This is a genomic window from Pseudoalteromonas sp. SA25 (genome assembly GCF_011378705.1).
Lineage (GTDB): Bacteria > Pseudomonadota > Gammaproteobacteria > Enterobacterales > Alteromonadaceae > Pseudoalteromonas > Pseudoalteromonas arctica.
The window spans coordinates 57,672-106,823 of sequence record NZ_WTKV01000017.1 but is presented as its reverse complement, the minus strand read 5'-3'; the positions used below and the strand labels follow the sequence as shown (position 1 = coordinate 106,823).

42 protein-coding genes and 2 tRNA genes (1 of these 44 cut by a window edge) are annotated in these 49,152 nt (G+C 38.9%); 19 read left to right on the top strand and 25 right to left on the bottom strand.

What is annotated here, in order from left to right; all coding sequences use genetic code 11:
• Positions 1-85: 85 nt before the first annotated feature.
• Positions 86-1,099, top strand: coding sequence for an IS110 family transposase (locus GQR45_RS14645; protein WP_165725710.1), 1,014 nt, complete (start codon positions 86-88; stop codon positions 1,097-1,099).
• A 295-nt stretch (positions 1,100-1,394) separates the two neighbouring features.
• Here the strand turns inward: GQR45_RS14645 and GQR45_RS14640 are convergent, their stop codons facing one another.
• Positions 1,395-2,147 (bottom strand): Nif3-like dinuclear metal center hexameric protein, encoded by a 753-nt coding sequence (locus GQR45_RS14640; RefSeq protein ID WP_024593930.1) that lies wholly within the window; start codon positions 2,145-2,147, stop codon positions 1,395-1,397.
• A gap of 150 nt (positions 2,148-2,297) precedes the next feature.
• Between GQR45_RS14640 and GQR45_RS14635 the strand changes: the two genes are divergently transcribed.
• On the top strand, positions 2,298-2,639 hold the full coding sequence (locus GQR45_RS14635; RefSeq protein ID WP_002961684.1) for a hypothetical protein: 342 nt from the start codon (positions 2,298-2,300) through the stop codon (positions 2,637-2,639).
• A 199-nt stretch (positions 2,640-2,838) separates the two neighbouring features.
• Here GQR45_RS14635 and GQR45_RS14630 read toward each other — a convergent pair whose 3' ends face one another.
• From GQR45_RS14630 to GQR45_RS14610, 5 genes are all read right to left on the bottom strand, one after another.
• On the bottom strand, positions 2,839-6,018 hold the full coding sequence (locus GQR45_RS14630) for an amidohydrolase family protein (RefSeq protein ID WP_165726319.1): 3,180 nt from the start codon (positions 6,016-6,018) through the stop codon (positions 2,839-2,841).
• 105 nt (positions 6,019-6,123) lie between these two features.
• Positions 6,124-6,948: a M90 family metallopeptidase gene (locus GQR45_RS14625; protein ID WP_165726318.1), complete on the bottom strand. Its 825-nt coding sequence runs from the start codon at positions 6,946-6,948 to the stop codon at positions 6,124-6,126.
• A gap of 165 nt (positions 6,949-7,113) precedes the next feature.
• On the bottom strand, positions 7,114-7,752 hold the full coding sequence (locus tag GQR45_RS14620) for a chloramphenicol acetyltransferase (protein WP_165726323.1): 639 nt from the start codon (positions 7,750-7,752) through the stop codon (positions 7,114-7,116).
• Between the two features lie 136 nt (positions 7,753-7,888).
• On the bottom strand, positions 7,889-8,929 hold the full coding sequence (locus GQR45_RS14615) for a Glu/Leu/Phe/Val dehydrogenase (protein WP_165726317.1): 1,041 nt from the start codon (positions 8,927-8,929) through the stop codon (positions 7,889-7,891).
• Between the two features lie 426 nt (positions 8,930-9,355).
• Positions 9,356-10,882, bottom strand: coding sequence for a fumarate hydratase (locus tag GQR45_RS14610; RefSeq protein WP_007583843.1), 1,527 nt, complete (start codon positions 10,880-10,882; stop codon positions 9,356-9,358).
• A gap of 155 nt (positions 10,883-11,037) precedes the next feature.
• On the opposite strand from GQR45_RS14610, the gene pabB reads away from it, so the two are divergent.
• From pabB to GQR45_RS14595, 3 genes are all read left to right on the top strand, one after another.
• On the top strand, positions 11,038-12,396 hold the full coding sequence (pabB, locus tag GQR45_RS14605) for an aminodeoxychorismate synthase component I (RefSeq protein WP_165726316.1): 1,359 nt from the start codon (positions 11,038-11,040) through the stop codon (positions 12,394-12,396).
• A 6-nt stretch (positions 12,397-12,402) separates the two neighbouring features.
• Positions 12,403-12,978, top strand: a complete 576-nt coding sequence (locus GQR45_RS14600; protein WP_033026841.1) for a CoA pyrophosphatase — start codon at positions 12,403-12,405, stop codon at positions 12,976-12,978.
• A 103-nt stretch (positions 12,979-13,081) separates the two neighbouring features.
• The gene (locus GQR45_RS14595; RefSeq protein ID WP_010555091.1) at positions 13,082-14,458 is read left to right on the top strand and encodes an L-serine ammonia-lyase; all 1,377 of its coding nucleotides are present in this window, start codon (positions 13,082-13,084) and stop codon (positions 14,456-14,458) included.
• A 77-nt stretch (positions 14,459-14,535) separates the two neighbouring features.
• Here GQR45_RS14595 and cysB read toward each other — a convergent pair whose 3' ends face one another.
• Positions 14,536-15,513, bottom strand: coding sequence for an HTH-type transcriptional regulator CysB (gene cysB, locus GQR45_RS14590; RefSeq protein WP_002961670.1), 978 nt, complete (start codon positions 15,511-15,513; stop codon positions 14,536-14,538).
• A gap of 324 nt (positions 15,514-15,837) precedes the next feature.
• Here cysB and GQR45_RS14585 point away from each other — a divergent pair, with 324 nt between their 5' ends.
• Entirely contained in the window at positions 15,838-16,596 is a 759-nt protein-coding gene (locus GQR45_RS14585; RefSeq protein WP_165726315.1) for a hypothetical protein, read from the top strand.
• A gap of 66 nt (positions 16,597-16,662) precedes the next feature.
• Here the strand turns inward: GQR45_RS14585 and GQR45_RS14580 are convergent, their stop codons facing one another.
• On the bottom strand, positions 16,663-17,955 hold the full coding sequence (locus GQR45_RS14580) for an NCS2 family permease (RefSeq protein WP_165726314.1): 1,293 nt from the start codon (positions 17,953-17,955) through the stop codon (positions 16,663-16,665).
• 118 nt (positions 17,956-18,073) lie between these two features.
• Here GQR45_RS14580 and GQR45_RS14575 point away from each other — a divergent pair, with 118 nt between their 5' ends.
• The 3 genes from GQR45_RS14575 (at position 18,074) to GQR45_RS14565 (ending at position 19,789) form a co-directional block, all read left to right on the top strand.
• Entirely contained in the window at positions 18,074-18,538 is a 465-nt protein-coding gene (locus GQR45_RS14575) for an SEL1-like repeat protein (protein ID WP_007583707.1), read from the top strand.
• 298 nt (positions 18,539-18,836) lie between these two features.
• Complete coding sequence (locus tag GQR45_RS14570) at positions 18,837-19,271, top strand: SulA-like leucine-rich domain-containing protein (RefSeq protein ID WP_007583705.1); 435 nt, start codon at positions 18,837-18,839, stop codon at positions 19,269-19,271.
• Between the two features lie 38 nt (positions 19,272-19,309).
• Complete coding sequence (locus GQR45_RS14565) at positions 19,310-19,789, top strand: YchJ family protein (RefSeq protein ID WP_165726313.1); 480 nt, start codon at positions 19,310-19,312, stop codon at positions 19,787-19,789.
• Between the two features lie 73 nt (positions 19,790-19,862).
• Here GQR45_RS14565 and GQR45_RS14560 read toward each other — a convergent pair whose 3' ends face one another.
• The 3 genes from GQR45_RS14560 to GQR45_RS14550 all read right to left on the bottom strand — a co-directional run bounded on the left by GQR45_RS14560 (position 19,863) and on the right by GQR45_RS14550 (position 21,983).
• Positions 19,863-20,780, bottom strand: coding sequence for a diguanylate cyclase (locus tag GQR45_RS14560; RefSeq protein ID WP_165726312.1), 918 nt, complete (start codon positions 20,778-20,780; stop codon positions 19,863-19,865).
• Between the two features lie 193 nt (positions 20,781-20,973).
• Entirely contained in the window at positions 20,974-21,276 is a 303-nt protein-coding gene (locus GQR45_RS14555) for a DUF6172 family protein (protein ID WP_002961433.1), read from the bottom strand.
• Positions 21,277-21,455: 179 nt separating this feature from the next.
• Complete coding sequence (locus tag GQR45_RS14550) at positions 21,456-21,983, bottom strand: VC2046/SO_2500 family protein (protein ID WP_165726311.1); 528 nt, start codon at positions 21,981-21,983, stop codon at positions 21,456-21,458.
• A 112-nt stretch (positions 21,984-22,095) separates the two neighbouring features.
• Between GQR45_RS14550 and GQR45_RS14545 the strand changes: the two genes are divergently transcribed.
• Both GQR45_RS14545 and GQR45_RS14540 read left to right on the top strand, forming a co-directional pair.
• Positions 22,096-22,180, top strand: a tRNA-Tyr gene (locus GQR45_RS14545).
• A 49-nt stretch (positions 22,181-22,229) separates the two neighbouring features.
• A tRNA-Tyr gene (locus tag GQR45_RS14540) sits at positions 22,230-22,314 on the top strand.
• A gap of 61 nt (positions 22,315-22,375) precedes the next feature.
• On the opposite strand, the gene GQR45_RS14535 is transcribed toward GQR45_RS14540, so the two are convergent.
• Positions 22,376-23,014 carry a SprT family zinc-dependent metalloprotease gene (locus GQR45_RS14535; protein ID WP_081707863.1) on the bottom strand — a complete coding sequence of 213 codons (639 nt, stop codon included), beginning with the start codon at positions 23,012-23,014 and terminating at the stop codon, positions 22,376-22,378.
• A gap of 338 nt (positions 23,015-23,352) precedes the next feature.
• Here GQR45_RS14535 and GQR45_RS14530 point away from each other — a divergent pair, with 338 nt between their 5' ends.
• Together GQR45_RS14530 and GQR45_RS14525 are read left to right on the top strand one after the other, a co-directional pair.
• A complete protein-coding gene (locus GQR45_RS14530; RefSeq protein WP_165726310.1) occupies positions 23,353-26,685 on the top strand; it encodes an MHYT domain-containing protein in 3,333 nt (1,110 codons plus the stop codon).
• Between the two features lie 3 nt (positions 26,686-26,688).
• Entirely contained in the window at positions 26,689-27,681 is a 993-nt protein-coding gene (locus tag GQR45_RS14525; RefSeq protein ID WP_165726309.1) for a two-component system response regulator, read from the top strand.
• Here GQR45_RS14525 and GQR45_RS14520 read toward each other — a convergent pair.
• Together GQR45_RS14520 and GQR45_RS14515 are read right to left on the bottom strand one after the other, a co-directional pair.
• Positions 27,678-28,118, bottom strand: a complete 441-nt coding sequence (locus GQR45_RS14520) for a VOC family protein (protein WP_165726308.1) — start codon at positions 28,116-28,118, stop codon at positions 27,678-27,680. The genes GQR45_RS14525 and GQR45_RS14520 overlap by 4 nt on opposite strands.
• Before the next feature lies 1 nt (position 28,119).
• A complete protein-coding gene (locus GQR45_RS14515) occupies positions 28,120-28,776 on the bottom strand; it encodes an HD domain-containing protein (protein ID WP_165726322.1) in 657 nt (218 codons plus the stop codon).
• A gap of 139 nt (positions 28,777-28,915) precedes the next feature.
• Here GQR45_RS14515 and GQR45_RS14510 point away from each other — a divergent pair, with 139 nt between their 5' ends.
• Positions 28,916-30,106, top strand: a complete 1,191-nt coding sequence (locus GQR45_RS14510) for a class I SAM-dependent methyltransferase (protein ID WP_007581068.1) — start codon at positions 28,916-28,918, stop codon at positions 30,104-30,106.
• Positions 30,107-30,136: 30 nt separating this feature from the next.
• On the opposite strand, the gene GQR45_RS14505 is transcribed toward GQR45_RS14510, so the two are convergent.
• The 11 genes from GQR45_RS14505 to GQR45_RS14455 all read right to left on the bottom strand — a co-directional run bounded on the left by GQR45_RS14505 (position 30,137) and on the right by GQR45_RS14455 (position 45,601).
• Positions 30,137-30,433, bottom strand: a complete 297-nt coding sequence (locus tag GQR45_RS14505) for a PilZ domain-containing protein (protein ID WP_007581065.1) — start codon at positions 30,431-30,433, stop codon at positions 30,137-30,139.
• Positions 30,434-30,442: 9 nt separating this feature from the next.
• Entirely contained in the window at positions 30,443-30,823 is a 381-nt protein-coding gene (locus GQR45_RS14500; RefSeq protein ID WP_007581064.1) for a response regulator, read from the bottom strand.
• Between the two features lie 75 nt (positions 30,824-30,898).
• Entirely contained in the window at positions 30,899-34,786 is a 3,888-nt protein-coding gene (gene hrpA / locus GQR45_RS14495; RefSeq protein ID WP_346774206.1) for an ATP-dependent RNA helicase HrpA, read from the bottom strand.
• Positions 34,787-35,058: 272 nt separating this feature from the next.
• Positions 35,059-36,090: an isoaspartyl peptidase/L-asparaginase gene (locus tag GQR45_RS14490; protein ID WP_010555079.1), complete on the bottom strand. Its 1,032-nt coding sequence runs from the start codon at positions 36,088-36,090 to the stop codon at positions 35,059-35,061.
• Positions 36,091-36,380: 290 nt separating this feature from the next.
• Entirely contained in the window at positions 36,381-37,085 is a 705-nt protein-coding gene (locus GQR45_RS14485) for a SapC family protein (RefSeq protein WP_002961447.1), read from the bottom strand.
• Between the two features lie 336 nt (positions 37,086-37,421).
• Positions 37,422-38,132, bottom strand: a complete 711-nt coding sequence (pgl, locus tag GQR45_RS14480) for a 6-phosphogluconolactonase (protein ID WP_165726306.1) — start codon at positions 38,130-38,132, stop codon at positions 37,422-37,424.
• A 2-nt stretch (positions 38,133-38,134) separates the two neighbouring features.
• Entirely contained in the window at positions 38,135-39,607 is a 1,473-nt protein-coding gene (zwf, locus tag GQR45_RS14475; protein ID WP_165726305.1) for a glucose-6-phosphate dehydrogenase, read from the bottom strand.
• 268 nt (positions 39,608-39,875) lie between these two features.
• Complete coding sequence (pgi, locus tag GQR45_RS14470; RefSeq protein ID WP_121954330.1) at positions 39,876-41,522, bottom strand: glucose-6-phosphate isomerase; 1,647 nt, start codon at positions 41,520-41,522, stop codon at positions 39,876-39,878.
• 400 nt (positions 41,523-41,922) lie between these two features.
• The gene (locus GQR45_RS14465; RefSeq protein ID WP_165726304.1) at positions 41,923-44,178 is read right to left on the bottom strand and encodes an aminotransferase class V-fold PLP-dependent enzyme; all 2,256 of its coding nucleotides are present in this window, start codon (positions 44,176-44,178) and stop codon (positions 41,923-41,925) included.
• Between the two features lie 135 nt (positions 44,179-44,313).
• Complete coding sequence (locus GQR45_RS14460) at positions 44,314-45,390, bottom strand: AI-2E family transporter (protein ID WP_165726303.1); 1,077 nt, start codon at positions 45,388-45,390, stop codon at positions 44,314-44,316.
• Positions 45,383-45,601 (bottom strand): hypothetical protein, encoded by a 219-nt coding sequence (locus GQR45_RS14455; protein WP_024591004.1) that lies wholly within the window; start codon positions 45,599-45,601, stop codon positions 45,383-45,385. The genes GQR45_RS14460 and GQR45_RS14455 overlap by 8 nt, the downstream gene beginning before the upstream one ends.
• 145 nt (positions 45,602-45,746) lie before the next feature.
• Between GQR45_RS14455 and GQR45_RS14450 the strand changes: the two genes are divergently transcribed.
• The 5 genes in view from GQR45_RS14450 to GQR45_RS14430 are tightly spaced (at most 53 nt apart) and all read left to right on the top strand, a layout consistent with a single transcriptional unit that may run on beyond the window.
• Positions 45,747-46,412 carry a hypothetical protein gene (locus tag GQR45_RS14450; protein ID WP_007581045.1) on the top strand — a complete coding sequence of 222 codons (666 nt, stop codon included), beginning with the start codon at positions 45,747-45,749 and terminating at the stop codon, positions 46,410-46,412.
• Between the two features lies 1 nt (position 46,413).
• Positions 46,414-47,871: a M48 family metalloprotease gene (locus GQR45_RS14445; protein WP_007581042.1), complete on the top strand. Its 1,458-nt coding sequence runs from the start codon at positions 46,414-46,416 to the stop codon at positions 47,869-47,871.
• Positions 47,872-47,924: 53 nt separating this feature from the next.
• Positions 47,925-48,272, top strand: a complete 348-nt coding sequence (arsC, locus tag GQR45_RS14440; protein ID WP_165726302.1) for an arsenate reductase (glutaredoxin) — start codon at positions 47,925-47,927, stop codon at positions 48,270-48,272.
• Entirely contained in the window at positions 48,272-48,826 is a 555-nt protein-coding gene (wrbA, locus tag GQR45_RS14435) for an NAD(P)H:quinone oxidoreductase (protein WP_007581039.1), read from the top strand. The genes arsC and wrbA overlap by 1 nt, the downstream gene beginning before the upstream one ends.
• Positions 48,823-49,152 carry the 5' portion of a DUF2069 domain-containing protein gene (locus GQR45_RS14430; protein ID WP_007581036.1) on the top strand. The gene runs 114 nt beyond the window's last position, so the window shows 330 of its 444 coding nt (coding positions 1-330); it begins with the start codon at positions 48,823-48,825; its stop codon lies beyond the right edge, outside the window. Before wrbA ends, GQR45_RS14430 begins: the two co-directional genes overlap by 4 nt.

Here is a 49,152-nt window from a genome sequence, read left to right as displayed (position 1 = left end):
TAACCTGATGTAATGGTCTCCTCCCTATACGGCATCTATGTGCCATGATTAAAGTGGTTACAATAATCAAAGGGAGAAGACCAAAATGAAGATTACAACAATTGGTTTAGACATAGCAAAAAGATTTTTCCATGTGGTGTGCTGCAATGAACAAGGGCGCTTAGTTAAAAAGAAAATGTTAAAGCGTGCGCAAGTGTTATCTTTTTTCCAACAACACACTACGTGTTTAGTTGCTTTAGAGGCCTGTGCAACTTCTCATTTTTGGGCTCGAGAAATCAGAAAATGTGGTCATCAGATTAAGCTTATTCCACCTCAGCATGTAAAAGCCTTCTTAGTTGGCAATAAAAATGATTATAACGATGCTTTAGCAATTAGCGTTGCTTCAAAACAACATCATATTAAGAGTGTCTGTATAAAATCAGTTGAGCAACAAGATAACCAAGCACAGCACAAAGCGAGAGAATTAGCGGTCAGACAAAGAACGGCACTATGCAATCAAATCCGAGGCTTAACTGCTGAATACGGAATTATTTTAAATCAGGGTGTAAACACAATACGCAAAAGTATCCCCCTAATTTTAGAAGATGAAAATACCGGATTATCAGGCGCATTTAAAGCGGTACTAAAGCAGTTAGAAACACAATTGAGTAACTTAGACAGCTGCATTGAAACTTACAGTACATTAATAGTTGAAACAGCAAAAAATAATGATATTTGCCAACGGATCCAAACAATACCTGGATTTGGTCCTATGGTATCAAGCGCCTATTTCAATGAAGTTGGAAATGGCAGTAACTATAAAAGAGGCCGCGATGTTTCAGCGTCTTTAGGTATCGTTCCGCGTCAACACAGTAGTGGCGGAAAAGATACTTTACTTGGGATAAGTAAGCGAGGAAATAGCTACTTAAGGTGCCTGTTGATCCAAGGAGCAAAAGCTGTTGTCTCAAGAGCAAAAACGAAGAATGATAAATTAAGTCAATGGATAAACCGACTGGTTCAAACTCGAGGGCATAATCGAGCATGTGTAGCTTATGCCAACAAGATGGCGAGAATGGCTTGGGCTATTAGCGCTTCAGGTGAGAGTTACTCACCCGTATAAATACTCTTCAAAGAATTGCGTAAGTGGCTAAAACGATGACATAACAGGTCAAACCTGCATATTGAAAACCTATAGAGTTCAGTGGTAGTAAATACCGATAACCTGATCAGGACAATATGCGCGGATTACATCAAGGTCAGAAGTAATAATCTTCACTAAAAGACCGTATATATGACAGCAAACCTGTCCCTGCTATCGTTGAATGACACCTTGCAATACTGGAGGAGACCATATATGAACTCTAGATAATAAATCTATCTCAAGTAGAGTTCAGGTTAACTAATAGATAGCCTAGTTAAACTGGGTTATCTATGTCTATAAATGTCACATCAAAACCATGCTCTTGAGCAAGTAACTCACCCAGAGCTTTTACACCATAGCGCTCTGTTGCATGATGCCCTGCGGCAAAAAAATCAATGTTTTGCTCACGAGAACTATGAATTGTTTGCTCCGATGCCTCACCCGTTAAATAAGCATCAATGCCTTGCTCTGCAGCTAAATCAATATACCCTTGCCCACCACCGGTGCACAGTGCAATGGTTTCAATTTTTGTTGAACGTACTAAACTTGTGAGTGGGGTTCGATTTAGCACTTTTGCAATTTTATCTGCAAAATCTTCACCACTTAATGGTGTTTTTAAACGCCCTTTCATTGCTACGCTATTTGAAGTTGGCTCTAGCCCTGTTTCAATTTCAATATCCAATAACTTTGCAAGTTGCGCGTTATTGCCAACTGCTGGATGAATATCGAGTGGTAAGTGATAGCCAAATAAATTAATATCGTGTGCTAATAACGCACCTATACGACGCTTTTTCATTCCCGTTATTGGTTGGGATTCCCCTTTCCAAAAAAATCCATGATGAACTAAAATAGCATCTGCTTGTTGCTCAATGGCAGCATCTATTAAAGCTTGACTTGCGGTTACACCCGTCACAATTTTTTTAATTTCGTTTTTACCTTCAACTTGTAAGCCATTTGGGCAAAAATCTTTAATTAAATGAGGTTTTAAAATGTCATTTAGGAGTTGGTTAAATTCTCTACGTTGCATATAACTTACCTTACTTAGCACTGAATTTTGTGCAAATTTTGGCGTTTATAGCCCTAAAATGGAAGGAAAATCGCAAAAAATTGAAAAACTGTTTTAAAATAGGTATAAATACCTCTTCTTTATCTGTGTTCACAACGTATAGGGTCTCTGATGAGCAAACTAGACAAAACAGAAGTGTTATCTGCCTTTGAAGCAGCGTACGAAACTGCCAATGGTAAAAAACCTGAAATCACAACTAAACCTGGTTGGTACAGCATTGATGGCGGTAAAAATTTACGCCTAGCTGACGTAGCAGAGCTTACTAAAAAGTTAAACTCTGGTAAAACAACTAAAACGAAAAAACCAAAAGCAGCTGCGCCTGTTAAAGCACAGAAAAAAGCGCCATTCACTGTTGTTACCGAAAACGAAGAAGGTTACACAGCGGAAGAACTTTGGATTGTAATTTTAGCTCGTAAAGATCATGACTGTCGCTTACCGCGCGGTGTTGTTTAATCAACATTTATGATTTTTAAAAGAAACCGCGTTAAGCGGTTTTTTTATGTGCGCGATTTGCTAAAAAAATATCTAAAAATTATATTAATTATCGTCTTCCAACCTTAATTGCACCATTTAATCAAAAAAATAGAGCCTTATAAGTTGAGTAAGACTAAAAAAAGCGGCTATGTAGCCGCTTTCAAAAGATCAAAATAAATTATAACTTTTCGAAGTAAAGTGGTTCGCGCTCTTTTTTACCTACTTCATTCATTGTTTCGGCATTGAATAAGCGACCATTGATCATGGTGTAATCTACTTTATCCGAATCTCGAATGTTTTTAAGTGGATCGCCATCTATAACCATTAAATCTGCCAGCTTGCCAACTTCAAGTGATCCTACGTTTTTATCAAGCCCTAAATACTTAGCCGGATCAATTGTCGATGCACGTATAGCTTCAAGTGATGTCATTCCGCCTTGTGCAAACATCCACATCTCCCAGTGTGCACCTAAGCCTTCACGCTGACCGTGAGCACCTAAGTTAACTAATACACCTAGGTCTTGCAGCTCAGCAGCAACGCGTGCGTTATTAAAGTGGTTATAGTGATGATCGGGCGCTTTAACTCGGCGCATAGAGCGTGGTAATAATTGATTTTTAGGCACAAATTTACTTAAACGCGGATGATTCCATACATCAGTTTTATCGTACCAGTAATTTTCACCCCAAATACCACCATAAGCCACTACAAGTGTTGGTGTATACCCAACATCACTTTGCGACCATAACTGCTTTATATCGTCGTATATGTGCTCTACAGGGATTGAATGCTCGATACCTGTGTGTCCATCTACAATCATACTTAAGTTATGTTGTAATAATGAGCCGCCTTCTGGTACTACCATCATTTCAAGTTCACGACCTGCTTCAATAACTTGTTGGCGCTGCTCTCGGCGTGGCTGGTTATACGACTTAACACTAAATGCACCTACTTTTTTAAGGCGCTCTAAATGAAATTTAGCATCGTCTAACGAGTCAATATGCGAAGTATAACCTGGCATATTTGCGCCATATAAAATAGTACCGGTTGAGAAAATACGCGGGCCAACAATCATGCCTGCCTTTTGCATTTCGCTTGCGGTAAATATTTCAGAGGTATCGTTTGATGGATCGTGAATTGTAGTAACACCTAACGCTAAACCTGCAAAGTTTTTCCAGTTTTGCTCAGGTATAATTTCGTCACTTGCTTGCGAGCCATGTGCATGAGCATCAACAATACCAGGCATAATAGTTTTACCTGTTACATCAATAACCTCAGCACCTTTAGGAATGCTTATATCGCTGGCTGTACCAATTGCTTTAATATGCTTACCATCAGTGATAATTACACCATTTTCAATAACCTTTTCGCCGTCCATAGTTATAATTTTTGCACCAGTGAGCGCAATCATACCTTTAGGCTCTGCCATTTTTTTAATGAAACCGATATTATCGCCACTTTTCACTTTAAAGTCGGCATCTTCAGCTTTGTTAATGGCAAACATCCCTTCAAGGCTTGCATGATAAAGCTCAGGCCCTAATGTCCAGTAAAGTTTGTTGCTCTTAGCACTCCAGCTAATGTTTTCACCAGCACGCACTGATAACTGCTCTATTGGAAATTGACTGTCTTTAGGCCCAATATTAATTGTTTTACCACTTTGAACAAACGGCGTTACAAATACTTTAAATCGCTCAGCAAAAGCGAGGTATTGCCCATCTGGTGATACTCTAAATTCAGTAGCATGTTCTGACTCGTACAGTTTGCGAACTTTTTTACTTTCAAGCTCAACTACACTAAGCGTTGGTTTTGGCCAAGGACTCATTATAAAAACGCGATCGTTTGCATCTCCAAATTGTGGTTGATAACCACTTTTTGAAAGAAGCTCACTTTTACCGCCTTTTGCGCTTACGCTATAAACCCCCGGATTAAGTGACCACTTAGGGTTTAAAATACTGCCCCCCGTGGCTTTTCGATAAACAACCGTTTTCCCATCTGGACTAAACGTAGGCTCTACGTACTTGCCAGGCTCTTTAGTTATTGTATCGCCACGACCACTGCGCACAGACACAACCCTTACAGACCCTTGTTTGTTGTCATCCCATGTGGTGTAAACTATTTTTTTACCATCGCGAGAGTACTGTGGAAATAATTCGTAATGGTCAGTTTGCTTTGTTAAACGCTTAATTTTACCCGACTCTAAATCGCGTTTATAAATATGCCCAAGCGCTTCAAAAATTGCCGTTTCGCCATCGGGGCTTACTTGCACATTACGCAGCATTTTTACATCAAACTCATCAGTATCTAAGTTTTGTGTAAAGCGCACCGCTTTTTGAATTTTTTTAGTAGTTTGCACTTTAAAAGGAATGGTTTTAACGGATTTGTCTGCAACATCTAGCTTGTGAATTGTACCACCAGCCCAAAATACTAACTCTTCGTTATCGGGTGTCCATGCAATAGTTGGGTATACACCATGAATAGCCCATGTTTCTTGCATATCTCGCTCAAGCTTATCGTAAAGCTTAGTGTGCTCACCGCTAGTTAAGTCATATAAATACAAGCTAGTTTGAAAGTCATCACGCTTTATATAAGCAAGTTTTTTACCATCTGATGATGGTGTAGGCCTAATAGCACCGCCCATCGTATCGATTATGGTTTCAATTTCACCCGTTTCACGGTCGTAGCGCTTAATTTTATAAATGCCCGCTACAGAATCCTTTGAATAATGAAAGGTTTTACCGGGTGTTGCATCATGCGAAAAGTATACATAACGACCATCAGGTGAAAACATTGGCTCACCTAAATCTTTTTGATCGTTCTCGCGTTTTGTAAGCTGTACGCCCTTACCACCCGCTTTGTGATACAACCACACTTCACCTGCTCCCAATGAGCGGCTAGCTGTAAAGTGTTTACGCGCAACTAAGTAGTCGCCATCAGGACTCCATGCAGGACTATTTAGTAATCTAAAGGTTTCATCGGTAACAGCGTGTTGATTTTCACCATTTAAGTCCATTATCCAAATGTTATCGCCACCACCTTGGTCGGAGGTAAACGCAATACTTTTGCCGTTAGGACTAAAGCGTGGTTGCATTTGCCATGCAATATCAGAGGTGAGCTTTGTAGCTGTACCACCACTCATTGGCATAGTGTAAATATCGCCAAGTAAGTCAAACACCACGGTTTTACCATCAGGGCTAATATCTATATTCATCCATGTGCCCTGCTCAACGCTAATTGCAGCGTCAACAAATTGCCCCTTAGGTGAATCTACTTGCCATTTTTGTTCGTCTTTTTCAGCAGCATTTACCTGCCCTATCGCTAATGACACCGACAGCGCCAATACTGTATGAAGCATTTTTTTCATGCGTTTCTCGCTTGTTATTGTTGCAGTAAAAACTATTTCACATGATTGCAACAAAAACAAACGCAACTTGCCAGCGTTATATGATAAAGCGCGGTTTATGTAGGTTTAATGCCAAACAATAGGGTCAAATTGATAGTAATTAACTAGCATACTGTAAATTTCAGGATCGTATCGGCGAAGCTCTGCGGGTTTTTCGAGGAAGGTTTCGGTGAGTACAGCAAAAAACTCAGCTTCGTTAGTCGCACCATAGCTGTGAATAACATGCGGCATGCTATAGGCAACATGGCTTTTTAACTGGGTGAAAGCACGGCTAAATACTCGGCCCCACTCATTGTAATCTGCTGAGCTTTTTAAAATGGGTGTGCCCGTTGTTTTACCTGTTTCTTGATCGAGTTGATGCGCAAACTCATGAAATACCAAGTTATGTCCATCGCTTGGTAAACGATTACCCTCAAGTACATCATGCCAGCTTAAAACGAGCGTGCCGCCAGGCCATGACTCGCCTAGTCTTACCGTATTATGGTAACTCACAAGTCCTGCACTATCGCGAGTTGATTGCGGAGCATAATAAGCACTTGGATATAATAAAATTTCTTTTACATTTCTATATAACGGCCACGGTTTATTAAGTACTAATACACACGCATCGGCGGCAACAATTAACTTCATTGCAGACGTTAGCCTTAAGCCATCACAACCGACAAAGCGTTTTTCGTTTAAAAACCACGTAATATGTCGCTCTAATTTTTCTCTGTCGGCGTCGGTCATTTTTTTATAGATGGGCATGCAACGCAGTAAAATATCTTTTTGCTGCGAATTTAAAGCAAAGTCTTTATATTTACTGCGCCATAATCGGTTTTGAATTGATGGCCAACGCCAGAAAATCACCACAAAAAGAATTAAAACAACAATTAACAGTCCATTTATCATGGGGATTTCCTGAGCTAAGGTATGGTATATAAATATGTCCAGCACACGTGCTTTTCAAGCATACAAGGTTATGTATTTGAATATAAAGTAATTCACATCGCATTGCTTATAGATTACTTATAAATTGTTTACTGCTTTGCACTGCCGTTACTGATGTGTTTAAAGTTAATTTTTGCAAAAGGTATCAAATGTACCCTGCAATGTGTTTATAAATTTCGCTACGTGCAAACCATCCATTAATGAATGGTGTACATCGATAGCTAAAGGCATTGTGCCTGTGTGTTTATCAAACTGACCAAATACAAATTTAGGAATGCCTAAACTCTGCCCTTCACTAAATGCATGCGAAAACGCACTAAAATTCAGCCACGGCAAAACAGATATATGAATTAAATCTGCCTGCCCTTCTGTTTGAGCAAATGCATCAGAAAATAACGGCTGTAATTTCGCTTTTTTGCTTACGCCACTTGCATGATTTGCAAACTCTTTAAACTCGCCTGTGCTGTTAAAATAACTAAAAACAAACGTATCGTTTTCAGACAACTCAACCACACTTGCGCGAACACTATTAAGTAACCATGGTTGATTATCTATTATACGTAGCATTATTGAATCGTACTCATGGCACGCTTTTAAGGTGCAATATACATACGCTTGAAAAAAAGAAAATTGATTGGTTTTGCAATAGTCGTAAAGTGCTTGAGCATCTAAACGCACACACACATTAAAGTAAGGCTGAGAAAAGTGTTTAAATAATTCAAAGTGTTGCTTTCTAGGCCAATTATCTAAATCGATAGGCTGCATGAGAGAAGTTGAGGGAGTCATAATTTGCCGCACAAAATTAAAAATAAAGTGTACCGCTGTTCAGTAATAATTGCATTAACTTACAGATAAACAAAAGGTGTGCAATTGCACACCCTTATTGCATTTTAGCTTAAATTTATAGACCGTTTTTAATGATCTCTTGCGCTAATTCGTCAGCAATTAAATGCGTTGATTTTTGCTCTTTTTCGCTACGGGCAAAGATTTCAGTTAACGTATTAAAAATACCTTCAACATGTTTATTAGACGCTGCTGCACTGTAACCTTCTGGCGCTGTTTCGTAATAAACATTAATAATACCACCAGCGTTAATTACGTAATCTGGTGCATATAAAATGCCTTTTTCACGAATAACTTCACCGTGGCGAGACTCTGCTAACTGATTATTAGCACAGCCTGCAATAATAGTCGCTTTTAAACGCGGTATCGTTAAATCGTTAATAGTTGCACCTAATGCACACGGTGCATAAACATCAACATCTAAGTCGTAAATTTCATCAATGCCAACCGCAGTCGCGCCAAAATCATTAACTACGCGATCAATTGCAACTTGGTTAATATCTGTTACAAACAACTCAGCGCCCGCATCAGCTAAATGCTTACATAAACCATAAGCAACAGCACCTAAACCTTGAACAGCCACTTTCACACCTGCAAAATTTTGATGACCACGTTGATGCTGTAGCGCTGCTTTAATTCCTAAAAACGTACCGTATGCTGTAAATGGCGATGGGTTACCACTTTTACCTTCAAGACCCAGTACGTAATTAGTTTCTTTATTCATAATAGCTACATCAGCACATGTGATGTTTACATCTTCTGCTGAGTAATAGCTGCCATTTAATCGCTCTAACTGGCGGCCAAATGCACGGAATAATTGCTCAGATTTAATTTCTTTCGCGTTACCTATAATTACAGATTTACCACCACCAAATGGTAAGCGCGCAACTGCATTTTTATAAGTCATGCCCTTTGATAAACGTAGCACGTCGTAAACAGCATCTTCGTCGTTCGCATAATCCCACATTCTACATCCGCCAACAGCAGGACCTAGGTTGGTATTATGTACAGCAATAATTGCTTTTAAACCCGACTCTTCATCAGAACAAAAAACCACTTGTTCATGGTTATCAAATTCAACTCGATTAAACACAGCCACTTAAAATACTCCGAAATAGTTAACCCGTGAGAGGGTATGCGCGCTGGAAATTGCCGAGACTTTATCACTTCATATTAGAGTTCGCTATACTCACAGAAGATAAAACCAATGAAAACACCAAGCTTAAATTAAATAACCGGATTAAAACCATTGTATAGATAAAAAATTCACAAAATCGTTATTTGTAAGTTTTAAAAACTATAAATAGAACAACCACACCAACTTACGTTTACGTGAACGTAATACAGCTATTGCGTGTAAAGTTTAATATACAAGTGCTGCTTACCCGCCAGGTACTGCTGCCTATAGGTTTCCAGTAAAAAGTGAGCTTTTCGCAAACTGGTCAGAGCTGTAAGCTTGATAATGACTCTATTTAAAAAACAAAAAAGCGAGCACTAGGCTCGCTTTTTAAAAACATAACGTACGTTATTTTAGCTTGCTATCAAGCTCTTCTATTTTAGCTTTCCAGATTGCAGGGCCTTGTGTATGCGCATTGGCGCCTTCACTGTCTACTGCAACGGTCACTGGCATATCTTCTACTTCAAATTCATAAATAGCTTCCATACCTAAATCTTCAAAAGCAACTACGCGTGCTTTTTTAATCGCTTTAGATACTAAGTAAGCTGCGCCGCCTACAGCCATTAAATAAACAGATTTATGCTCTTTAATAGACTCAACAGTTGCAGGTCCACGTTCAGCTTTACCAATCATGCCTACAATGCCTGTTTTTTCTAGCATCATATCGGTAAATTTATCCATACGAGTTGCAGTTGTAGGGCCTGCAGGACCAACTGCTTCATCACGTACCGCATCCACAGGGCCTACGTAATAAATAAATTTATTATCAAAGTCTACGCCTTTTGGTAAACCTTCACCTGAGTTGATCATATCTTGCAAACGTTTATGCGCTGCATCACGACCTGTTAAAATAGTGCCCGAAAGTAAAACAGTTTCGCCCATTTTCCATTCTTGAACATCTTTTTTAGTCAGTGTATTTAAGTCAACACGACGTGTGCCTTCGCCCACTTCAAATGTTACTTGTGGCCAATCTTCTAGCTTAGGTGCTTTTAAATTAGCAGGGCCAGAACCGTCAAGTGTAAAATGTACATGGCGAGTTGCCGCACAGTTAGGGATCATTACTACAGGTTTTGAAGCCGCATGCGTTGGTGCTGTTTTAATTTTAACATCAACAACCGTTGTTAAACCGCCTAAGCCTTGTGCGCCAATACCTAATTTATTAGCACGGTCAAAAATTTCTAAACGCAGTTTTTCCTCAGTTGTTTCTGCGCCGCGCTCCATTAGTTCATGGATATCAACCGGGTCCATTAACGACTCTTTAGCCATTACTGCCGCTTTTTCAGCCGTACCACCAATACCTATTCCTAGCATGCCTGGCGGACACCAACCAGCACCCATTGTTGGTAGTGTTTTTTCTACCCATTCAGCAACATCATCTGACGGGTTTAACATAACCATTTTACTTTTGTTTTCAGAGCCGCCGCCTTTAGCCGCAACCATTACTTCTACTTTACCGCCCGCTACTAAATCGATATGCACAACCGAAGGCGTATTATCTTTCGTGTTTTTACGCGTGCCAGCAGGGTCTGCAACAATAGATGCACGTAAAGGGTTATCTGGATTCAAATATGCACGACGAGTACCTTCATCAACCATTTGTTGAACGGTTAAATCAGTTTTATCCCACTTAACATCCATACCTACTTTAACAAAACAGGTAATAATACCGGTATCTTGGCAAAGTGGACGCTTGCCTTCAGCCGACATGCGTGAGTTAATTAAAATTTGTGCAATGGCGTCTTTAGCCGCTTTACTTTGTTCTTTGTTGTAAGCTTTTTCGAGAGCTTGAACAAAATCAAGTGGGTGATAGAACGAAATATATTGCAATGCATCTTCAATGCTATCAATAAAGTCTTGCTGACAAATTGTACTCATAGTGGTTCCTTAAGTTACCGTTACGCGTTGTCGCGTAATCTAAATCAAACCGGTGACGGTGGTTTGCACTGTTTTTTACAGCTTAGTGCTGCCAAAAAATTTGACTTATGATACCCTCCCAGCCCGTTTCGAGCCAGTTCTTAAAGGGGCAGTAAATGCTAAACAATAAAAAAAATTGTATTAAATTAGGCATAACACAAAACTGCATTGACGTTTTTGCGCATTTTTCACATTTGCCTTATGCAATTCTATTAGATTCTGCAAATAGTAATCATATAAACAGCCGTTTTGATATTATTGCCATTGAGCCGCAAAGTACCCTTGAAGTAAAAAATAATAAAAGCTTTTTAAATAATATAGAAAGTAGTGATAACTGCTTTGAAATTATGAATAATGAGCTTTCGCATCTTGATAAAACAAAAGCCGGTTACGATTTACCCTTTAACGGCGGCTGGCTTGGCTACTTTGGCTACGACCTAGGCCGTACAATTGAAAATATCCCCACTCGTGCTATTGAAGATATTAACCTTCCCCAAATGGCTATTGGCCTTTACTTAGATGCCCTTATTTACGACAAGCAGCAACAAAGCTGGTTTTATGTATCGCAGCCAAACACCGATCGATTAGCGCTTTATCAGCAATATTTAAATACACACGTTAACTCCCAAGTTAATACACAGTCCTTTGCCCTAAATAGCGACTGGCAATCAAATATGAGCGAAACGGAATACGCTGCAAAGTTTGCCCAAATTGAGGAGTATTTAAAAAGTGGCGATTGTTACCAAATTAATTTAGCGCAGCGCTTTAACGCTCAGTTTGAAGGCTCCCCTTGGGCAGCTTATATTAAACTGCGTGAGGCAAATAAAGCGCCATTCTCGAGCTTTATAAATCACCCTCAAGGGGCTATTTTATCAATTTCTCCTGAGCGCTTTATATCTGTAAATAATAACGTTGTAGAAACCAAGCCAATTAAAGGCACACTGCCGCGAAAAGCAGATGCACTAGAGGATCAACGCCAAGCGCAAATACTCGCAGCATCAGCTAAAGATCGCGCTGAAAATGTAATGATTGTTGATTTACTGCGTAACGACTTAGGCAAAGTAGCAAAACCAGGCAGCGTTCACGTCCCTTCCCTTTTTGCTATTGAAAGCTTTCCGGCAGTCCATCATTTAGTAAGCACGGTCACCTCAGAACTTGATGAAGGTAAAACAGCGGTCGATCAGCTAAAAGCGGCTTTTCCGGGTGGCTCAATCACCGGTGCGCCAAAAATTAGAGCTATGGAAATAATTGAAGAACTAGAGCCGCATCGCCGCAGCATTTATTGTGGTTCAATTGGTTATTTAAGTGCATGTGGAAATATGGATACGAGTATTACTATTCGCACCTTGGTGTGCCACAAAGCGCAAATTTACTGCTGGGCAGGTGGTGGAATAGTCGCTGATTCTAAAGTCGAATTGGAATATCAAGAAACTTACGATAAAGTAAATAAAATCCTCCCTTTATTAAAACAGTAGGTCGTTTTGAATAGTGAACACATTATGGCGCGGTTTCTGTTAAGCCCTACAGCTGCGCCAAACCAGTTAAAAGACACGCGTAAAAAACGTGCTAGCGCTGTTATGCTGCCAATTATTGATATAGATAACCATGCACATATTTTACTGTGTAAACGCCCTACTTATTTACACCATCACCCTGGGGAGATTTGTTTGCCCGGAGGTAAGTTTGAAGTAAGCGACATTACCCTTCGCACCACAGCCCTTCGCGAACTAAAAGAAGAGCTAAATATTGCCCAAAGCAACGTTAATGTATTAGGTCACTTACCTGAGTATTCAACCTTAACGGGTTTTAGTATTAGCCCCTATGTAGGTTTACTCAAAAAAGACACCACCTGGGAAAATGACTATAATGAGGTACAAGCGAGCTTTTTGCTCTCTGTCACTGAGTTAAATAACGAAGCTAACTGGCAACCCTTACCTTTTCAACGATTTGGGAAAACGGTTATTTTGCAAGGTTTTAAAACGCCGCATGGTTTACTTTGGGGTGCGACTGCAAGCATTATAAAAAACTTTACAAAACAACTCGCCTTACCAGTTTAAATCTTCGTTATTAGTAGTTACACAATCACAATTCCACGTTATCATGCTCGACCGTTCAAAGAGCAGCTTCGTGCTGATAAAACAAAGTAGAGACACACACATTATGATCAGTGCATTTGATATGTTTAGCATTGGTATTGGCCCTTCGTCATCACACACCGTTGGCCCAATGCGCGCATCACGCTTATTTGTTAATGACCTACAAGAACAACAATTATTAGCAAATGTTACCGATATTAAAGTAGAGCTTTATGGCTCTCTTGGTCAAACAGGTGTTGGCCATGGCTCGGGTAAAGCCGTAATTCTTGGTTTAGCCGGTTACGATCCTGAAACAATTGATGCCGATTTAGTCGACGACATTTTAGCAACCATCGAAAAAGATCAGGTTATTTATCTAAACAAAACACACAAAGCTAAGTTTCCAAAACAAGGTGCTATTGTTTTTCATCGTCGTAAAACACTGCCTAAGCATTCTAATGCAATGGAAATTATCGCCTCAAACAACGGCGAAAAAGTTTATAGCAAAGTATATTACTCTATTGGCGGTGGCTTCATTGTTACCGACGAAGAGTTTGAAAACGAAAAACAGGCAGCCCTCGATATTAGAGAAGAAAATCCAGCCCCCTTCCCATTTGGTAGCGCAAAAGAACTACTAGAGATGTGTAAAGAGTCTGGGTTTAGTGTTTCTACCTTGATGATGAAAAACGAAAAAACACTGCGCACTGAAGACGAAGTAAAAGACACATTGTTCCATATTTGGAAAGTAATGATGGCTTGTATTGACCGTGGTATGCGCACCGAAGGTATTTTACCTGGCGGCTTAAAAGTAAAACGCCGTGCGCCCAGCTTATACTTAAAACTAAATATAGAGGTCAGTAACGACCCGCTTCGTGCAATGGACTGGGTTGATTTATTTGCCCTTGCCGTAAACGAAGAAAACGCGGCAGGTGGCCGTGTAGTTACCGCACCAACTAATGGTGCTGCGGGTATTTTACCGGCTGTGCTTATGTACTATCACACATTTGTGAAAGAAGTAGACCGCGATATAGCCACGCGTTATTTATTAACCGCTGCTGCTATTGGTATTTTATATAAAAAGAATGCCTCTATATCGGGTGCCGAAGTAGGTTGCCAAGGTGAAGTCGGCGTTGCGTGCTCTATGGCTGCAGGCGCATTAACAGAAATTGTTGGTGGCAATGTTGTGCAAGTAGAAAACGCAGCAGAAATTGGTATGGAACATAATTTAGGCCTAACGTGCGACCCTGTTGGTGGCTTAGTACAAGTACCGTGTATTGAACGTAATGCAATGGGCGCTATTAAAGCAATTAACGCTTCACGTTTAGCTATACGTGGCAGTGGCGAGCAAAAGGTATCGCTTGATAAAGTGATTAAAACCATGCTTGAAACTGGTAACGATATGAAAACTAAATATAAAGAAACCGCTCGCGGTGGATTGGCTGTTAATATTATCGAATGTTAATCAGCTCGCTATAACAAGAAAAAGCCGCCTATTTTTAAAATAGGCGGCTTTTTTATTATTCGTTTAATGTAGTGACATTATTTAACGGGTAACTCTATATCTGCAAATAACTTATCTACGTCATCTTGGTTACGTAATAAGCTTGCTCGCTCTACTCGCTCTTTAGTTAAGTGCGGTGCAAAACGTTCGATAAAATCATACATATAAGTACGCAAAAAGCTGCCCTTTCTAAAACCAATTTTGGTCGTACTAGCTTCAAATAAGTGGCTTGCATCAATACACACTAAATCGGTATCGCTCACTTGATCTATCGCCATTGAAGCAACAACACCAACTCCTAAACCCAGTCGTACGTAAGTTTTTATAACATCAGCATCGGTTGCGGTAAATACAATGTGTGGTTCAAGCCCGTGTGCGCTAAACGCTTTATCTAACTCTGAGCGGCCCGTAAAACCAAATACATATGTAATGAGTGGATATTGAGCAATATCAGCAACGGTTAAACTATTTGCCTTTTTAGCCAACGGATGGTCTTTAGCGACAACAATACTGCGATTCCAATGGTAGCAAGGCAGCATAACTAAATCTGAATACAAATGCAGTGCTTCTGTTGCAATAGCAAAATCGGCATCACCGCGTGCTGCAGCATCCGATATTTGCTGTGGAGTACCTTGGTGCATATGAAGCGATACCGCAGGGTATTTTTTCATAAACCCTTGAATTACGTTAGGCAAAGCATAACGAGCTTGGGTATGTGTTGTAGCAATATTTAACTTACCTTGATCAGGTAGCGTATGCTCATTAGCAACGGCTTTAATACCTTCTACTTTAGAGAGTATTTCACGAGAAATATTAATAATATCTTCGCCAGCACCGGTTACATGCGTTAAATGCTTACCACTGCGACCAAAAATTTGCACACCCAACTCATCTTCTAACATGCGTACTTGTTTAGAAATTCCTGGCTGCGAGGTAAATAAACTCTCAGCAGTCGCTGAAACATTTAATTTATGATTTTGTACTTCTACGATGTATCTGAGTTGTTGTAATTTCATGGCTGCAAATTTTAACGTTATTATTCATATTATTTATAAAGGCAATACCGCTTAAAACCAAGTGTTATTTACGTAAAATAGCACTTTAGGTCTTTAGGTGTGCAATTATCTGATTAGAGCTCAAGGCTAGCATAATAAATATGCTTCAGGTAGCGATGATTATTCAGCTTTAGTTTATAAGCCCTTAGGCTTACTGCAGTTTATAAAGAGCTCAACCTATCAATTTTTTGGTATATTTTTTAAGTTAATCGGCGCAAAGCTACCCTGTTAACGTATATTTAATGTAAGATTAAATAATTAGGTTATATATCCGAGAATTACACCATGATCGTTTCTATTATAATAGTGCTTATAGTTGCATTGATTGTGATTGCACTTTGGGTAAGTGCTGTACAACAACACAAAGAAAAACAAGAGGCAGAACGCCGTAAAGAGCTTACAAAACAAAAAGCTATAATAGAAGAAACGGAAGAGGCACTAATGAATAGTACTAACATCCCCCTTTCTGAAAATCTAATTCGTACATTACAGCGCCGTATTTACGAAGCCTTAAATACAATGGTTACTAACTCGCAAACATCTAAAGCACTTAAAAGCCGCTTAAGTGAAGCAAAAACGCACTTATCTAATCCAGTTCAAGATAATAGCAGTGAAGCTTTAACGCTACCGAGTAATGACAAACAACTTGTAGGCCTAATTCAAGGCATTAAAAAATTACGCTCAATTTTACGCTCTGAACACAGCAAAGGTCGTATTGATAGCCAAGTTTTTGTTTTAGAAGATAAACGTCTCGAAAAACTACAACTGCGTATTAATATTGAAAGCCAAATAAAACGTGGCTTGTCTGCCCGCTCAGCCAGTATGGTTGGCTCTGCAAGACAGTACTTTGAAAAAGCGCAGGCAACACTCAGTGCAGTCACCTACTCTGATGAATACGTAACTTCAAAACGGCTAGAAGTTGAGGGTTACTTAGAAGCAATTAGTGTTGAACTGCGAGCTTCTAATGCAAGCGCACTTAAAAAGAAAACAGAAGAAGAGCAAGACGACTTAGATATACTGTTTGCTCCTAAAAAGAAATGGTAGTGCTTTTATAAAAGCATTAAAAAAGCCTGCACAAATTAAAATTTGTGCAGGCTTTTTTGTTAGCTATTAAGACAAAAATGCAAACTTGAAAACAAACAAGGCTGTTAATATCCAAACACTAATACTGACTTGATCTTGCTTACCGCACAAGACTTTAACCGCCGTATAAGATATAAAACCAAGTGCAATACCGTGCGCAATCGAAAACGTTAATGGTGTCATTAGTAATACCACAGTAACAGGAATTGCATCGGTCATATCATCCCAGTTTACAAACTTTAAATTTTGCAGCATCAGAACAGCGACATATAAAATAGCGCCTGCCGTAGCATAAGCCGGTACCATTTGTGCAAGCGGTGCAAAAAACATCATTAGTAAAAAGCAAATGCCTACAACTACAGCTGTTAAGCCAGTACGTCCGCCAACAGATACACCAGCAACCGATTCTATATACGATGTAGTCGTAGACGTACCTAGCATCGCACCTGCAATTGTTGCTGAGCTGTCAGCACTTAATGCGCGCCCTAAACGAGGCATGTTACCTTTTTCATCAGCTAAACCTGCTTTTTGAGTTACCGCAACTAATGTACCCGAAGTATCAAAAAGATCGACAAACAAGAAAGCAAAAATAACACTCATCATTGATATATCAAAAGCGGCTGCAAAATCTAGCTGCATAAAAGTAGGCATTATTGATGGTGGCATAGCCATAACACCGTGATATTCAACAAGCCCAAAACTTAGAGCAATGCCAGTCACTAATAAAATACTAATAAGCACGCCACTTTTAAAGTCGCGATATAAAAGCGCTGCAATTACAAAAAAGCTTAATATAGCCAATAACGGACCTGGAGAAGTAATGTCGCCCAACTGTACTAATGTTGCCGGGCTTGAGACAATAATACCTGCATTTTTAAGGGCAATTAATGCTAAAAAAGCACCTATACCCGTTGCGATTGCTCGCTTGAGCACCAGAGGTATGGCATTAATAATCCACTCTCTGACTTTAAATAAGCTTAAAAACAAAAATATACAACCCGACATAAATACAGCCCCTAACGCGGCTTGCCAGGTATAACCCATTCCTAATACGACACCATACGTAAAAAAGGCATTTAGTCCCATACCAGGCGCTAATGCTAATGGATAGTTAGCCCATAAACCCATTATAAAACAGCCTATCGCAGCTGCTATACATGTCGCTACAAATGCAGCCCCTTGATCCATCCCAGCCTCTGCGAGCATAGCCGGGTTTACTAATACAATGTATACCATAGTTATAAAGGTAGTTAGGCCAGCAACGCATTCGCGTTTAACTGTTGAATTATTTTCGCTCAGTTTAAATAAGGCTTCGAACATAATAAACTTGTGATAGTAAAAAGTGGCGAGATTTTAACATAAAAATTATCTTTTACAGGACATTTTACCTTGCTATATACTAAACTGTTAAAGTAGTTAAAATAATAAATGAACCAATATGCTTAAAACAACACCTTGTGAGCAAGACTTAGAGCAACAGCTAGATAATATTTTAGGTTTTGTTACTCAACCCGAAAATACCTCTGTGCCCGTTGATAATAAAAAAGATGAGCAAAGTACGTTAAATAAAGCCCTATATTATTTAAAAAATAATCAAGCTCCATTGGCTGCAAAATGGATGCGACTTGCTGCAATGGCGGGAAACCATAGAGCACAGTTTTATTTAGGTTTATTTTTTGTGAAAGGTGAAGGCGTGCCACAAAGTGTATTTCATGCTGTAGCTTGGTTAAGCTTAGCAAGTAGCCAAGGGTACGCCCCTGCCACTGCAGCGGTTACAGATATACGCAAACATATCGAAACTAAGCGATTTAAAGATGCTCAATGTTATGCGGCAAGTTTGTACGAACAAATTCACCAACTCCAGTTTTCTCATATGATCCCTCGCACGAGTGAAAACACATAAGCTAACTATGGCAGAAGTACTGTATGCAGTGTTAAAAAATACTATATATGGTTATAAAGATAATCCTATACAGTATAAAACCCCAAAATGAAGACACTACGCAAAAATTTATTTTTAGAATACCTTCTCAAAAACAACCCTATAACAACATGATTAATAAAGAATTATAAATTCAAAAAATAAAAACAATGATCAAAAGCTGAATGATTGTACAAATAAATAGCATAAAAGGCTTGCACGAAAGCACTGTATAAACTACTGTATATGAATACTGTATAAAAACCCAGTGAGTGAAATTATGTTACAGCCTATTACCGTAAGAACAGTTAAAAGTTACCAACAAGATGAGCAAAGCGATTGCGTGAATTTGATTCAAATTGAAGATGAAATTTCAGCGACCTTTGAGCTTTTAAAAGTATTACACCAATACAATAGCTCTAATGCATGGACGTTACTAATTGCTCCAGATCACGTACCTAGCAAAGCTTTACTTGACTCATGCTCTATTGATACAAGTAAATTACTTGTTATTAGACAGAAGCACCTAGTAAATTTAGAGTATGTATTAAATTCTGCATTACATAACGGAAACTTTGCAGCGGTAATTACCTGGACCGATATAGTTAATAACCAACTACTTACGAATCTATCGTTCGATTTAAGTAAAACGAATACAAAACTATACTGTTTTACTAAAAAGTCTCAAACAACAGAGATATCACTCGCCCAATAAGCTTGTTAAACTAATGTTTTAGACTTTGTATTATTATTATGACTTCACTCAATACCACATTATGTTTTTGCAGCAGTGGGCAAAATTATGCCGATTGCTGCGAGCCGCTTCACTTATCTGTTAAGCAAGCTGACTCTCCTGAACAACTTATGCGCTCACGATTCAGTGCTTATGTTATTAAAAATGCAGAATATGTTTATCAAACCTACGCAAAAGAAAAACAAGCTGAAAATCCGGTTAAAGAAATCAATGATTTTGCTAACAGCTGTCGATTTATAAATCTTGATGTAATTGGGTCAAGCCATGATGACGATACTGGGACTGTAGAATTTAAAGCCCAATATTTTTATCAAAACTTATTTTGTGAGCTTCACGAAAAATCGCAGTTTATTAAAGAAAACACTCAATGGCGTTATTTAGATGGCACTATATATCCTGTTGAAGATATTAAAGTGGGCAGAAATGATGACTGCCCATGTGGTAGCAATAAAAAGTACAAAAAATGTCATAGCGTGTAATAAATAATCTTATTTAATATTTATCAACTACAAGGTGTTTTTAAGTGGCAAATGATTTATTAGCTAACTAAACTTAAAAACACACTTTGTTACGCCCTTGCATTTTAGACTCATACATTTTTTCATCTGCGATCTGCAAGGTGTTTTTGTTATTTACGTATGGTTGTAGGGTTGCACCGCCAATACTAATAGTCACAAAGTCATATTCTGAATATTTGTGTAATATTCCTAAATCGGCCACATTTTGTTTAATTTTATCAGCAACACAAATCGCACCTTCAGTGCTTGTATGCGGTAGAACAACTACAAACTCTTCGCCGCCATAACGCGCAACAAAATCGGTTGGCCTTTGCAAACTATTAGTAATAGTTTGTGCAACAAGGTTTAAAACCGTATCGCCTTGCACATGACCATAAAGATCGTTGTATTGCTTAAAGTAGTCTATATCGATGAGTAATAGTGCATAGTCGACTTTTTCTCGTAAGGCGCTTCGTTCCATTTTAGAAAAATGCGCATCAAAATAACGACGATTGAATACCTTTGTTAAATCATCTAGAAATACTTTTTGATTGAGTAAGTCATGTTGCAGTTTCATCGTAATATGGGCGCGCACTCTTCTATATAAAGTTTCCGAGTTAGTTGGTTTCTTTATAAAATCTACAGCCCCTGCTTCCCAGCACTCTTCTTCTTGATTTTCAGATGAGGTTACAAAAATAACGGGGATATCTTGTGTTTCAGATATATTTTTTAATTTTAGACATGTTTCAATACCACTCATTCCTTCCATATTAATATCGAGTAGTATTATATCTGGCGGATTATGTTTACAAATTTCAATCGCATCCTCACCACAGCTCGTTGTTGTTACACTAAAATGCTCTGATAATATTTTTTTTAATACAATTAAGCTTAATAGCTGATCGTCAACGACAAGTACCTTAGAGCTCTTTAAGCTTAATTTCAATTGGTGGTCAGAGTAATTTATCGGCATGGTACAACTGTTTTGTTTTTTTAATTAAACACACCCTATATCACTACATTTTGTTATGCAAATGTTAATAAAGTAAAATTCTACTTATTGGTTACTAATAAAAATGATTTATGGTGAATCTTTAATGCATAAAAACAAAAAATGAGCCACTTGGGCTCATTTTAAAACTTCGAACACTTAATTAAATTAGGTGTTATTCGTCATCATCTAAATCTAACTGTTGACGTTGAGCAGGTCGAGCTAAAATCTCTACATAGAAAGAGGTCAAACCTTGCTTTTCAATTTCGCCAATTTGGTTACTTAATTCAGCAACGTGAACAACTTGCGCATCTTCAGCTGTGTTACCAAACTTACAGTCAAATGCCCAATAGTCAGCATCTTCAGGTAGCGTTTTATTACGCTCTCTTTTCAAATATTTTTTCACTTCGTGCTTTGCAGCATCAACCATACGAGGGTATTTGATTTTCTCGTGATTTAGCGTGAATGTTTTCTTCATTACGTTCCTAATTACCTTGGTTTAATGATAATGGCATTTCATGTCATACCATTTGACGCCATTATAGCAATTGCATTTAATTTTTGGATGCTTTTTTTTCATTAAATCAATTATTAGCAAATATATAAAGCAGACCCGTTGTAAAGCATATATTAACTGGTGATTATTACAATCATATATCACACAGCAATAAGTTGAAGTGGTTGATGTATTGCATCATTATTAAGGCTGTCGTAAAAAGCAGCTGCATCTATAGGAGGATTGGCTAGTTGGGTTTGTTCGCTTTTAATTCTTCTTCTGACGGCAAGCTCACAGTTATCTATTATATTAAGTGGAATATGCTTGTCATCATTTCTAATCGCAAGTGGTTCAGGGCTTAAGCATTGTCTTAACTTAATACTTGTCATACCACAGCGCTCTCCTTCTTGAGATATTAATGATGCATTAAATTGTCCAACCAACATATTATATTCATCAGGGGCTAAAAGTTGCTTTGGACCTGCGCCAAATTGCTTTCTTAACGCCTCTTCTTCTATAACTAAATTATCTATTTCAGTTTTTGGTAAATGAAATTGACTAAAGTCGAGTGCGTCATGTGACAGCATCGCTAATAATAGTGCAAATTCGCCTCGGCGATTTTCATGCACACTATTATTGAGTCTACTGTTTAACTGACTCTCTGTGATTAACAAATCATCTATTTGCATAGTCTTTAGCCGATTGTGGTAACTGATAGATATTTATCGGCTTTATTTCAATTTTCTTTAGCTTTTTTCTTTACTTAAATACGCAATTTGCTATTATCAGCGCCGTTGCATTGGAGGGGTTCCCGAGCGGCCAAAGGGATCAGACTGTAAATCTGACGGCTCAGCCTTCGCTGGTTCGAATCCAGCTCCCTCCACCACTTTTCTTACCGCTAAGTTAAGTGGGGCCAAATGCAATAAAATTAGTGTGGAGGGGTTCCCGAGCGGCCAAAGGGATCAGACTGTAAATCTGACGGCTCAGCCTTCGCTGGTTCGAATCCAGCTCCCTCCACCACTTCTCTACTATTCCTATATTCCTATATTCCTATATTCCTATATTCCTATATTCAGTAACATCAAAACACCCACTGTAAACTCATACCATTTTGTTTTAACCAATTAGATGATGTTTTGTAATCGGGGAAAAACGCCTCTACTCGCTGCCAAAAAGCTTTGCTATGATTTAAATACTTTAAGTGGGCAAGCTCATGAACAATCACATAATCTATAGCGTGGTAAGGAGCACCTATAAGATGTAAATTAAAAGTGAGTTCTCGCTTGCTATTACAACTCCCCCACTTTCGTTTATAAACACCTATTTTTAAATCATTTGGCAACTCTTCACCCATTTGAGTACAGAAATACGCTAAACGCATTTCTATGTAAGCAATAAGCTGCTCTTTTAAATAAGTCTCTAATAGCTGTCGATACTTTTGATTAGTGTTTTTAACTCGAGGAGATATTGTAATAAGTAAGTGGTCATCATACGGGGTTACTTTGGAATCTTGGCCTGAGTCCAATTTCAAATAAATAGTTTCTGAAAAAACACTTATTTTTTTAGATTCAAAGGGGTACTGCTTAGTGTCATCAATTGACGATTGTTTTTTTAATTGTTCTGCAACCCACTCTTGTTTGTCAAATAACCAAGTATCAATGTGTTTTTTTGCAACAAAATGTGGCGCATACACAGTTACCTTTTGACTATGCACTTTTATTGCGACTGTTTTGCGTCTAGTACTCTTTTTTAGTTGATATTCAAACACGACCTAAACTCTAAATATTGCATCCGTTTATATAATCCATATTACCATCAATTTTAAACTCCTAGGCATACAGTCGCACCTAACTCCTAATCCGCTTTATTATAATAAGCTATAGATTGAGCCGTCTGTTTTCTTTGAATTGAAAGTTAAATCACTTTATTTACTTCAATAACAAAACAATAAATAAACTTGCTTAAAATTCGTCACTTTATAGCGCGATTAGAAATAACGGTTCATTTATTAGTAAATTAGATTAAACTTGTAAAATAAAGATTATATTTCGAGCCGTTATGCTATCAGCTTTCTTCATTACAGACCAAGATCCAAGCCTAATACTCAATGGGGTTTACGACCCTCTTCTAGTCTCAATGTCTGTATTAATAGCCATTTTTGCTGCTTTTTTTACTACTAAGCTCATTGATTTAGCAAAAGAGACTAAATTCCCTCGTTATCAACGTTTAGCAAATATAACTGCAGCAACTGTATTTTCTTCTGGTATTTGGAGTATGCACTTTATAGGTATGTTAGCTTTTTCGCTATGTACTAATATAAGCTACGATCCAACAATCACACTACTCTCTTTTCTTCCTGCTTTATTAGCATGTCAGTATGCGGTATCAATACTTGTAAATAGTGATGGAAACTTTAGAGTGCTCAGCATTTGCTCCATCTTACTAGGGGCTGGTATTGGTACAATGCATTACAGCGGTATGGCTGCAATGGAGCTTTCCCCAATGTTGCGCTATGACCCACTGACCTTTGGCCTTTCAATTTTAGTTGCCGTCGCTCTTTCGTTTATAGCGTTATATAGCCGCTTTAATCTTGAAAAATTTTTTCCAAAACTATCATACCTACAAAATAGAGCCATCAGCGCTATAATATTAGGCTTTGCTGTTGCTGCTATGCATTATATGGGCATGGCATCTACACGCTTTGTTGCAACATCTCCTCTTTTATATGACGACGCAAATGCTTCTGCTGGGCTCACTTTTGTAGCCATCGCGGTTGCAACTGCAACGATTGCCATTACAAGCGTAGTAGCGGTACTTAATGGCATGGTCAGATATAAAATGTTACTTGAAGAAAAGTCAGCCGACGAGTCTCGCTTAAACGCAATTTTAGGCACAGCCGTTGATGGAATCGTAACGATTGATCACACCGGCATTATTTTGAGCTTTAACGAATCAGCCAGTAAAATTTTTGGCTGGCACGAAAATGAAGTACAAAATCATAATATTAAAATGCTAATGGATGATGCTATCGCGATGCATCACGATAGCTACCTTTCTAAAGCTAAAAATATTGATTTAGGTAAAGTAATCGGTGTTAACCGTGAAATTTTTGCAAAGCATAAAAATGGCCACTTATTCCCGATTCGTTTGGGGATTGGAGAAGTTAATCAGCCAGGGCAAAATCCTCTATACGTAGGCTTCATAACAGACTTATCAGAGCAACGAGCTTTACAAAAAAGCCTTGAAGAAAAAGAACAGAAGTATCGCTCTTTAATGGATAACATGCCAGGTGTGGCTTTTAGGTGTAAACTTGATGATAACTGGACCATGCTTTTTATCAGCCCGAGCATCAACGAGTTAACGGGTTATAACCCTAATGAATTTACTGAACATTGCATTGAATTTAACGATCTAGTTTTAAAATCAGACCAGCAACCTATTGTAGATGCCGTCACAAAAGCCGTAGAAGAAAAACGTCAGTATTCAATCGAATACAGAATTCGCCACAGAAGCGGTAAAATCTTATGGCTTTTAGATAAAGGCAGCATCGACTTTGATACCCAAGGCCAAGCAAAGTGGATTGATGGTGTTTTAGTTGATATTACAGAACGCAAAGAATATGAAGAAAAACTAGAGCAAGCTAAATTTAAAGCTGAAGAAGCTGCTTATGCAAAGCAATCTTTTATGGCTAATATGAGCCATGAAATACGCACCCCAATGAATTCTATAATAGGTTTTAGCGATCTATTAATGGATACCCCACTTGATCAAGAACAACAAAAGCATTTAGTTACCGTAAATAATGCAGCGCGTTCATTGCTTAGATTGTTAAATGAAATTCTCGATTCCGCAAAACTAGAGCGCGGTAAGCTCACTATTGAGCCAATACACTTTAGTTTAAAGCCAGTAATAGACAGTATTATTTCTACTTTTTGGCTAGAAGCTAAAAAGAAAGATTTAGAACTTAAACTTCATATTAAAGAATCAGTAAGTGCTACTTATTACGGTGACCCAGATCGACTCAGGCAAGTACTTACTAATTTAATTGGTAATGCTATTAAGTTTACCGAAAAAGGCTCTGTTACCGTAACTGTTGCCATAACACAAAATCAGCATCTGTTTTTTGAAGTGCAAGATACCGGTATTGGTATTGCAAAAGATCGTATTCAAGCAGTGTTTCAACCTTTCGAACAAGCCGATGGTACTACTACTCGCCGTTTTGGTGGTACAGGTCTTGGTACTACCATAAGCAAACAACTTGTAGAGCTTATGGGCGGAACAATAAACTTAGTAAGTGAGCTAGGTAAAGGCACCTGCTTTTACTTTTCATTGCCGCTTACTTTAGGTGACGAAACTAAAATAGATCATTTTGATGGTCTACACACACAACTGCCTGCACTTAGGGTGTTAGTAGTTGACGATATAGAGCAAAATACAGAACTACTTTCTTTACTCCTGTCACGCGATCAGCATGCAGTTACCAAGGCATCTAACGGACTTGAAGCGATTAAAGTATTTGAAGAACAAGACTTTGATGTCATTTTAATGGATATACATATGCCATTGTGTGATGGCATAGAGGCAACACAAAAAATAAGAGCAATAGAAAATCAAAGACAAATTAAATATACGCCAATTATCGCGCTCACAGCCAGTGTATTACAACAAGATAAGCTTACGGCTAAAAAAGCAGGCATGAATGGCTTTGCAAATAAACCCGTCGATATAAATCAGCTAAACCAAGAAATAGCACAAGTGCTTGGTCTTGGTATTGCAAAAGAAATGGTTATATCGCAAAGCGATCCTAAAGCGCAGCATATAGATTTTGAAAAAGGGTTAGCCCTTTGGGGTTCTAAGTGTAAACAACTTACAGAGATTACTAAATTTATTAGTGACAGTAATAAACGGTTCGAAACATTATTCAGTGATAAATTATCAAATATAAAAGATGTCGATAGCACCATTCACACACTTAAAGGTGTTGCTGGTAACTTAGGCCTAATAACATTAATGAAGTTATTAACCGATTTAGAGCAAAAACAAAGTGACGCTAAAGTTATTAGTACTTTAGACGATATAAAAAACGAGCTACTTGTCATCTCACAACTGCTGTCATCTAATACTTGCGATAAGCCAAGTAGTAAGCCTGAAGATAATAGTTCTGACACGCTATCAATTGATGAAATTAAGTCACTGTGTAAGACGCTTTATCAAGATGCACAAAACGCAGAATTAAATGATGAGCTACTAGCAAAACTGCAACGCGGCGCACCTGCTAACTGTCAAGATGATGTTGATGCTATAGCCGAGGCCTTTGATGAATTTGATTTTGATAAAGCACACGTAATACTAGAAACTTTACTTGAAAAACTAACAAACAATGAGTATTAATTAATGGATTTTACAACAGATAGGCCACGAGTATTAATTGTTGACGATGAGCCTGCAAATCTAAAAGTAATGCGCGAAGTGTTAGGTAATCAATATCGTATGTCGTTTGCTAAATCGGGTGATGCCGCATTGGCACTACTTGAAAAAGAACTACCAAAGCTAATCTTGCTCGACATAATGATGCCAGATATGAATGGTTTTGAAGTATGTCAAATAGTTAAAGGTAACCCTAAAACATCACACATCCCCATTATTTTTGTGACAGCTTTGGGGGACGAAAATGATGAATTTAAAGGTTTTGAACTTGGTGCCGTAGATTATATTACTAAGCCAATAAGCCCTGCTATTGTAAGAGCTAGAGTTAAAACTCACTTGTCGCTAGTGCAAGCTGAGCAATTAAAACAAGCACATGTAGATTTAGTACAACGTCTAGGCCGTGCTGCTGAATATAAAGATACTGACACTGGCGAACATATAGTGCGTATGAGCCAATACAGCAAAGTATTAGCATTAGCGCTAGGTATGGATGAGCAAAGTGCAGAGCTTTTACGCCAAGCCGCCCCAATGCACGATGTTGGGAAAATAGGTATCCCTGATGCTATCTTACTCAAGCCAGGAAAGTTAACTTCTGAAGAGTTTGAACATATGAAGAAACACGCCATAATTGGTGCACAAATATTAGCAAATTCTTCATCGCCATTATTACAACTCGCTCATAAACTTGCTATTGAACACCACGAAAAATGGGATGGTTCAGGCTATCCTAACGGGATCAAAGGCGAAGAAATATCAATTGAAGGTAGAATTGTTGCCGTTGCTGACGTATTTGATGCTCTGACTTCAAAACGCCCCTATAAAGAGGCATGGAGTGTAGAGAAAACAGTTTTGCATATGCAAGAGCAAGCAGGAGCTCATTTTGATCCCGCTCTAATCGAACTATTTGTGAAAAACTTAGACGATATTCTTGCTATAAAAAATTCAAATCAAGAAAGCTAATTCTTTTTAGCGCTGTGAGAGCCAAGCTCAACATTTGGGTAGTAAGACTTTATATAACGATAGTCATGTGACGTAATTTCATGGCTATTGCTACTCTCATCTTTAAAGTACATAGAAAACGTAACACCATGATCCGCTAAAACTACTTTTATATTTAAACCCTCAAGATGATTACGCCATTGAATAAATTGCTCGCCAGTTGCCAAAAATGCAATCCCTTTACTACGTCCCTCACCTTCAAAAAGTGCTAAACGAGTTGTTGAACTAGTATCTTCAAGTGTTAAAGGGCCGCGTCCCTCCTCATCCCAAAAGGCAAGCTCGGGTACTACACTAAAACCTAAAACACGCTCATACCACTTAACGGCATCAACCAAGTTATCAACATTTAAATGGCAATGATCAATCCCAGATAATTTAGGTATGCTTGTATTATTCACGTTACTCACCTATTTCTGACTTTAATTGCTCTAGAAAGTCATGCATATACCTTGTACGTCTATTCGCTTCTGCTTTAGCAGATGGCGTATTCATACTATCGGCAATATGTAATAACTTTATAAAAAAGTGATCAAGCGTGTATGTTTTATCATCAGCCTCGCGTTCAACACAAAAAGGGTCTTCTGGGTTATACAATAACCGAGAAATTGATCCGCCTACTTTCATGCATCGACTCACTCCAATAGCGCCCAATGCATCCATTCTGTCAGCATCTTGTACTATTTGCGCTTCAACTGTTTTAATTTTTATATTTGCGCTGAAACTATGAGCGGCAATGGCATGATGAATCTCATCAAAAAGTGACTCGTCATAATTAATAGATTTTAAAAATTCCAGTGCCTTATCGGCTGCCATAGTAGAGGCTTTTGCACGATCAGGATGATTTTTAGCCACCGCCACACAGTCATGCATCCACGCTGCAGGTAATACAACTGACATGTTTGCCTGCTCCGCATTACATAACTGTATTGCAACGCGCACCACTCGCTCTATATGAGTAATATCGTGAGCTACATCGGCATGCACTAAAGAGGTTATAAATTCTCTACATTGTGAATTAAGTATTTTTAAATCGGGGCTTAAAACGGCGTCAGGCACTATTAGGTTCCAAAAGCTAATGAATCGATAAATTATCCGTACTTTACCGTGCTTTATGCCCACCTTGCAAAACATTCATTGTATGTTGCTCCTTGCTTGACTAAAATACAGCGCTTATTTATTACTACTGAGAAGCCTTATGTCATCTGCCGTTTACCTACAAGCTGGTCGCGATAAATCATTAAAAAGAAAACACCCTTGGTTATTTTCAAAAGCCATCAAAAAAATTAAAGGTAAACCTGGATTAGGCGACACAGTAACGATTCACGATAGCGAAGGTAAGTTTTTAGCAACTGCTGCTTACAGCCCTCACTCACAAATTCGCGCACGTGTTTGGAGCTTTGACGAAAAAGAAGTCATCGATCAAAACTTTTTTGAGCGCCGTTTACGCCGCTCATTAGAAGCACGTAGCCAAGTAATTGAAGAAGGCGGGCTCACAGGCTTTAGATTATGTGCTGCGGAGTCTGATTACTTACCAGGCGTTACAATCGATAAGTTTGATAACGTGTTAGTGTGTCAGCTACTAAGTGCGGGTGCCGAGCGTCATAAAGGCGAGATTGTTGGCGCGTTGATGTCTATTTTCCCAGGCTCTAGCATATACGAGCGCTCAGACGTAGAAGTACGCACTAAAGAAGGCTTAGAGCCAATAAAAGGCGCTCTTTGGGGTAATGAACCAACACAGCCGGTACTTATTGAGGAAAACGGTTTTAAAATTGAAGTCGATATAATTGATGGACATAAAACGGGCTTTTATTTAGACCAACGCGATAGCCGCGCCGCACTTGAGCGCTTCTCAAAGGGTAAAACGGTACTTAACTGTTTTAGTTATACTGGTACATTTTCGTTGTACGCCCTGCGTGGTGGATGTGAGCATGTAACTAACGTAGATGTATCTCAACCCGCTTTAGATACAGCAAAACGTAATGTTGAGCATAATAACTTAGATTTAAATAAAGTAAGTTTTGTTAAGCAGGATGTATTTAAGTTACTACGCCAATACCGCGACGAAGGTAGACAGTTTGATACCATCGTAATGGACCCACCAAAGTTTGCTGATAATAAAGCGCAGCTAACCGGTGCGTGTCGTGGTTATAAAGATATCAATATGATTGCCATGCAAATACTAAAACCAGGTGGAACATTACTAACGTTCTCATGCTCTGGTTTAATGGAACAAAACTTATTTCAAAAAGTAGTAGCCGATGCAGCACTTGATGCAGGTAAAGACCTACTTATAATGGAGCGATTAAACCAGGCAGCTGATCACCCAATTGCTGGCAGCTACCCTGAAGGCTTTTACTTAAAAGGCTTAATCTGTAAGGTTTTTTAATATCTACTATTGAGTTTAACTGGATTCAAGTTAGTTAAACTGAATGATTTCAAGACCTGCTGTTACCGTGCCATCATCTTCTTTGCTGGCACGTATTACTTTTGCTGTTGCATTTAAAGGCGCAATACTTGGGTGAGTCGAATCAATGTTCACCGTCAGTAATGTATTAGGTTCAAGTAGTTCATCTAAATGAATTGATAAACCTGTTGCGCTTAAATCCACGCACTCTGCGGCAAAACTTAAACCCGCTATTGGTTCTATCGTTGTTAAATTTGCAGGTGTATTGATCTGCATGCGTCTAAAATTTCGCTTATCATCAGTAAACATACGTTACCTCTAAAAAACCGTGTTAATTTCTTCCAACAAAGCACCCACTGAAAATGGCTTTACAACATATGCGTTACAACCAGCGTCAAACCCTGCTTGTTTTTCAGATGGAGACTCTAGGCCCGATACCATAACAACAGGAATATTTTTTGTTTCAGGTGTGTGTTTTAGCATTCGGCATGTATCATAACCATCAAGACCAGGCATACAAACATCAAGCAAGATTATATCTGGCGGACTCGCAATTGCCGATGCAAGACAGCTTTGCCCTGAATCTGCATAACTAACATCAAATTTCGACGCGAGTGCTGCTTTGAGCATTTCAAAATTAAAATACTCGTCGTCTACCACTAAAAGTCGCTTTGTTTTATGTTCAATCGATGAGGACATAACTATGTCACTTCCTTTTCAAAACAAAAATAAATCCTCCTATTAAGGTACTAAGCTTAATAGAAAATGCAAGTTTTATTCTATCTCTTTTATCGCATTAAGTACTCGCTTAGCCGAAATTGGGTAAGGAGTTCCAAGCGTTTGAGCAAATAGCGACACTCTAAGCTCTTGTTGCATCCAAAAAATAGCGGTTACTTCTTGTGGAATAGGCAAGCCTTTAGGCGTTTTATTAACTACTTTTTTGTACTCTTGAGCAACTTTATCCAACTCTAGTACGCATAACCTATCACGATTTGGATCCACAGGCAGCTTCTCTAAACGTTTTTGAATCGCTTTTAAATAACGAATTAAATCCGTTATTTTATCTGCGCCATGCGCGCTCACAAAACCTTTAAATATAAGTGACTCAAGCTGTGATTTTATATCGCCATGCGCGGTTATCATCGTTAAATCAACGCGCCCTTTCATTTTTTTATGCAGTGCGTGCGCAATACTTAATACTTGCTCAACTTGCGTTGCAATCGATACAACGGCATCACCGAGCTCACCTCGTATTTGCTCTTTTACTGTTTCAAATGCTTTTTCATCGCGTATATCACCGTGTTTCACTAATAAGCTATCAACACCTGCGGCGATACAGTCATCAATTAAATCAGCTATTTTACCAAATGGGTTAAAGTACAAACCCAGCTTGGCCTTATTCGGTAAGTTTTGTTGTAAGTACTTAATTGGCGACGGCACATTTAACAGTACTAAACGGCGCAAACCTTGTTGATGTGCTTGCTGCGCTTTTGCTTCACTATCAAAAAGCTCCACTGCAGCGGCTGATTTTTTATCCACCAGCGCAGGGTATGCTTTTATTTCGTATTGACCTTGTTTTTTAACATATGACGCTGGCAGCTCACCAAAGTCCCATTGTGTTAGGTCTGATTTTTCAATGCCTTTATCGGCTACTTTAGACAGTGTTTCGGTTACTTCACCTTGCAGCTCTGCTTTAAGTTTGGCTAAATCAAGTCCACGAGCAAGTAACTTATCGTGTTCATCACGTACTTCAAACTGCAATCGTAAATGCGGTGCAAGCGCGGTTAAATCCCACGCCTCCATATCAACTCTCACACCTGTCATTCTTAATAAGCGCGTAGCTAAAGCATCAATTAAGCTACCTTGCATTGGCTCAATAGCTGCAAGTACTGCATCTGCGTAATTTGGTGCTGGCACAAAATTACGGCGAAGCGATTTAGGCAATGACTTTATAAGCCCACTTATTAGCTCATGTCTAAATGCTGGTATATGCCAGTCAAAACCACTCTCTTGTACTTGATTCAACAGTGCTACCGGTATTTGTACCGCAACGCCATCAACTGCTTGGCCTGGGTCAAAATGATAAGCAAGCGGCAGTATAATATTGTCTTGCTGCCATGTGTCAGGGTAGTCAAACTCAGTGATATTACTTGCACCATGCTGCATTAGCTCTTCACGAGTCATGTGTAAGTAATGCTTATTTTGTTGTTTTTGTGTTTTATACCATTTTAAAAATGCAGCGCGGTTATTAATTTCTTTGGGTATTTTTTTATCGTAAAACTCAAATAACGTTTGCTCATCAACTAAAATATCACGACGACGAGACTTATTTTCCAGTACTTGAATATCCTCAATAAGCTCACTGTTAAACGCTAAAAAGCCCTCGTTTAAGCCCAGTTCTTGCTCAACTAATGCAGTCCGCACAAAAAGCTCTCGACTCACTTTAGGGTCTATGTTGCTATAAACACAGCGGCGTTTATTTACGACAAGTAAGCCGTACAAAGTTTGCTGTTCAAACGCGATTACCGCACCTGGTTTTTTCTCCCAGTGTGGCTCTGTGTAACTACGTTTTACTAAATGCTGCGCTAATGGTTCTACCCAGTTAATGTCTATTTTTGCATTTGTGCGGGCATATAATTTACTGGTTTCTACCAGCTCTGCCGACATAATCCATTTAGGGCTCTTTTTGAATAAACCTGAACCCGGAAAAATATGAAACTGACTATTACGTGCACCTTTGTATATTTGCTTCTCATCTTTAAAGCCAATATGGCTCAGCATTCCGCTTAGTAGCGCTTTATGAACAAGTTCGCCATCAGCCGCTTGGCTGGTTGCTTTCATACCCATTTCGTTACACACAGTACTTATTTGATAAACAATATCTTGCCACTCACGCAGGCGCATATAGGCTAGGAAATCTTTTTGACACAGCTTTCTAAACTGGCCGTTAGTCAGCTCGCTTTGCTGCTCTTCTAAGTAATTCCATAAGTTCAAAAAAGCGATAAAGTCTGAATCAGGGTCGTCAAAGCGACCGTGTTTTTCGTTAGCTGCAGCACGTTTTTCTTGCGGGCGTTCGCGTGGATCTTGAATCGACAACGCCGCCACAATAACAATCACTTCACGCAATGCGCCAAGTTTGTGAGCTGTGAGCACCATTTTAGCTAAACGAGGGTCTACCGGTAATCGGCTGAGTTCTCTACCTGAAGCGGTTAAACTCGTTTTACTATCACGTTTGTCTGGTTTTACTGCTTGTAGTTCTTCTAATAACGATAAACCATCACTTATATTACGGCTATCTGGCGCTTGCACAAACGGAAATTGCGCCATATCACCAAGCCCGAGTGCCAACATTTGCAAAATAACTGAGGCAAGATTAGTACGCAGTATTTCAGGGTCGGTAAACTCTGGGCGCGATAAAAAATCATCCTCAGAGTACAAGCGAATACAAATACCCGCTTCAACACGTCCACAACGACCCATACGCTGATTAGCACTTGCTTGCGATATAGGTTCTATTGGCAGGCGCTGAACTTTTGTACGATAACTGTAGCGGCTTATACGCGCAGTACCTGGATCTATTACATAACGAATACCAGGCACGGTTAGTGACGTTTCGGCTACGTTGGTCGATAAAATAATATGACGACGAGAATGTGGCGCAAATATACGGTTTTGCTCTGCGTTAGATAAGCGCGAGTAAAGTGGCAATACATCAGTGTGTTTTAAATTACGCTTGCTAAGTGCATCAGCGGTATCGCGTATTTCACGCTCACCGTTTAAAAATATCAGTATGTCGCCAGGACCTTCCGCGCACAGTTCGTCAACAGCATCAAAAATACCTTGTAGCTGATCGCCCTCGGCTTCCATATCTTCTTTATTAATATCGGCCGTTGGGTTGTAACGCACATCAACAGGGAAAGTACGACCCGATACTTCTATAATGGGCGCATCATCAAAATGCTTTGAAAAGCGCTCAGGATCGATGGTTGCAGACGTAATTATTATTTTTAAATCGGGACGTTTTGGAAGTAGGTTTTTTAAGTAACCCAAAATAAAGTCGATGTTTAAACTACGCTCGTGCGCTTCATCTATAATTATGGTGTCGTATTGGTTTAAAAATCGATCTTGCTGAATTTCTGCCAGTAAAATACCGTCAGTCATTAGTTTAACGTACGTATTATTAGAAACCTGATCGCTAAAACGAATTTTAAAACCGACTTGCTGACCAAGTTCGCACTTCATTTCTTCAGCAATACGGTTAGCCACCGTTCGCGCTGCTAATCGGCGTGGTTGAGTATGGCCTATTAAGCCATCAACACCACGGCCAAGCTCTAAACACATTTTAGGTATTTGAGTTGTTTTACCTGAGCCCGTCTCACCTGCAATAATAACCACTTGGTTATTTGCAATGGCGTCTTTAATTGTTTCCTTTTTTTGACTTACTGGCAATTGCTCAGGGTAAGTCACTTTAGGAAGGCCCGCTAAGCGTTTATCACGTAATTCTTGGCTACGGGTTATATCAGCCGCTATTTTTTCAAGCGCGTTGGCATGCTTGTTTTCATCCGTTATTTTTTTTACGCCATGTAAGCGTTTTTTGAAAATGAATTGATCTTTTTTCAAGCACGTTTTTAGCTCGCCAAACAACTGACCTAGGTTTACCACCCGCATACCTTATAAAATTAGTTAAAGAGCCATAATTGTATCAAATTAAACGGCCGGGGTTAATCCTACAAAATGCATAACACGGGGTTGTTTGTTATATAAACGCTGCGATTCACCTAAACTGCGAATAATAAATCTATCTCAAGCAGTTATTTTCAGCACTAACTGCGCTGAAAATAACTGGCTAGCAAAAAATGAATTCAAATATCATTGTGGTTCAATATGTTAGTAAATCTATTAACCAGAGTTGGGGTTAATTAAATTGCTTTGGCTTATTCGTCGTTAAAAATGCCCACGTAGGTCGCTTGCGTATTCGATTTACTTGCCCGATACATGCCAGAGGTATTAAACGGCAAGCTAATATTCCCCTTAGTATCAATAATAATAACGCCGCCAGTGCCACCAATTGGCTTAAGCACACCGTTTATAACTTCATCTCCAGCTTCAGCTATGGTTTTACCTTGATACTTAACACGCGCACATATATCGCTCGCTACGTTATAGCGAATAAAGTATTCACCGTGCCCTGTTGCCGATACTGCGCACGATTCGTTTTCAGCAAATGTCCCGGCCCCAATTACCGGCGCGTCACCTACACGGCCATAACGTTTTGCCGTCATACCACCTGTGGATGTACCTGCCGCTAAATTACCGTTTTTATCAAGCGCCACTGCGCCAACCGTGCCCATTTTGTAAGAGTTAGGCAATGCTTTGTGCGCGGCTTGGTACTCTTTACTGGTTGCTTTGGCTTTATCTAATTTTTGTTTTGCTTTTAAAAGCGCTTTGTAACGAGGCTCGGTATCAAATAAGTTATTTTCGACAAGTTCAACACCTTGCTCTTTAGCAAACTCCTCAGCGCCTTGCCCACTAAGCATTACGTGTACAGAGTTATCCATAACCAAACGCGCTAATTTAATCGGGCTCTCAATATGCTTTACACCCGCAACTGCGCCTGCTTCACGGTTTCGACCATCCATTATGGATGCATCAAGCTCATGCCCGCCATCGTAAGTGTATACCGCTCCACGCCCTGCATTAAAATAAGGCGATTGCTCTAATACTGTAATTGCCGCAGTTACCGCATCTAAACTTTCACCGCCTTGGTGCAATACTTTATAACCTGTCTCTACGGCCTCTGTTAATTTAGCGCGGTACTGCTTTTCTTGAGCGGGTGTAAACCGTGCTTTTTCTATTGTCCCTGCCCCACCATGAATCGCAATGGCAAAAGGAGTCTCTGCAGCGAATACGCTATTACTTAAAGCAAAAAGGCTGCTCGCAAAAATTGCTAATAAGGGTGTTTTCATAATGAGTTCTTTTATGGGAAAGTTATAAACTAATGTGAATGGTTGCGGGCTTAATTTCAACTAAAGTGAGTTTAATGGCATAAAAAAAGCGCCTTAAGGCGCTTTTTAAAATTTTACGTGTTTGTAATACCAATTTTATTAAAAACATGGTCATTCTAGCGTATTAAATAGCTCACTAACTACGTTGAAAATTATTTATATAGAACAACTATGTATCATAATTTTAGCCTTGTTATTGAGCCATTTTCTTATCGCTATAATAGATCACTAATTTAATGCAATTGGTATAATTAAGCTTGTTTAGCTTTTAAACGCGCTAAACGTGCTACTTGATGAGTAGACGTTAAGAAAGAATAAATTGGTGCTAAGTAACCACGTTTACGAAGCTCTAAGAAATCAGCATCGCTTAACTCGTTTAGCTTTTTCTCATCGATAAGGTAAATACCGTTGATGTCTTTTTTCTCGCCTTTAATGTCTACTGTTAGCGTTTGCGCAATTAGTAGCTCTTTATCAGCAAGGAATTTAGTGAACGCTTCTGTTACTTGAGAAAACTCAATAAAAGATACAAGCGCTTCTTTACGACGTTTTAGGTAATCTGTTTCTTCGCCGTTTTCAAATAATGCATTACCTTCGTCTTCACCAACAAGCGCACTTGCTTCGTCAATTACGATACCGTATTGATCTTGATCTGGGTGTTTAACTAAGCCCAATGGGTAACGAGTAGATGCCATAGGTGCAAATGCTGCAGTCCATTTACCATCTTCTACAAAAAGGTTTTCGCCTGGCTCTAAGCCAAACATAGCAACAGCTTGAAAAGTGCCGCTTTCGTTGTTTTTAACGAATGACATTGGAAACTCGTTTGCTACGCGTGCAAACTCATGTGCAACTACTGGCACTAAATGTTGAGTTTTCATGAATTCTACATTGATGCCGTTTTGAATTTTAGTGTTGGCATGTTTTTCGTTGTGTAAAGGCTGTACTTGTTGCTCCGCCATGTTACTGCTCCGTTTATTTTAATTTATATGTTTCATTGTTAATACCTTTAGGCTAATGCTTTTGAGCTAAAAAAGGAAGGGAAACTTTTATGACAACGACCATGAAAAAATAAAATTTAACTAAATCTGAACGTTGCTAAAAAACATACAGCTCAAACTCATAAATTTTGTTCAAAAACAACACACTTCATGGTTGATTTTAATACAAACCAAAGTTATTCATTAACATTGGTTAACAGTTCAGGACTGTTTTTTTGCAGTGTTTAGGCTTAAATTTGAGCAAATAAAAAAGGCCGCTTATATAAGCGGCCTTTAAAAGTTAAATTAGCCCCCAAATTAAGGCGCCCAATATACTTCAATATTTATACTTGGGTGATTAAGCACAGCGCGAAGTGGCATGTCATTAACATCGCCGCCCGCTTTTGCTTGCTTATAAACAGCGAGTTTTTCTTCACCGCTAATTAAAAGCTTAACCACTTTAGATTGCGCAATGGCATTTAACGTAAGCGTCATTCGCTCAGTAATACTACCCGTCACATCACTTTGTATCGCATTAATTGCACATACTGTTTGCTCAGTTGTTAAACCGTGCTCTAAACCTTCTGCATTTGGGAATAACGACGCTGTATGGCCATCTGGGCCCATGCCTAGAATAGTTACATCGTATGGCGCTTTTAAAGCACTGTAAGCGGCTTCACACACTTCACTGCCTTGCTGCGCGGTTGCAGCATCGTTTTTCATGGTTATAAAGTTTGCAGCACTGCCAAAATTTTGTAATAACGTGCTTTTAATAAATGCTTCGTTACTTTTTTCATGGCTTGGGTCTACCCAGCGTTCATCAACCATAGCAACATCAACATGTTGCCAATCTAAATCAAGTGTTGATAAATGCTTATAAGCGGGCGCAGGAGACGAGCCACCCGACACCATTAATACAGCACGGCCATCGTTTCTAATGCCATCACGTAGTGATTGCTCAAGCGTTGCAGAAAGCTCAGCTGTTAACGCGTCTTTATCGTCAAAAAATTTTTCAACTAGTGTTGCCATGCTTATACCTTATCGCCTGTGTTAAACCACATGTGGCTTTTTTCTGCCAATAATTCATCAGCATCCTCAGGACCCCAGCTACCAGCACGATAAAGCGCAGGCTTGCCTTTGTCTTGCCAACGGTCAATGATTGGATCAATCCATTTCCACGCTTGACGAACTTCATCACGGTGAATAAATAATGATGGGTTATTTGCAGCGGCATCAAGCATTAAACGCTTGTACGCATCTGAGTGAAAACCATTGCTGTAAGCTTGTGAAAGCTCAATATTCATTGTTACTGGTTCAAGTTGCATTTGAAGGTTATCAAGACGCTTAGACATAAGCGTTAGTTGAATTGTTTCCTCTGGTTGCAAACGAATAACAAGACGATTTGGCTCGATATTACCCACGTTATCTTCGTAGATATTGTGAGATACTTTTTTGTATTCAACCACAATTTCTGCACAGCGCTTAGCCATACGTTTACCCGTACGAAGGTAAAATGGAACACCCGCCCAGCGCCAGTTATCAATATGCGCGCGAATAGCTACAAACGTTTCTGTTTTACTAGAACCTTCATTTAGCTCTTCTAAGTAACCCGGTACAATTTTACCGTTTAAGTCACCTGGCACGTATTGACCACGAACAATATTTTCATCAACATCGCCATCTACAAGCGGGCGAAGTGCTTCTAATACTTTTAATTTTTCGTTACGAATACTGTTAGCGTTAAGCTTATTAGGCGACTCCATTGCAACTAAACAAAGTAGTTGTAATAAATGGTTTTGAACCATGTCACGAAGTGCACCGGCTTTATCGTAAAAACCAGCACGGCTTTCAAGGCCAACAGTTTCTGATAAGCTAATTTGGATGTTATCAATAGATTTAGCATCCCACATATTTTCAAACAATGAGTTTGAAAAACGTAGCGCCATTAAGTTTTGTACTGTTTCTTTACCTAAGTAATGGTCAATACGGAAAATTTGCTCTTCATTAAAAAATTCCGCAATTTTTCCATTAATTGCTTCAGCAGAATCACCGCAATAACCAATAGGCTTTTCAACAACAACGCGTGATGTAGGTGTAATTAAACCTTTAGTCGATAATATTTCACAACATGTGCCGTAAACAGCAGGTGGAAGCGATAAATAAAACACGCGAGACTTAGTGCTTTCGTGCTCATCTAAAATGCCTTTTAGCACATCCCAGTTGTCATCTGCTTCTGTAACATTACTTACCACTGGCACTAAAAAAGTAGAAAACGCTTTCCAATCTTTAGCGTTAAACTCACCTTTGCTTAAAAATTCTTGTAATGCTTTATGCGCTGTTTCTATGTATTCAGCACGTTTCGATTCTTCGCGCACTGTTGGTAGGATACGTGAGCCTTCAGGTAAGTTACCTTCTTGATATGCTCTGTACATTGCAGGTAGCAATTTGCGTAACGCAAGATCACCACCGCCCCCAAAAATTATAATATCAAAAGGATTAAGCATAGTTACTCTCTACGTTGTGATACCCAGTACACTTTATAAATGCGCGGGTATGCCTATTTATTGCTAGATTAGATGGCTTTTATAGCTGTATTTAAATAAAAGCCTGCTGAATTGTTCTGTATCGATGATTTATTATTATTTTTATCATTGCGCTTATTAAATGAGCCTTAGGGGCCCTGTATCTCCTCTCACAAAAATACAGACCCTAAGCACTCCAGCGCTACCCGTTCAAAGGTACTCGGTTTACTTACTTGCGTAAGCGAATTTTTTACTGCGTACGGTTTTGTTTGTAGTACGCCATTAAGCCGTTTGTAGAACTATCATGAGCATGTTTAACGCTTTCATCAGTGAGTTCACTCTCAATTTTAGATGCTAAACCTTTACCCAGCTCTACACCCCATTGGTCAAACGAACATATTTCTAAAATAATGCCTTGGCAAAATATCTTATGCTCATACAGTGCAATTAAACGGCCCACTGTTTTAGCATCTACTGTATCTAATAGCATAGACGTTGTAGGACGATTGCCTTGATGAATTTTATGATTTAATAACTCATCAATCTCTGCTTGCGATTTACCCTTAGCGGTTAAATCAGCAGTAACTTGCGCTGCATCTACACCACTCATCATCGCTTCTGTTTGTGCAAAGAAGTTTGATAATAAAATATCGTGATGCTTATCAACATTCACTTGTGGTTTAACTGATGCAATAAAATCTGCAGGTACAATTACATTACCTTGGTGTAAACACTGATAAAACGCGTGCTGACCATTAATACCCGTCATGCCCCAAATAATTGGAACTGTAGTATAAGGTACCGTTTCGCCTGCAAAGTTAACGTGTTTACCGTTACTTTCCATTTCGCCTTGCTGTAAATACGCAGGCAACATATGCAGTGCTTGGTCGTACGGTAATATAGCTTGCGCTGTGTAGCCTAAAAAGCTCGTATTCCATACACTAAGCAACGCCATAATTAATGGTATATTTTGCTCAAACGGCGCAGATTTAAAGTGCTCGTCTATTTCAAACGCGCCTTCTAAAATTGCTTCAAAGGCGTCGTAGCCTAAGTATAAAGCAATTGGTAAGCCTATCGCACTCCAAAGTGAAAAGCGACCGCCAACCCAATCCCACATAGTGAATACGTTTTCGTCGCTGATACCAAAAGCTGCCGTTTTTTCTAAATTTGTACTTACTGCAACAAAGTGTTTTGCAATTGTACTTTCATCTTTTGTTGTTTGTAAAAACCAGTCAACCGCTGTTTTAGCGTTTGTCATAGTTTCTGACGTAGTAAATGTTTTTGACGAAATAACAAATAATGTTGTTTCAGGGTCAATGGCTTTCAATATAGACGAAATCTGTACACCGTCAGCATTAGATACGTAATGAACATTTAACGTATCATCAGCAAGTGCTTTTAATGCCTCGGTTGCCATTTGTGGGCCAAGGTTAGAACCACCTACACCAATACTTACAACATCTTTTACCGCTTTACCGGTATAGCCTAACCATTTACCGCTACGAACTTTTTCTACAAACACTTTAATTTTAGCTAATTCGTTGTCTACGGCTTGTGTTACGTTTTCGCCATCCACTATTAATGGAGTGTGAGCACGATTACGAAGTGCCGTATGTAGTACTGAGCGATCCTCGGTGATATTTATTTTTTCACCGCTAAACATTTTATCGCGCCACGATGCAATATCGCATTCTTTAGCAAGCGACATTAAGTTAGCAAAAACATCGTTATCAATAAGTTGCTTAGAATAGTCGAATAATACGCCAGGTACTTGAGTCGAAAACTGAGAAAAGCGCGTGTCATCTTGTGCAAATAACGTTTTCAGATGTGTTTGTTTCATCTTAGCTGCACTTTGTTCTAGTGCTTGCCAACTTGCTAGTTGCGTTCGGTTAGACATGGAAATATCCTCTAGTTTTTTCAATCAATTGATTTAAAAATGTTTTTTATAAAAGCAAAACTCTTAACACTGCTTATTTACACTAAAATTAAGCGCCGATAGTATAACTAAAAATGCAAAAAAAGTGCTGTTTTTATAATTTTAGATGCCGATGATAACGCAATTTTTAGCTTTTGACACCGGTATCATAAAAATTTTATAAATTAATTTACCCGCAATTTTAAAGGCAACGGGATAGCTTAATCAATCAAAATGAAATATTAATGAATTTTTATAAGCACAATAATTACTTTTTATAGTTATTCACTAATTACTAGGACCTGTTTACCTTGCGAGCAAATAAACCTTAAAAACAAAAAATCAGCCCTAAAGCCGATTTTGTATAAATTACAATCTTTGTTTAATTACTAAGCGCTAACCCGCCACTTAGGTTATAAACCGTTTTGTATCCTAGTTGCATTAAATTAGTTGCTGCAATTTTTGAGCGGTTACCACTACGGCATAATAAAATGTACTTGTTATTTTTGTTTAATTGCCCTTCAAATACCGCATTTGCCATTCTACTAAGTGGTATATTTAATGTTTTTTTATCTAGCGTATTAAATAACTGAGCAACATTATTTGCTCCATGCTCATACGGCTCCCGAGTATCTATTAAATATGTATCGCTGGTGTTTAACATTACTTTAGCGTCATCAAAATTTAATTGCGGTGTATCAACCTCAGGTAACGCATTTACATAACCACACAATTGCGTGTTATCTACTTGTTTTGAAGCGTCGTACTGCTGTTTTTGTATTGCAAATTCATCAATTGAAATACTGCCGCTCACTAACGCATCAAGTAATGGCGTTTGGTTTTGCTGTACAGCCCAGTTCATGGCAAAACATTGTTGGTAGTCGTGCCCTGAGCAAATAATGCTGGTGCTATTAAGTTGCTCGCTCATTGCTAAAATAGAGCGTGCCATTGCTTTTGCATCGCCGCCTATAAGCGATGTATTGCCAAGCCCTGCAGGCAGTATTAAATCACCACAAAAACAGTAACGCGTTTCGCCATTACTGTTTTTTAATAAATAACTTACGCTATCTTTGCTGTGCCCAGGTGTAGCTACTTTTTCAAGTACGTCGTTTGCCAAGTTAATACTTGCTGTATTTAGTGGCCAACCTAGCAAATCAACCTCACCTTTTATAACTCTTGAGTCAAGAACGCTGGTTAGTAAATTAGTCGCTGACTCTCGCTCTTGATGCAGATGAGTATTAAGCACCGCCGATATAGTTAAGTTTTGTGTATTAGCTATTTTTTCAAAGCGCGGAATAAGCTCAATAATAGGGTCAATTATAACAGCGTGTTTATCATCGCTTACATAAAGCCAACTACATGCTCCTTGGTGCCTAAACTGAGTAAGGCCCAGTGCGCATACTTCTTGTTGTGGTGTGGTGCTGTCAGATACGATTAAACAGTTTGCCTGTAGTATTGCTTTAAGAGCGCGAATACGCACACAAGCATCATCAATATCATGTTGTGTTGCAGCAGGTCCAAACGATAGTCTAATCGCGTTTTCGCTTTGCCACTTACTTGCACCCATTGCATCTAAAACAAAACTTGTTGATGCGCCTGTACTACAAGCCGAGCCTCCACTTACGCGAATGCCCGCAGCGTCAAATAAATCAATCACTTCTTTGCTCGTTAAATCGTTAACAGCAAAGTTAAGTGTGGTAGGCACGCTATAAGCAAAATCATGATTGAATGTAATATCGCCAAAGGTGTCTTTTATCGCGCTTTGTAACTGGCTTCGATAAGAGTTAAGTATGCTAATTGGTTTAAATGTATCGTCTGATTTATCAAGCAACATACTAAATAGCTTATTTAACCCTGCAATACCGGGTAGATTTTCGGTGCCTGAGCGCATTCCACTTTCTTGACCGCCACCCGCTATAAAAGGAGTGTACGCACTGCCACTACGAATATATAAAAAGCCAATACCTTTAGGTGCATAAAGCTTATGCCCCGAAAAAGGTGCGTAGTCTATTGTTGTATCACTCAGCGCGAGCGCTTGTTTACCGAGCGCCTGCACGCAATCCACCATCCACGATACATTTTTATTACGGCTACGAATTACCTGCTCAATAGCAGGTAAATCTTGATATACACCGGTTTCGTTATTAACGGCCATGGTGCAAATCATCAAAGCGTTATCTATATGTTTAGCTATAAAATTTAAATCTAAAATACCGTTACTATCAACCGGAATAGCAAGCACCTCAGCATTAACGTCAAGTACGCTATTCCAGTGTTTAAGTGTATTTGGCACCGCTTTGTGCTCAGTAGCGCCATATAACAATACGGGGTTTTTAATCGGGTGTTTTTTAGCATCAATTAGCGTAGAAACCACCGCAGTTTGAATGCCTTCTGTTGCGCCAGAGGTAAATAAAATATCGCCATTACTTGCGCCAATAACTGTGTGTGCTTTTTGACGTGTTTGTTCTAATAAATGCTTGGCTTGAATACCTGTAATGTGCGGGCTTGAAGGATTACCAAAACATATTTGCATGGTATGAGAAACAACATCAGCAATACAAGGCAACACAGGGGTCGTTGCGTTTGCATCAAGGTAAACTTGTTTTACTGGCTCATCGTGCAATAAAAACTCAGACATTAAAAAACGCACCTTATTACTAAAAAATATATCTTATTACCAATAGTACATAAATTTACAGGTAATGAGTAATAATCAATTAGCACTAGAGGTGCGTTTACTATTCTTTTTTAGACTAAAAGTCTGTTTACTTAATTATTCACTGAGATCTTTACTTATCTCTTCATGCGTTGACGACCAAGCTGTTATTAGCGCTTTTACTAATGAAGCCAACGGGATGGCAAAAAATACGCCCCAAAATCCCCACAAGCCACCAAAAAATAATACCGCGACAATTATAAACACCGGATTTAAATCAACCGCCTCAGAAAATAATAGTGGCACAAGCACGTTGCCATCAAGCGCCTGAATAATTCCGTAAATAATTAAAATGGTCCAAAACTGTGTTTCTAATCCAAACTGAAACAGCGCAACTGCCGCTACCGGAATAGTGACGAGTGCCGCGCCAATAAATGGAATTAATACCGACAAGCCAACAAGCACACCAAGTAATGCGGCGTAGCGTAAATCTAAAACAGTAAATGCAATAAAAGACACACCACCAACAATTAAAATTTCAAACACTTTACCGCGAATGTAATTCATAATTTGTTGATTCATTTCGTGCCACACTTGCAAAATTAAGCGTCGTTGCTGCGGGATCAGTTTAGCAATGCTCCCCGTTAGCTCCAGCTTATCTTTAAGCATAAAAAACACCAGTAGCGGCACAAGCACTAAATATATAAGCCACGCAACAACATCTTTTAATGACGTAAGTGAAAACGACAATACAGTTTGACCAAACTCAATGATTTTAGCTTCTACCGTTGCAACAATAGCTTGTACTTGTTCTATGTTAATTAAACTTGGGTATTGTTCAGGTAAAGCCATTAAATAAGACTTCCCTTGCTCTAACATATGCGGGGTTTCTTGCACTAAGTTACTGGTTTGCTTCCAAAGCACTGGGCCAATAACCAAAATAAGGGTGAGCATAATGCTAATAAATATCAACATTACAATAATCGTTGCAGTAAAACGTTTTAAGCCAACGCGCTCTAAATGAACAACCGGCCAATCAAGTAAATAAGCAATAACCAATGCTACAAGCACAGGAACAATTAACGAGCCAAAAAAGTAAAGTAAGGCCACTGAGGCTAATAATAAAAATAATAAGGTAGACGAGTGAGGATCCGAGAACTTCCTTTCGTACCATGTTTTTACGTATTCAAACATGTAATGGCTCCACTAATAACAACCCACGTTGTTTATCAAAATTGTAACTATAAGCATTTTTTTTCAAAAAACGTTCAATATCGTTCGCACTTTCACCTTTATTAAGACTAAAAGTGATACGTTGTTTTGAAGATTGCGCACTTCGTAGCGCAAGTTTAAACTGCACAAATTGCTGAGGGCATTTAAACTCTTTTAAATCGCGCTCTACCATAACTACTTTATCCGTATAGTAAATGAATAATAAGTCGCATATTTACGGTCAATATACTTATATACCCAAACCGTTGTAACTTTTTGTTAAAACAATACCTGCAATAGTTTATCCTTATAACATAACTAGCAGTAAGGATAAGTTAATGCCTGGCACGCATAATAAAGCGCAACTACCCAGTAATCCAACACTCAAAGAGATTAATTGGTTTAAAAAGCAAATTAATTGGGGCGAACTACCTCCTTTTTATCACCTTGTTGCCTCATCAATAAGCGAATCTGAAGGGATTTTAGATCATGGATTCGATAATGCAGTTAAACAACTTATAGATAAACGTAATTGGAACTTAGATTTATTAGAAGGCCATGAAGACAGCCTTGGTGTAATACACACTAAACATAAGCCACGTATTGCGCTGCACCAAGTTTTTACCGACAGAGGCTTTGAGCTATGGGCACAGCCTTATGCTAAAGATGTTATTGTTGACCAATACATAAAAAATAATCGCTTTATGGAGTTTAGAGTGTGGGATCCACATTCAATGAAAAACCTGATCAGAATAAGTCAGTTACATAAGTTTATTGGCTTTTATTTTGAACGGGGCGACAAAGCAGATAAAGCCATTATTTTACATGCACATAAAGTAGTACATAAAATTATTACTTTTTTGCAGCGAGAATTGAACGTTGTAAAGCTTGATGGAGTCACAATAAAAGAACTATACCAATTGTGCGAAAAAGACAGCCGTGCAAGCAGTGACGAAATAGACATAGCCAAAATTGCAATTGGCGAACAAATTAACAAGGAATAAAATGCAGCTAAAATCAGCATTTATCACTTTATGCAGTGCCGCGCTTACGTTTAGCTTATTAGTAAGCGAACCTTTAAAAGCGCAAACCAATTTTACACTTCCTGATTTAGGAACATCTGCATTACAAGCACTGCCACTTGAAAAAGAACAAGCTATTGGCGAAGTAATGATGATGCAAATACGAGGTTCATCGCCAGTTATAAACGATCCTGTGCTAGATGAATACCTCACGACTATTGGCCGTAAACTTGTTGCTAATGCTAACGATGTACGTTTTCCGTTTTCGTTTTTTTGGATAAATAACTCAGAAATAAATGCGTTTGCATTTTATGGCGGGCATGTAGGTGTGCACACAGGGTTAATAGCTCAAGCCGATAACGAGAGCCAGTTTGCTTCGGTACTTGGTCACGAAATTGCTCACGTAACACAGCGCCACTTAGCACGTAGAATACAGCAGCAACAAGATAACAGCGCGCTGACCATTGCCGGTATGATTGCAGGTATATTAGCAACCGTTGTTGCACCCGACGCGGGTATTGCCATTATATCAGCCAGCCAAACACAATCTGCTTTTAGCCAGTTAACGCATAGCCGCTCAGCTGAGCAAGAAGCTGACCGCATAGGCATGCAAACACTTAATAATGCAGGATTTGATCCCCGTGCATCGAGTGAGTTTTTAACTAAACTTGCCGCGCAAATTCGCTATAAATACAAGCCACCAGCATTTTTGCTAACTCACCCATTACCAGAGAGCCGAGTATCTGATGTACGTTTGCGTGCAGAGCAATTTCCTGTGCGCCTTATGAATGCGAGCCTTGAGTTTAATTTAGCAAAAAGTCGAGTGCTTGCCCGCTATGACAACAAACCAGAAAACGCAGAAGATCTATTTAGAAAGCTACTGCGCGAAAACACCTACAACAACACTGCATTAAAGTATGGCTTAGCCATAAGTTTGCTTGATCAAAAAAAGCTTGATGAAGCAGCGCCAATATTAGACGAGCTTTTAAAAAACGATCCTAAAAACTTATTTTATATAGATACCCATACCGATTTACTTATTGCACAAAAAAAGGCAGATGAAGCCGTTAAGTTTTTAGCGGATTTAAATCAGTATCGCCCTAATAATCAGGTAATTACACTTAACTATGCCAACTCAGCACTTGAAGCTGAGCAATATGAGCTTGCTGAAAATATTTTAAAGAGTTTTTTACTCGAAAAGCCAGATCATAACTTAGGCAAACAACTCCTTGCAGACGCGTATAAAAAACAAGATAAATTAGCCTCTTATCACGAAGCTAACGCCGATGTATTAGCGCAATATGGTGCTTATTTAAAAGCCGCAGACGAAGTACAAAAAGCACTAAACTTTGTAGAGCCTACTCAACTTGTAAAGCAACAACGTTTAAAAGCACTACTTACCCAGTATCGACTTTTACAAAAAGAGCTTGCAAGACTTTAAGTCTGCAAGCGCTTAACCTAAAATAGACGCAATTCACACTTTGGAATCATTTTATGTCTGTTACTATTTACCACAACCCACGTTGTTCTAAATCACGCGAAACGCTAGCACTACTGCAAAGTAAAGCAATAGAGCCAAGTATTGTAGAGTATTTAAAAACGCCTCTTACACACGAGCAAATTTCAACGCTTGTAATCCAACTTGGTTTTTCATCCGTACGTGAATTAATGCGCACAAAAGAAGATGACTACAAAGCACTTAATTTAAAAGATGAAAGCAGTGAATCAGCATTAATAGATGCCATGGTACAAAATCCAAAACTAATTGAACGCCCTATTGTAGTGAATAACAATAAAGCAGCGATTGGTCGTCCACCAGAAAACGTACTAAGCGTTTTATAATGAGTGCAACCATAGTGGTGCTTTATCACTCAAGCCATGGCTCAGTTGAAGCAATGGCTCACGAAATAGCAGAGTCGATAGAGCAACAAGGTGCTACAGCACTGCTTCGCACCTTTGTGGCTAAAAATGCGCACGACATTGTGATCACCAAAGATGATTTAATAAATTGCGATGGTTTAGCATTTGGTACACCAACCCGATTTGGCATGATGGCCTCTCAAGCTAAAAGCTTTTGGGAAACCACCAGCGACTTATGGTTAAAAGGTCAGTTAATAGATAAGCCAGCGTGTGTGTTTTCGTCATCAAGCAGTATGCATGGTGGTAATGAAGCAACCTTACTTAACTTATCTCTGCCACTATTACACCACGGTATGATGCTACTGGGCGTGCCGTACGATGTACCCGAACTACTTGCAACACAAACAGGTGGAACACCATACGGTGCAACACACGTTGCTGGCAGCGCTAATAGTGCACAGCTAAGCAAAGACGAAATTAAAATATGCCAAAGCGTTGGTAAACGCCTTACTCACATTGCGAGAAAACTTAAATGAATACAGCTGACAACCCAGCTAAAAAGCCGATTACAGTAAAGTTTCAGCGTGCCGCACTATTTGGCTATGTAGGTTTACTTGTTCTTATTCCACTGTGGATGTATTTTGTGCCACCTCTAAATGGTAATGCGAGTTTAGTGTCTTTATTTTTGCCTATTATTCCGTTACTACTGCCGCTAAGAGGCATAATTAAAGATAATACATACACTTATGCGTGGGCTAACTTTGTTGTAATGTTGTATTTTATTCACGGACTTACCATGCTGTGGGCCGCTCCTGATGAATTAATTTGGGTATTGCTAGAGCTTGTGTTTGCCTCTTCAATG

Bases quoted from the DNA above. Each gene is read 5' to 3' on its own strand.
- GQR45_RS14645 (WP_165725710.1), top strand. From the start codon at position 86: ATGAAGATTACAACAATTGGTTTAGACATAGCAAAAAGATTTTTCCAT.
- GQR45_RS14640 (WP_024593930.1), bottom strand. From the start codon at position 2,147: ATGCAACGTAGAGAATTTAACCAACTCCTAAATGACATTTTAAAACCT.
- GQR45_RS14635 (WP_002961684.1), top strand. From the start codon at position 2,298: ATGAGCAAACTAGACAAAACAGAAGTGTTATCTGCCTTTGAAGCAGCG.
- GQR45_RS14630 (WP_165726319.1), bottom strand. From the start codon at position 6,018: ATGAAAAAAATGCTTCATACAGTATTGGCGCTGTCGGTGTCATTAGCG.
- GQR45_RS14625 (WP_165726318.1), bottom strand. From the start codon at position 6,948: ATGATAAATGGACTGTTAATTGTTGTTTTAATTCTTTTTGTGGTGATT.
- GQR45_RS14620 (WP_165726323.1), bottom strand. From the start codon at position 7,752: ATGCAGCCTATCGATTTAGATAATTGGCCTAGAAAGCAACACTTTGAA.
- GQR45_RS14610 (WP_007583843.1), bottom strand. From the start codon at position 10,882: ATGAGTACAATTTGTCAGCAAGACTTTATTGATAGCATTGAAGATGCA.
- pabB (WP_165726316.1), top strand. From the start codon at position 11,038: ATGCTAAACAATAAAAAAAATTGTATTAAATTAGGCATAACACAAAAC.
- GQR45_RS14595 (WP_010555091.1), top strand. From the start codon at position 13,082: ATGATCAGTGCATTTGATATGTTTAGCATTGGTATTGGCCCTTCGTCA.
- cysB (WP_002961670.1), bottom strand. From the start codon at position 15,513: ATGAAATTACAACAACTCAGATACATCGTAGAAGTACAAAATCATAAA.
- GQR45_RS14585 (WP_165726315.1), top strand. From the start codon at position 15,838: ATGATCGTTTCTATTATAATAGTGCTTATAGTTGCATTGATTGTGATT.
- GQR45_RS14580 (WP_165726314.1), bottom strand. From the start codon at position 17,955: ATGTTCGAAGCCTTATTTAAACTGAGCGAAAATAATTCAACAGTTAAA.
- GQR45_RS14575 (WP_007583707.1), top strand. From the start codon at position 18,074: ATGCTTAAAACAACACCTTGTGAGCAAGACTTAGAGCAACAGCTAGAT.
- GQR45_RS14570 (WP_007583705.1), top strand. From the start codon at position 18,837: ATGTTACAGCCTATTACCGTAAGAACAGTTAAAAGTTACCAACAAGAT.
- GQR45_RS14565 (WP_165726313.1), top strand. From the start codon at position 19,310: ATGACTTCACTCAATACCACATTATGTTTTTGCAGCAGTGGGCAAAAT.
- GQR45_RS14560 (WP_165726312.1), bottom strand. From the start codon at position 20,780: ATGCCGATAAATTACTCTGACCACCAATTGAAATTAAGCTTAAAGAGC.
- GQR45_RS14555 (WP_002961433.1), bottom strand. From the start codon at position 21,276: ATGAAGAAAACATTCACGCTAAATCACGAGAAAATCAAATACCCTCGT.
- GQR45_RS14550 (WP_165726311.1), bottom strand. From the start codon at position 21,983: ATGCAAATAGATGATTTGTTAATCACAGAGAGTCAGTTAAACAGTAGA.
- GQR45_RS14530 (WP_165726310.1), top strand. From the start codon at position 23,353: ATGCTATCAGCTTTCTTCATTACAGACCAAGATCCAAGCCTAATACTC.
- GQR45_RS14525 (WP_165726309.1), top strand. From the start codon at position 26,689: ATGGATTTTACAACAGATAGGCCACGAGTATTAATTGTTGACGATGAG.
- GQR45_RS14510 (WP_007581068.1), top strand. From the start codon at position 28,916: ATGTCATCTGCCGTTTACCTACAAGCTGGTCGCGATAAATCATTAAAA.
- GQR45_RS14505 (WP_007581065.1), bottom strand. From the start codon at position 30,433: ATGTTTACTGATGATAAGCGAAATTTTAGACGCATGCAGATCAATACA.
- GQR45_RS14500 (WP_007581064.1), bottom strand. From the start codon at position 30,823: ATGTCCTCATCGATTGAACATAAAACAAAGCGACTTTTAGTGGTAGAC.
- GQR45_RS14490 (WP_010555079.1), bottom strand. From the start codon at position 36,090: ATGAAAACACCCTTATTAGCAATTTTTGCGAGCAGCCTTTTTGCTTTA.
- GQR45_RS14485 (WP_002961447.1), bottom strand. From the start codon at position 37,085: ATGGCGGAGCAACAAGTACAGCCTTTACACAACGAAAAACATGCCAAC.
- pgl (WP_165726306.1), bottom strand. From the start codon at position 38,132: ATGGCAACACTAGTTGAAAAATTTTTTGACGATAAAGACGCGTTAACA.
- zwf (WP_165726305.1), bottom strand. From the start codon at position 39,607: ATGCTTAATCCTTTTGATATTATAATTTTTGGGGGCGGTGGTGATCTT.
- pgi (WP_121954330.1), bottom strand. From the start codon at position 41,522: ATGTCTAACCGAACGCAACTAGCAAGTTGGCAAGCACTAGAACAAAGT.
- GQR45_RS14465 (WP_165726304.1), bottom strand. From the start codon at position 44,178: ATGTCTGAGTTTTTATTGCACGATGAGCCAGTAAAACAAGTTTACCTT.
- GQR45_RS14460 (WP_165726303.1), bottom strand. From the start codon at position 45,390: ATGTTTGAATACGTAAAAACATGGTACGAAAGGAAGTTCTCGGATCCT.
- GQR45_RS14455 (WP_024591004.1), bottom strand. From the start codon at position 45,601: ATGGTAGAGCGCGATTTAAAAGAGTTTAAATGCCCTCAGCAATTTGTG.
- GQR45_RS14450 (WP_007581045.1), top strand. From the start codon at position 45,747: ATGCCTGGCACGCATAATAAAGCGCAACTACCCAGTAATCCAACACTC.
- GQR45_RS14445 (WP_007581042.1), top strand. From the start codon at position 46,414: ATGCAGCTAAAATCAGCATTTATCACTTTATGCAGTGCCGCGCTTACG.
- arsC (WP_165726302.1), top strand. From the start codon at position 47,925: ATGTCTGTTACTATTTACCACAACCCACGTTGTTCTAAATCACGCGAA.
- wrbA (WP_007581039.1), top strand. From the start codon at position 48,272: ATGAGTGCAACCATAGTGGTGCTTTATCACTCAAGCCATGGCTCAGTT.